This is a genomic window from Peribacillus sp. SIMBA_075, from assembly GCF_046534585.1.
Genome location: NZ_JAWRYN010000013.1, coordinates 57,672 through 115,342, shown reverse-complemented (window position 1 = coordinate 115,342; position 57,671 = coordinate 57,672). Strand labels below are relative to the sequence as shown.

Genomic DNA, 57,671 nt, shown 5'->3' with positions numbered 1-57,671 from the left:
GGAAACTCTTGCATATCCTTTTTCTTCAATAAGTAAATAAATTTGTTCTATGTAATCCTCCATGCTAGGTGTAGGCATTCGGAATCCTCCCATTCAAACGCATATCTAAAAATTTTACTATATAAACGCACCTGAAACAAGAACATAACGTCTCAGGGCGCTTTTAAATGAAGTTTCTTCTCAAGTTTGTTTGATGTTCTGTTCTGTTTGGAATGTAAAGCTGATCTTCTTTTCAGAATCGGACCAAGATAAAATGGCATCAAAGGTTTTTTCACCTTTTTTAAAACCACTTATCAAATCCGTTTCACCGCTCGACAATAATTTTTTTATATTTGCTTGACTGATTTTCTTATTAAGAATTTTTTTGGAGATCGTAAAGTTACACTTGGTTTTTTGATAATTTACACATCCATAGAATTCCCCTTTATCGACAATCTTAGAACCGCATAGCTTACAGCTGCCCACAGATGCCGAGCTTCTCTTTTTAGGGCCGCTCCGTTGAATCGACTCGGTGTCCAGCCCTTGAAAATCCCAGCTTTCAGATGATTCCACGGCATCACTGATAATTTTTGCTGACATCTTTTTAACAGCTTCCATAAAGACGCCGGCTGAGGCCTTCCCTTCACCAATTTCCCTTAAACGCTGTTCCCATTTAGCTGTCATTTCAGGTGAAGCCAGGATTTTCTCCCCGATTGCAGTGATCAGCACTTTCCCTTTATCCGTCGCAAACACCTGATTTTTTTTGACATCAATGTATTTACGGTCTTTGAGCATGGTAATGATACCAGCTCGAGTTGCTTCAGTGCCGAGGCCTTCGGTTTTCATCAGCACTTTTTCTAACTCTTCATTATCCAAGTGTTTTCCGGCCGTTTTCATCAAAGTGATCAACTGACCTTCTGTATAGCGCTTTGGAGGCTGGGTTTTTCCTTCTTTCACCTTTATTTTGGCGACCTTTCCAGAATCCCCTTTTGAAACGGACGGCAAAAGGATATCTTCATCATCCTTCTCATTTTGGAAAATCACTTTGCGCCATCCCTCTTGGATCTGCTGCTTGCCTTTAGAAATGAATTCGGCACGCTTATCGACAAGCGTTTTAATGGCGGTGTAATCGAAAATGGCTTTCTCGTAATGTGCCGCAATCAACCGGCGGACCACCAAGTCATAAATATTCCGTTCTTCAGCAGAAAGCCTCTTTGGGTCGGTCACTTGTTCCGTCGGGATAATTGCATAGTGATCAGTCACTTTTTTTTCATTTACAAACCGTTTATTATTCATGATGCTCGGTTGTGGTAAAGGAAACAGGGATTCATATTCTGAAAATCCACTTAGTTTTTGCAATATATCAGGAAATGTTTCGGCTTCCCCCTCCGTAACATAATTGGAGTCTGAACGTGGATAAGAAACGATCCCTTTTTGATATAAACTTTGTACAATATCAAGCGTCTGTTTCGGTGAATATTTATAAATCTTGTTTACGGTTGCCTGCAATGACGATAGATTAAATAACAAAGGTGGCTGAAATTCTTTTCTTTCTGTAGCCATTTCCGCAATTTCAGCATCTTTCCCCTTGCAAAAGGCGGCAATTTTATCAGCAAGTTCTTTTGTCTTGATTCTCGGATCATTGTTCTGCTGCCATTTTCCCTGATACTCCTTACCATCCATCTTGAAATCAGCGAACACTTCCCAGAACGGTTCAGACTTGAATTGTTCAATTTCCATTTCCCGCTTCACTATCAAAGCGAGAGTCGGTGTCTGAACCCTACCAGCTGAAAATACATCCGAAACACCCCTTTGTTTCAATAAAATACTATACGCTCTCGATGCATTCATTCCCACAACCCAGTCTGCGCAAGCTCTCGTGTACGCTTCATGATAGAGTGGCCTGGTTTTTTCCTCGCCCATCAGGTTTTGGAATCCCTCATAAATCGCTTTTGGGGTCAAAGAGGAAATCCATAAACGTTTCATCGGTTTATTGACATTACATAGATTAACGATATTACGTACAATCAATTCTCCTTCACGCCCAGCATCGCCTGCATGAATGATTTCATCGACATCCGGTTTCCTAAGCAAAGTCTTCACTACATTGAATTGCTTTGCCTTTTGTCGGGTCACTTCATATTGAAATTTCTCTGGAATCATCGGCAACGTTTCCATCGACCATTTTTTCCATTTTGAATGATAGGTTTCCGGCGAAACGAGTTGACATAAATGCCCGACGGCCCAAGTTACATATGCTCCGTCGGGAAAAAGTTCATTCGGCATGATTTCTATATATCCTTGCTGTTTCTTCGTTTTAAATTGAGCTGCTAACGTTGAACCTTGATCTGGTTTCTCCGCAATGATTAGCTTCATGATCATCTTCACCTAATCCGTTACAAAATATCTTACCCTATTATTATACCTTAATTATCAAAATCGGCTAGATATGACTTCGGTTTAACTCAATTGATCTAAGGAAGCTTGAAATAATTGCTTAACTCCTGAGAAGAATGGGATTTTCAGGCTTATGATAAAATACGTCCAAATCTAGGCAGATTAATATGCAAAAAAAAAGCTTCACTAATGGATGGTCAGCATAGATTAGGGGGGAATCGGAGTATATACAAAAGAAACAAGTGCGATGTTAAATGTGCCCTTCCTAGCTTTTCACTGTGATGAAGCTAAAGAAATTAATTTTTTTGATATCATTAATACAAAAGATAAAGGAATAGATCTTCATTAAGCAGATATTTGAAAAGAAACAACGACAACCTTAATTGGATTGCAACCCAACTTATTATTAATCCTGATAGACCTTTTTACAGCATAGGCGCTCTTATTGGAAGAAAAATAAAGAAAAGCATATCACACTACAAAACATACATAATTTTTTAAAGTTTGAAGAGAAAGTCATATTTAGCTGAATTACCCAAAGAAAAAATATTATATATTTAAGAGTGTAGACAAACCCCTTTTCCCAAAGAATCGTTGGAGAAAAAGGGGGTTTTTTATCTTTTAATTAGCATATTTAGTTGTGACTATGAAAGAAGGACACAACATATTGTTGCTAAACTTTTTATAAAAAACAGCTGTCGACTTTGTCGACAGCCTGAAGCTGCCTTTATGGCAGCTCATATCTTAATATAGAAGTTTTTTAAGTTCACGTCTTATTAATATTAATTTTCGAGATCTTTTAATTGAGAGTAAACTTCCCTACTGTCTAGACTTTCTCCAATAACAACGAAATGATTTTTAAAAGCAATATCTTGTGGATAATAAGAAGGTACCCCGTATGTATATTGGAATAGATTAACTTTCCCTTTTTCTTCCTCGAATCGAACAAAGCCTTTTATTCGGTGAATTGTATCAGGAAGTTTCATTAACCAATTTTCAAATTCTGTTTTTTTAATTTCATTCGTAAAGGTATAGGTTAATGATTGGATATGCAAACGTTGATGAACATTCAACTTCTCAAATTCACAAATGGAATTACGATTGGAATAAGGAATACCTGATAATGATATGTTCGAAAAATTAGTTAAATGAAGAGTTGCACCTGGATTTATTGATTTTAAATCAGCTTTAATTTGCTGTAATTCTTTTTTACTTAACCGAATAGTTTTATTGATGATCAAGGTATCTCCATGTTTTACTTGCTCTTCATATAAGCGATTCAGTTGAGGACTAATTCTGCTCCTTTGTAACCATCTGTCTGCATCAACCGTTGTTATGATTGAGCGTATGGATATACGGTCTGCAATGACAGGAGACAGACAAGCATCCAGGATTTCTATAGGATGGGCCACACCAGATGCCTCTATGTATATTACATCAGGTTGATGCATATGGAATAATGTTAATAAAGAGATTTCCAATTCATCTTTAGCCGTGCAACAGATACATCCATTCAACAATTCCTGTAGAGGAACCTTGTCCCCTATTATGTCCGAATCAACGGATTTCTCGCCCAATTCATTCATTAAAACTGCCACTTTTCTTCCGCTACCTTTTTCATCCATTAATAGATTCTGCAACAAAGTAGTTTTTCCACTTCCGAGAAATCCACTTATGATAACTACCTCTACTTGTGCCATTTTAACTACTCCTTAATAAACATGTTACTTTAAAATTATGTTAGTAATAATATGTCTTTATTTGATGCAAACTTTTGTTTTCCTTTTTACCAGGTTTTCATGTTTGCTCATTTTAAATAAACTTATTTCCGTATAATTGAATACTTATCATATAATCTTACCTATTCATAAACGGATTTATCTTATACATTCCAAGTAAATGGGTCTGGAAGCCCTGCCCAGTTCCTTTCTAGCTCACTTACCGTTAACAAGCACGCATCCAATTCTTTTGTGAGTTTTCTTGTGTTGATATCCATCCCAATGAAGACTAGCTTAGTATGACGATCTCCATACTCAATATCCCATTCCTTAAGGATTTGTGGTTCATTATTAAATATCTCCTCTTGTTGTATTTCCGATAGAGAGGCAACCCAATAAGACAATGGCTCAAGTGTCACTGATGGCCCTGCTTGTGAAAATAGCAAAGCTACATTATTTCTGGTCGCACACCATGCAATCCCTTTAGCTCGTACGATTTCTTTAGGCATTGAATGTATCCAATTTGAAAATTTCTCTGAATTAAAAGGCAATCTTCTTGCATAAACAAACGATGATATTCCATATTCTTCGGTCTCGGGTGTATGTGTAGCATGCCCTTCATTTAATTCTTGAAGCCAACCTGCTGAGGTGCTTGCTTTATCAAAATCAAACAGTCTAGTATCCAAAATGTTTGTTGGATCTATCTGGCTATTTTCTGTACGGATCAGCTTAGCATCAGGTTGTAATTTACGTAATACATTCTCTAATTGATTTAAGTTTTCATCCTCTACCAAATCACATTTATTAAGAATGAGTACATCGCAAAATTCAATTTGATCTATCAATAAATCAGCAATATTTCTATCATCACTCTCGCCTACTGCTTCCTTTCTATCCAGTAAGGAATCCCCTGATTGAAAATCATGCCAGAATCGATTCGCATCTACAACCGTAACCATAGTATCCAATCGGCAATATTTAGTTAAATCGATACCCATATTCTCATCTATATATGTAAATGTTTGAGCCACGGGAATAGGCTCGCTAATCCCAGTTGACTCTATGAGAATATAGTCAATATCTCCTGCTTTAGCCAACTTTTCTACCTCTTGAAGTAAGTCTTCACGTAAAGTACAGCAAATGCAGCCGTTGGACAATTCAACAAGCCTCTCTTCTACCCGAGAAACATGACCGCCTTTTTTGACCAGTTCGCTATCAATATTTATTTCACTCATGTCATTTACTATCACTGCCACTTTTAATCCTAGGCTATTTTTTAAAATATGATTCAGTAAAGTTGTCTTTCCTGCCCCTAGATAACCACTTAATACCGTAACCGGAATTTTTTTCATATCATTTCCCTCACCATCTAATAAATAGTAATCATTTCGATTTACACGATATGTTTTAGCATAAAGAATTTACGATTAAACTTGCAGCTTGACGTGCACCAGAAATATTACGTGCTATAGGACCCATTTCAAGTTCTGCTAATGCACCTGTCACATATAAGTTTTCTCCCCATTGTAAATTTTTTGAAACAATAGGATAACCGCATTCTGCACACCTTAAATGATATTTTTCTATAATAGGTTGTATTAGAGATTTACCGGGTAAAGATGATTCAAAACCAGTAGCTAATATTACCATTCCAAAGGTTCCGATTTTATTATTTTTATCGTTGAATAAGTGCACCCGTTTATCTTCTGTTTTTATCGCCATCACTTCATGATCGGCAACACGGATTGTTCCTTTTCTTATTCTATTTTTTAAGGTTGCATATAAATCTTGCGGAAGTGACCCTCTATGTCTGGCGTTTTTGATTTGTTCTCTTCGCATTCGGTAGTCCGTTATTTTTCGATAACCCGTCTGATTCTTTGGTCCAAGCCACGCTGGGTCACTATCAAAGGTATGGATTCGAAAGGGGTGCCTTTTTATTAATGTAACTTCAGCAGGAAAATGGTTTGACATTTTTACAGCTAGATGTGCAGCTGTAATGCCACCACCTATGATAGCAATAGGTGCCATAATTGAAGTGAAATCCAGTACTTTATCATCGAAAATATGTAATACCTTATCTGGGTTTTTTTTCTTCAAAGCCCTTGCCCATTCAGGCCACATAAGTTGTTCACCTATCCCCAAAGCTAAGACAAGATTTTTTCCATATACCTTCTGCCCATTAGTTAAAGAAACAGACCAACGATCATCTGTCTTTTCAAGGGTTAATGCTTCTCCTTGTATCCAAGCTTTTTTAATTGCTACTTCTTCCATAAGCTGATTACAGTGTTCATTGAACGCATCAAGTGAAGGACGTTTATAATATCCGTACAGAGCTGTAGGCCAATCATTTTTGTTTCTTTTCACGTAGCTTTTTAAACTATCTGGTTTAACATCGATGTGGTGTACAACCGGTGACCGAAGGTACGGCATAGATATGATATCAGCTCGTTTTTTCCACTTTTCCAAAGGACTAGCATTTTTATCAATAATAGCTAACTCATTAATGGTTACCTTGCCAGTCTTTAATAAAAATGTGGCTAATGTGGTTCCCTGTATGCCGCCTCCAACAATAATCCACTTAAACATAACTACCTCCTTATGTATAATCAATATCATAATTACTTACTGTAAGAAGACGCAATCCTTGTATGCAAATATCTCTCCATTTGTTGTTTTTCATCAATATATGAGTTTATAGCATGCATCCTATCTTAAATTGTGAGGGTAAAAGTGCCCCTGCATAATGATATTGAACTAGCACCAGATTAGTCTTTTTCCCTTATCTCAAAAGGAAATTAATGAAGTATTATTGGAAAATACCTCAATACTTAAATTAGAATGGTTCAGTTATCTTTTGCGAAGATGGTTTTAAGGTTAAGATAAGAAGATAAATGCTCGCTGGGTAGTTTTATCGGATTGCTTTAATTTATCGGTATAATCAATCCATTTAATTCGTTTACACCGTTCATCTATAGATTTATCTATTTCCATTTGTGCCTCATCCATTATTTCCTTTATTGTAGAGATATGGAGTGAGAAGTGGTCTGCTGCCGCTTTAAATGGAGATTTCTCAATCATTAACTGAAGAAATTGTTTTTCATCCACAGAAACTTCCTCTAATTGATATTCCATACTCTCAATATACTGGTAAACTTCTCTGTGTATATCAGGTAATTTTTTGATAACACTTCGAAGTAAAAATTCCATTAAGATAGGATTAATCCGCTCCATATTTTCACCCCTTAATATTTACATAAAAACACCAACTACCAGATTTTAACACCTGGTAGTTGGCAGATTGAATATTTTACCAACTAGCTTTTTTCACACCCGGTATTTGACCTTTGTGAGCATACTCTCTAAAAGCAATCCTAGACATTTTGAACTTTCTTAGATAACCCCTTGGCCTTCCAGTTACTTCACATCTGTTCTTAAGCCGTGTAGGTGAAGAATCTCTAGGAAGTTTTCTTAGTGCTTCAAAATCACCTTTTTCTTTTAACTCTGCACGAATGGCTGCATATTTCATCACCATCTCCTGCCTTTTTTGTTCTTTAACAACTTTTGATTTTTTCGCCATAATAATTCTCCTTTTGCAAATCGAAACGATTACGTTTTATTATAAATGCTATTGCTTTTTTAATTTATGCTCTTAATGCTTTATTTGGTTTCTCTGTGTAACGTACGTCTTTTTAATCGTGGACAATATTTCATTAGTTCAATTCTATCCGGGTTATTTCGTTTATTCTTTGTAGTAATATAATTGCGATCTCCAGTTTCCGTACATGCTAACGTAATATTAATTCTCATCATTATTTCCTCCTACATTGTTTTATATTTACTCATATTTGTTAAAAAGAAGGTAGTGGGTCTTTAAATTCCGACCAATCTTGATTCATTTCTGCTTCCGAAAGTAAGCATTCGTCCAAGGCTTTTTCAATTTCTTTTTGATTCATATTAATTCCAATCATAACCAATTCGGTTAAACGGTCACCAAATGTTTCGTCCCAACTATCCAAGAGTTCTGGTTCATCTTTTAAAATTTGCATTCGCTCTTCTTCGGGATAACTCACTATCCAGTTTCCTGCTGCCTGAATAGTTAGAGAAGGTCCAGCTTGCGAGAGAAGTCCGGAAATGTCGTTCCGTGTAGCTAACCAAAGAAATCCTTTAGAGCGTACCACCTCTACTGGCCAATTATGTATCCAATTCATTAGCCTTTCTGGGTGGAATGGCTTATTGCGGCGATATACAAATGATGCTATACCATACTCTTCTGTTTCTGGGACATGCTCTTCATTTAATTCTTTAAGCCACCCTGCCCCCTGACTGGAGGTCTCAAAATCAAAAAGTCCTGTGTTTAGAACTTGAGTAAGTGGTACAAGTGAATATTCACTCTCAATAATACGGGCCTCTGGATTGAATTTTTGTAAAACGGATTTTAGTTCTTGAACATTTGTTGACGATACTAAATCAACTTTGTTCAGTACAATCACATTAGCAAATTCAATTTGATCAATTAATAAATCGGCTATTTCCCTGTCATCAGTTTCATCAACTGCCTGCTTACGATCCAATAGAGTTTCTCCTGATGCGTAATCATGCCAAAAACGATTAGCATCTAAAACGGTAACCATAGTATCCAGCTTACATAATCTAGACAAATCTATTCCCAAATTTTCATCAACATAGGTGAAGGTCTGAGCTACGGGTATTGGTTCACTTATTCCACTTGATTCTATAACGATATAATCAATATCTCCTAGCTGTGAAAGCTTTTCCACTTCGATCAGTAAATCTTCTCTTAGCGTACAGCATATACAGCCATTTTGCATTTCTACCAGTTTCTCATTGGTTTTAGAAAATCCCCCTTTTTTCACCAAGGTAACATCAATATTTACTTCACTCATATCATTGACAATAACAGCTACTTTAAGATTATCCCGATTAGTTAAAATGTGATTTAGTAGTGTTGTCTTTCCTGAACCAAGATAACCACTTAGTACTGTAACTGGAATTCTTTTCGAACCCACATTTTCACTCCTTTCAAAAAGCACCCTTATATCATTAATTTCACAAATCGAAACTATTACGATTTAACATGTAATAATACACAGCTATACTTAATTATTAAGGTTTGCTTTTTCTCTCTCGCTATGGTTAATAGCTATACCATTATAAATCGTAACGATTACTATTTACAAGTTTTTTTTATAAATAAATTCTTGCATCTCTTTCTTTAGAGTTCTAAATCCTTATAAATTCTTTTGATGTCGCATTTTTTTGACCAAAGTATTTGCCCTTGTATAATTTTGCTTGTTGATCCACTTCAGAAAAGACAAGTTGACAAATTCTACGGCCTATAGTTAATTTTATCGGGATTCTATTCGCGTTAAAAAGCTCAAGGGGTTATATTCCCTTCAAAACCTTGGTCAACCCGCATTTTGAATAAATAGTCCCAACCTGCCTACTGAACTTCTCCCTTCTAGGAACGCGGGAATATTACCCGGAAGTTTAATCTATTCTTTTGTTTTAGCTAAAAGGAATGAGTGTGGTGGTATATAATGGACTGCCCATCCTCACAACAATTTCTCTGTATTTTGCTGAAAGTATCATGGTATCACCTTTCTTTATCATAAGATAATGAAGCATAAGCATCATGTAAATGAATAGATTCCTCATTTCGGCATTCAATATGAAATGATTGAACCCACCTTAATTCATATAGGTCCGCAGCAACCAGTCTAATCAGGTCTTCAACAAATCTTGGATTTTCAAATGCTTGTTCCGTTACCTTCTTTTCATCAGGCCTTTTTAAGATGGAATAAAGCTTAGCACTTGCATTCGATTCAATTACTTCTAACATGATTTCCTTAAAATTACGAGGAAAGCCCCTATCTGAATAAGTTTCAATTTCAATAGAAACAATTCCTCTCTGATTATGGGCGCTATATTCACTGATTTCTTTAGAACAAGGACAAAGTGTTGTAACTGTTGCTATCATCCCTATCTTTTCCTTCCATATAGCTGGCTCCTGGTAGCCTACTTCTATATTTACATCTGCACTCATCAGACCTGACATACTCAGTACAGGACTGGTTCTTTCAAAAAACCATGGAAAAGACACCTGGACAGCTGAAGATTTCTGTTCCATCCTTTCTGCCATCCTTTTTGCTAAATGACGTAATGACTGAGGATTCATTTCTATCCCCTTTGAATAGGCTTCTTGAAGAATTTCTGGGAGCCTGCTCATATTTATCCCTTTCTTATTACTGCACAATTCAGTAGTTAGTGTAAACTCACCAATGGTTTGTTGAATTACCGGTTCAGATTCTGCTTTGACAATGACTGGATACTTAATTTTTTTAATTCCTACATTGTCGATTTTAAAGAAATAATTTTTTTCTATGTTTTGCAAGTCTGGCATATATTGTTTGTCTGTTGGTTTAACTCCATTAATAGGATAGGTTGAACCAAAATATTGAAGTCGGTTTAGTTTATTAGGTAATTCCAGAATTGGCATCTTTTAATACTCCCTTAAATAATAATTCTTAACCAGTTATAAAAATATTGATCACGAGTAATATCTTTTTCTAAAACTAAATGGAATTCCTCTTCATTTAGTTAAGTACAAAAGTTCTGTACAATTTAGAAACCATTTAGTGATCACATGATTGGTCCCTAAACAAGTCTCTAGAAATATTCATTTTACGCTGGAATACTTTGAAGAGTACGAAAATACAATAAATCGTAATCATTACGCTTTGTTCTTTAACCATATAATATTTACTTTCATAAATCAATTATTTATAAGTGGTTAAAGATAAAAAAACTACTTATTTTCTATCAGGTAGTCTATCAAGAATTTACTAAACTTTGAGTCTTTTACTTTTAACAACTATGTCTACTTGAAAAAAAAGTGAGCATGTTGAATAAAGACAAGCATATGCTTTATTAACATAAATCGTAATTATTAAGATTTGTAAGGAAGGTGGTTCTTAATATGATGCGTTTTAAACGCTATTCGGCAAATCTATTATTTTTTATCCTATCACTTCTTTTTCTAGGATTCTTCTTTTTGGGGGAACGCTTTATTCCGACTCAAATTAATCTATCAACCATGCCAATGCTGAATTCAATGTTCGTTGTATTTTTAGGACTATTCTTAGAATCCATTCCCTTTCTCTTTCTTGGAGCAATCGCTTCCTCGTTCATACACTTATTTATTAGTGAAGAATTAATTCAGCGAATGATACCAAAAAAACCAATTGCCGCACTCTTTTGGTCTATCGTTGCAGCACTGATCGTACCTGTATGCGAATGTGCAATTATACCAGTCGTTCGTAGGCTGATTATTAAGGGTGTCCCTATACATGCAGGTGTCGTTCTATTAGTCACTGCACCCATTTTAAATATCATAGTATTTGGATCTACCTATTATGCTTTTCAAAAGAACCCAGAAATTATATATGGACGGGTCATCATTTGTATACTTACCGCCATTATAGTAGGTGCATTCGTTTATATTTTTTGTAGAAAAGACATTATTAAAGAAAATGCAAATGAGCACAATCATACTCAACACGACCACTTTTCCTCTTTATCACATAAATTAACTCATTTAATTAATCATATTACTGATGAGTTTTTTATGGTGGGGAAATATTTTATCATAGGTGCAGTATTTGCCAGTGTGTTTCAAGTTTGTGTTGATAGGACAATACTAGCCGAACTTGGAAATTCACAAATCCAAGGAACAGTACTGATGATGGGAATAGCATATATACTCTCCCTTTGTTCATCAGCAGATGCTTTTGTGGCTGCCTCCTTTTCCCATAGTTTTTTACCGGGTTCAATTTTGGGATTCCTAGTATTTGGGCCTATGCTCGACCTGAAAAACACTCTTATCATGATGTCATGCTTTAAATGGCGTTTTGTACTTATATATATATTGCTAGTCTTCTTAGTCGTCCTTAGTTTATGCCTGTTAGCAGGGGTCTGGATCAGTAGAGGAGGTTTGTAGTGAAAAATATTACTAATAAATTTGAAGCGTTATTGTTGCTTGGATTAGGTCTAATGATTTTCAAGCTATATGTATCTGGAAATTTAACTCAATTAATTGCTCCGAAAATGCTGTCATACTCATTAATTTCCTTAGCAGCATTTTTGATTGTGGGATGTTTACGAATGAAAAAAGAAAAAAAGAATGTTCATTGCTGTGGATGTGAAACAGATCAAGAGAAATCAAAGTCGTCTCTTACCTCCATTTCCAAATATGGTCTATTTTTGATACCAATTTTACTTGGATTTACATTGACTAATTTCACATTAAGCGAAGATGTATTGGCAAAGAGAGGAATTGTTCAAAAACAGATCCAGCCTGACGATTCTGCCAAGAACGAAACATTCCATCAACATGATGTAATAAAAGTTGACGATAAAAATTATTTTCAAGTCTTGGACTATTTAATGACAAATATTGAAGATATCGAAGGAAGAAAAATAGAAATTTCAGGTTTTGTATATCGAGAGAATCAGTTTCCGAAAAATCAAATTGCTATCGCTCGCCTTTCCATGACCTGTTGTATCGTTGATGCTAACTTATATGGTTACCAGGTTAATGGTCATGTAAAAAAAATGAAAACGAATAGTTGGTACACTATTCAAGGGAAATTAACTAAGGGAAGCTATAATGGTGAGACCGTTCCAGTGATCCAATTAATCACTTCTAAGAAAATCCAAGCTCCAAAGGATGTCTATTTATATGAATATGTAGATATAACCGAATAGATAGACAGGCTATTACCAATATAAACAAAAGTAAGAGCAGCTTTTGATAAAGTCACTATCAAATCTGCTCTTACTTTATATAGTACTTTTTAATAGTAAAAAGTACTGGGGAATAAATAATGCAATTCATTCCATATGATTCTTTCCTCTAACTTCATCATTTGGGTTTATTATTTTTGATAGCAAGCGAGAAACTTAATTATACAACGATAAAAGAATGGAAAACAAAATAACGCTTAAAATACTTGTTATCATTTGTTTTCCAGCTAATAAGAATGCCTCTTTAAAAGAAAGTTCTTTCATTATTTTTACTAAGGTTACTAAACAGGCAGTAAATGTACTACAGAGGAAAACCGCAATAAATAGTTCTCCTACTGCTATTTGTTCTGCCATAATTCCGGAACCTTCATTCAATAATAATATTCCGTCCTTACGGAATAAACTTGCAACAAATGCAGGGGCTATATCAGTAGATAAGCCAATAACAACCAATAAGGGTGCGATAAACTCCTTTAAAATTTCCATCCATCCCAGAAAATCAAATAATGAAGCAACCAGGCAAATAATTAAAAAAATTGGCATAGCTTGGACAAGAAATTGGCTTAAAACAGGCTTTAGTCTATAGGATAAAGTTTGTCCGGAAGGCCATTGCAAGAAAGTCTCTCTTTTTTTAAACATTGGTACCAATGTTTTTTCACTCCAAATTTTTCCGTGAATAAGTGATATTAATATCAAGATGAATATATACGGGATAATAAGAAAGATATGTCCTGAAGCACCAAAGACAGATAGAGATGCTCCTAGCTGATAGCTACAGGCAGAGCCAAAGGAAATAACTGAAATGCAATTCTTCCTAGTACAAATGTTGCAACTTCGACTAGATTGTATTGCAACAACATTGCATCCAAAACCGTTAATGATAGGAACAAGATCTTGTCCGGTTAAACCAACTTTTCTCATAAGTGGATCAAGTGCATCTGTAATTTGATCCTTTAATCCACTTTCTTCTGTAATCGCAATAGCTAAGCCGAATAAAATCACAACCGGAAAAGCCCAAATGAAGGAGTATATTCCCAATGATAGTAGTCCAAAATCTCCAAATAGCACAGTTTTTAAGGTTTCAGGAGCCCCTCCACTCCATCTAATAAGAGAATTAACAATGGTTGATTCTACAATGCCCTCTACTCTTTTTGAAAACTGGTAGGCTAAAAAGATTGGGAGGGAATAGATAACTAGTAAAGTAATAAGAGCCACATATGGCCCTAAGATTCGCACTTGTAACAGTGATTTTAAGTCCTTTATTTTTTTTATACGTAAATTATTAATTTCAACACTTTCTGCAAAAGTAACTGATCTTGCTAACTCACGTATTTTATCCCCAACTCTTGAATCAACTCTTCGTGTGTCCATTATAAATAACGGGAATTTGTTTTTTTCTTTAAAATCATTTAATTCATTTAGTGATTCTTGATCCATTTTATCTTCAAAGCTAACTATGACAGCAATCGGCTTATCTTCAAAAGGGAAAACTTCTGTTAAGACTTCAATCTCCTCTTTAAAGTGGGTGCCTCTAACTATAAACCAATATTGATCTGCAGATTTTATCTTTTTTCTTGTATATTGACTTGAGACTAATTCACTTCCTATACGGATTCCAGGTGTATCCATATACCGGGTCTGATTTTCATTCACTTCTAGTATTGTAGAGGTAGATCCTTTAACATTAGATCCCTGAGTAGGGAATTTTTTTTGTAATAATCCTTTAAGTAGCGTAGTTTTTCCTGATGATTCTAAACCTAATAATACAATTTTCATTTTAATCTCCTAACAGGCGCACCCTTTCTCACAACAAGATAAGTCATCAAGGTACATGGCAGACTTCTTATACATATCAAAAACCTCTTGATTGCGAGAAAGATTATGATGGAAAAAGATATCCTCAGCAATAATGGCAAACCTTTGGCGGAATTTATAAATAAAACAAAAAATTGTATTACTTTGCCTTACATTCGGTCCAATCAAATATACTGAAGGGGCTAGCGTGGACTCATCCTTTTCAGTTAAGATTGGTAGTCCTTCTTCGTTCCATTCAAATAACTCCTTGAATTGCTTCGCACCGCTCCCAAAACCAGTACAGATAATTGGTTCCCATTTAGTTTCCACAACAACACCATTCTCGAATTTAATGAGAAACATATCTTTTTCATCGTCCTTTTCGACGGAGATTGCTCTACTCATTGGATGTTCAAAGATTCCATTAAGCGCTTTTGTTGATTCAAGCCTTTCGCTTGTAAATGGTGATAAGGTCCTACTAGGATCTACATCAATATCAAACCACCGTTTCGCAGAGTAATATACATCCAATTTTCTCCCATCTTTATTTAAGTGATAGGCCGCATCCGCTGCGCTCTCACCACCACCAATTATGATTCTATCCCCTTCAATTTCTTTCCATGAGGTAACATCGCCGTAATGTATACCATATTTAAAAGGACGTTTTGGAAATTGGAATTCGCCACAAGCAATAATAACTGATTCTGAGAAAAACCCATCACCCTTCTCGCTTGTTTGTACCCAATACTTTTCTTCCCTTTTTTCTACTATATGTACTTGTGTATTTTCACTGACTGGCAACTCGTAGTGTTCAGCAATCATACATAAATATTCGCCATATTCCTCCCCTGATAAGTGTTCTTTTCCAAAAGTATATGCAGGTGACGTATCAGGTAAAATCGCGTTTAAATCTAAATAACTAAAACCATGAGCAGTAAAAGATGGTGTGATAAACCTTGTTTCTTCAGGCCATTGAAAGAATGTTGAACCAACTTGATCCCTCTCTAAAATAATAAAATCATCTATTCCATTCTGCTTTAATAGAACACCCATACCAATCCCTGCTGGGCCTCCTCCTATAATCGTAATCATGTATATTCCTCCTTTTATAGAACGCTATTACTACTGCTAAATGAATCTCGTTTAGTATGAATCCTATTTTCCATTTTCCCTTGCTCTTTTTGACAATATAAATCGAAACAATTACGATTTATACTATAAAGTTTAGAGACAATCTATAGAATTAACTACTATTACAGTTCGAAGTTGAACTTGTTTATGTTATGTAAGTGATTAGGGCACTATTTTTAATAAACTATTGTATATCTATAATGCAATACCCTTGATGTAACGTGATTTATTACCTATTTCTCTAAGCAATCGTAACAGTACCCATAAAACTCAAACCTTTGTAATTTAAATTGATTATTAAAGGAAACATTTGAGAAATCCATAGGACAGTTATCTTTATCAAGAGATTCACTTTTCCCACAATTCAAGCATTTTATCATACTCCTCGTATTTTCAGACACTAATTGATATTTACATTCTCTTTCCCACATACCTTTCTTCTCTATAAATCCTTTTTTTTCCAACAAAAACAATGTTCTGTAAACCGTATCTAAACTGATACCGGGGATTTTTAATTTAGCCTCTTTATGAAGAATTCTGGCGGAAATAAATTCACTGTTTCTGTTACTTATCAATTTAATTAATAGTTTTCTTTTATTCGTCATCTTATAACCCGTTCTAGTTAAAACAGAATTTATTTCATATTGTAAGTTCATCATTATTAACTCCTTTCCTTATTGAATAATCTCTTTTTAAGAAATTAAAGTTAAATAATCCTCCCCAAACATATGTCTTAAATAATCTATCATTTTTATGTTCACCTAAAATCGTAATCGTTTCGATTTATATTAAAATTAAATCATATTTTCATTAGAAAATCAAAGAAGTATATTTCTTTATTTTTTTCATAAACTATTTAATTAGTGCGTAATAAATAGTTTATTTCGATGTACACGAAACTGCTGACAAATACAATAGATAATGAAATGATTTAAAATATTGGAATGTAAATAAAATTATTCATTTTTCTAGAGAGAAGGTGCGTATTTTATCACTGTAAGATGATTATTGGCACTTCTTCTCTCAGAAAGATTTACGGTTTCCCTAAGTTAACAAAAAAACATTTTAGTACATATCAATGACCTTTTCTTTTTAAAAAGTAAATCTTTTGAAAAGCAAATCCCAGTAATAAGATGACAACAAGAAGTAACGTTATAGTTGCTCCTGGAGGAGTTCCTAAATAATAGGAAGTACTTAAACCGGTGATGATGCCTACAAAAGCAGTAATTATCGCGGTAATAATTACCCATTTGAAACCTTTTGCTATCCTTATTGAAAAGGCAGCCGGTAAGACTAGCAGGGCTGATACTAACAGTACACCAATTGTAGGGATAATGACCGCTATTACTAGTCCAGTTAAAATACTGAATGAGAGTGACAGAATATGTGTATTAATCCCACTAGCAAATGCAGTATCTTCATTAAATGTTAACAAAAATAGCGGCCTTTTTAATATCCAAAAATACAGGAGAACTATTAAGGTTATAATCAGCATGGTATATATTTGCCGATCACTGATAGTTACAATAGAACCAAATAAATATTGTTCCACATTAGTTGTCATGCCACCAGCACTAATACTCATTAAAAAGAGGGCAAGAGATAAACCAGCAGCCATTAATATGGCAATGGAAACCTCAGAATAAGAATGGTAAGCTCTGCGCATATACTCTACTGCGACGGCACCAATGATAACAACAAGAAAGCTTGAAAACGTTAAATCAGTATGAATGAAATAACCGACAGCTACTCCAGCTAGGGAAATGTGTGAGAGGGTATCAGCCATTAACGCTTGTCTCCTTAATACGAGAAAGACTCCCAATATTGGGGCAATGATGGCAATTAATCCTCCTGCCCAAAATGCCCTTCGCATGAATTCAAGGTCAAACATTTCCATGTATCTCGTTCTCCCTTCTCAAGATGAATGATTTTATCAAGAAAAGGTTTTACATCTTCTTGATCATGGGTTACCATCAAGACCGTACAGTTGTGCTCCTTAACTCGATGGCTCATAAATTCATAAAAATTTTTTCTACTTTCAAAATCCATCCCGGTTGTTGGTTCATCAAGTACAAGAAAGTCTGGTTCAGCTGCTAAAGCACGTGCTATACAGATTTTTTGTTTTTGACCACCAGATAGTGCTCCGATTTTATGGTTCCTAAATTCCCACATCCCAACCATTTCCAAAGCATTTTGAACAACCTTCTCGTCAAGAGCAGTCAATCTAGCAAACCATTTTCCTTTACGAAATCTCCCGGAACGGACCAACTCTATAACAGTACTTGGAAAACCAACATTAAATGAAGCTATTTGTTGAGGTACATATCCAATTTTTAACGGTAGTCCTTTTTCATTAATTTTACTTATTTTTATCTCTCCGCTCCAAGGCTTTAATAAGCCTAGTAACAATCGCAGCAGAGTCGATTTAGAGGCACCGTTAGGTCCTGTAACCCCAATGAATTCACTACTATTTATTTGAAAGGAAATATCGTCTAGTGCTGGAGTATGGCCATACCCAAATTTAATTGCTTTTACTTCTACAAGATTCAATCATGTCACTCCTTTCCAGTTTCACAAAAAAATAAAAAGCTTAACTATTTCATTTATCAGGCTTTTATTTCATAAACTATTTACTTAATGCAACCTTTAGTTTATCTAAATTATCTTGCATTACTTGGATATAATCAGCGCCTTTTTTCTGATTTTCTTCACTTAATCCTTCCAAGGTATTCAGTACTTGAGTTTCAGCCCCTATTTCATCTGCTAGAGTTTTTGCTACTTTAGGGGATGCTACTTCTTCAAAGAAAATAGTTTTTATATTATGGTCTAATGCAAATTTCTTCAATTCTGCAAGCTTAGCAGGACTTGGTTCGTTTTCAGTAGACAAGCCGGCAATTGCTACTTGTTTAAGACCATATTCATTCGCTAAGTATCCAAAAGCTGCATGTTGAGTAATAATTTCTTTAGTTGGAACATCTGCAAGTGTAGATCTAAATTCTTTATCTAGGTCCTTTAGTTTTTCTATATAAGCCACACTATTTTTTTCATACTCTTCCTTATGATTTGGATCAACCTTTATTAATGCATCCTTAATATTCTCAACTTCTTTTTGTGCAAGTGCAGGGCTTAACCAAACGTGTGGATCCTTTTCATGACTATGTGCTTGCTTTTCTTTCTCTGCATGTTCATGCCCTTCACCTTCCATTAGAGTGATTCCTTCGCTCGCTTTAACAAAAGTAGACTTTTTAGAGTCTAAGCTCTCTTCGATATCAGGCACCCATGTCTCCATATACTCACTGTCATAGACGAATAAGTCTGCATTTTGTATAGTACCTACATCCTTTGGTGAAGGTTCCCAATCATGAGGCTCTATGGAAGAAGGAATTAATAATTCTACATCAGCGAGATCGCCAACAACATTTTTTGTAAACTCATACATTGGATAAAAAGTAGTGACTATTTGAATCTTATCAGTATCCTTCTTTATTTGATTTTCCGCCCTCTCATTACCATCCCCTTGTTGACACCCGACAAGCATAAGTGGGATTGCAAATACAGGAGCTAACATTCTGTTAAACTTTTTCATGAAATTACCCTCCGATATATATTCACTCTTTTTTAGCATTTGTAGTATATCGTAATTATTACGATTTGTAAATTGGAATAATTACGATTTGGATATACATTCCGCCAGTACTGGTAATTTAATCTATTACGATCTCTTTTTAATTCAGATACATGCTACTGACCTTAACAAAATTGTAGCTAAAAACACAAATACATCCTTTGATAACCTATACTAAGAATCCTTTTTGAAAAAAATAATCAAAACGTATTCTTTTCTTATGATTAAGTTGCTAATTTTTTTTAAAAAGTACATTTAACAACCATAATCGCAAAAGGATAACCAATGCCCAGGTATCAAGGTTTAATATTGACTGGCTGTCTAAAGAATCCTTTCAGGCCTTTTACAGATAAATTCATTCCTATTGAAGTATAAGAGTGAAGTATAAGAGATTCAAAAGAATTCCTTTAGAAAATTTTTCACGAAGCTTATCAGGCAATTAATTGGTTAAAGTATGGATGTTGGCTTGGAATAAAGTTTGTTTAAAAAACTTCCGTAAACGCTGATTTAGCTGCAACAAAAAGAACTCGTTTTGATTAAAGTTTGATCAAAACGAGCTTTTTCTAAAGATGAGTTATTTTTTATAAAAAAGATTGATCATTTTGATTTAAATTCACAACAATATGCCAACTTACATTCTTTCTTAATTAAGGCTTATCTCATACATAATTAATTAGCCATAAAGAAAAAGAATCCTATAAAAAGATTATCCACTATAAGAGTAAAATATTAAATTCACATTCAACAAACCCTTCCAAAAGTCATATATGAAACTTTTGAAAGACTCCTTTATATTTACCCAACAAATATTTTTCGTCGATCATATGCAAAAATGATCATCGTCACACCTAGGATAGCACAAATCATATACATAAATGAGTATGAGGAAAAATCAGCTATCGGACCCATAATGACACCACCTAGCGAAACACCTAAATCAGCCATAGCAATAAATAAACCAAGTAACACATTTCGATTTACCTTAGGCAATACAAAGGTTAAATACGTTGTTAACGTTGGATAGATTATTGCCTGAGCTATCCCCATTAAAATCGCACCTGCATAGAAAAAGAAAGCCCCACCCGTTATAGAAACACTTACACATTGCGCCGCTATTGCTAAAAGAAGCATAGCCCCCATGATAAAAGATGAATGCCACTTACCGTCTGAAGGAATCCTTTTCCTTAAAGCAAAACGAGCAAAAACAACGGTACCAGCCTGAAGCATGAGATAAATTCCAGCATTGCCGTTTTTTAATTGCATAGCGTACAGTGGTATGAAGGTTATAATCGCTCCAAATACAATGGAGGTAACTAACATCAATACGCTGCATTTAAACAAAAACGGATTTTGTACCAACTGACTAAATGCCTTAAACATACTTACTCCCTGCTCATTATTAACTGAAACAGGTTGATCCTTTCCTTTTTCCATTTTGGCACTATAGCCAAACACCCCTGTAGTGATGGCAATTGCTATCATCACTACTGTAAAATAATCCATACCTCCTTGCCAAATTCCTAATGCCAGTATGGGTCCAATAATACCTGGTATAAAAGAGAATAAAGAATAAAGTGAGATGCCCTGAGAGCGATCCTTCTCTGGTAGTGCATCAATAATGCCTATCTGCAATGCCATGGAAAAAAAAGCTGTCGACACCCCTTGTAACATACGGGCAACTAGATAGCCGCCTAACCCAGTAATCGTATATAATATTAAAGCAAAACCATTGACTATAAGAATAATGCGCAACACTTTTATCGGTCCATGCTTTTGAATGATTTGACCTGCCCACGGACGAAAGAACATGGTTGTAAACAAATACGCCCCTATAATCAAGCCGATAGTTGTATTGCTGGCTCCTAATGATTCCCCTTGTAAGGGGATAATAACATTTAGAATGGCATTGGCACTAAAATAAAGAAGAACCAACAGATATAAACGCAGAAACGGCCAAGACATAGCTCCACTCACAATTTTTTCTCCTCCTAGTTCGAAAATAATCTAAAAAGTTATTAATTTGTCCAATAATTTTCTAGCATAATCTGACTGAACGTTTTTTAATTGTTCGATTTTAATTACTTCTTCAATTTGACCATTTCTAAAAATAATGACCCTGTCGCAAATATAGGCGGCGGCCTGAATATCATGAGTAATAAAAACATAGCTCATATTGTAGAGGTTTTTTAATTCCTTAAGTAATTCAAGCACTTGTATTTGAACTGATACATCTAAAGAACTGATTGCTTCATCTAATAAAATACATTTTGGTTCTGTGGAAATGGCCCTTGCAATACATACCCTTTGAACCTCTCCCCCTGATAATTCATGAGGATATCTTTTTCTGTAGGACGGATTTAATCCAACTTGATTCAATAGATTATCAATCCTGTTTTGAATTTCTATTTTGAGCTTGCTCTTAATTTTTAATGGCTCCATAATGGCTTCCTCAACTGTAAAAAATGGGTTAATGGAAGATTTATAGTCTTGAAAAACAGCGCTAATGTTACCCGATCTCACTCTTCTATCCCCTACATTTTCACCCTGAAATAAAACGGTTCCCCGATCTGGCTTTTCAATTCCAATTAGTAAACGACCTAAGGTGGATTTCCCGCTCCCACTTTCTCCGATAATACCGAGACATTCGCCACTTCCACATTCAAAACTAATATTTTTCAAAATCTTTTGTCTTTTGTTTGAAATGAGTCCACCACTTTTATAAGACTTCTCCACACTATCAACCTTTAGCAATTTTAAGCTCTCCCCATTATTTTCTTAAAATGATTACTCAACGCTAGTCTAGTAGATACTAAATATTTGGTATAGTCATGTTCCGGTTCTGAAAATATAGTTTTTGATTTTTCTCTTTCAATAATTTCTCCATCCTTCATGACCATAACTTCATCAGCAATTGCTCTAACAACTCCCAAATCATGAGAAACAAAGATCATAGAGCAGCCCATTCTTTCCCGTATTTTTATAAATTGCTCAACGACTTCAAATTGTGAAATAGTATCTAAAGCTGTTGTTGGTTCATCAGCAATAATAATGTCTGGTTCTAATACTAATGCTAACGCAATCATTATGCGCTGCAACATTCCACCCGATAGCTGGTGTGGATATTTATTCATAATCTCTATCGGATTTTTCAGCATGACACTTTCCATAGCATTTTTCATTTTTTCTTCGATTTCTTTATTACTCCAACCGAAATGTTCAACAAGCGTTTCCTTTAAATGAACCCCAATTACACAGGAAGGGTCAAATGCACTCATCCCATTTTGTAGAATCATGCAAAGATTTCTTCCCCTTCTCTTTCTCATCTCCTTTTCGGAAAGTTCGTTTAAGTTTTCGCCTTTAAATAAAATGTCTCCTGATTGGTGAAGCCAGGATTTATTTAATCGCATTATTGACCTACAAGTCAGAGACTTACCGCTTCCGCTTTCTCCTACAATTGCCAGACAGCTTCCTTGCTTTAAATGGAATGAACTATTATAGATAATCACTTTACCGGAGCTACTATCCCATATTCTCAGATTTCTAACTTCTAATATATTCATAGATTATTTTGCCACCTCTTTTGAAGCTTAATTTTAGAGATTGTTAACTCTTCTTGAAGCTTATTTTTTGAAGTAATTAATTTAGGGTCTATGGCAACTTGAAGTGCATCAGAGAAAAAGTTAAATGCAGATACTACCATAATAATGGCTAGTCCAGGAGCTAACATTAATTCTGGTCTTGTAAACATTACTTCCCTTGCCTCATTTAACATCATTCCCCATTCAGCATTTGGGGCTTGAATTCCTAACCCTAGGAATGAAAAGCCTGATACTTGCAAAATCATCGAACCAATTGAGCTGCTCGAAATCACTGCGATATCAGAAAATGTAACAGGAACCATGTGCTTATAAATAATTTTCACGTCACTAATACCTGATGCTTTGGCAAATTTCACATATTCTTTTTCAGCAAACTGCATAACAGACGTTCTGATTATTCGAGCAAACCATGCCCATTTAATCAAGGTAAACGCAATCAATATATTTTCAAGCCCCACACCTAAAATACCAACAACAGCTAATGCCATTACGTATCCTGGGAAAGATAGCATCGTGTCACAAATTCTCATAACAGTGGCATCTACTTTTCTTCTAAAGTAGCCTGCTAGAAATCCTAAAACCGCTCCAATCAAGACAGATATGAATAATGCAATTAAAACCCATAAAACACTGGGACGAATGCCATAAATGATTCTGGATAAAATACATCGTCCTAAGTGATCATTACCTAATAGGTAATCCCATGATGAAGAAGCATAACGAAGGCTCATATTTACTTCTTCAGGGTCATGTGGAGCAAATATAGGGGCGAAAATGCCAACAACGATTGTTACAACGATAACTATGAGAGAAATTGTGCCTAACCTATCTTTTATTAAATTTTCAAATAGTCTCATTTAGATATCATTCCTTAATTTAGGATTCATCACAGCGTTTATAATGTCGGGAATGGTATTAAATAATACAAAGGCCACTGCTAAAATAAGTACATACGCTTGTATAATCGGGAAATCGCGGCCTAGAATAGCTCGAACACTTAAACTTCCTAATCCTGGCCAAGCAAATACATTTTCAATAACGACTGTACTTCCCAATATAATAGGTATAGCCATACAAAATATCGAAATGGCCACTTGCAATGAATTTCTTAAGATGTGCATGGTGACTTTCCTCTCTGTTAAGCCACATGCCCTTCCATACAGTACGTAGTCTTCATTTAAATTACTTAACATCGAACTTCTAACGACCCTAAAATAAATGCCTGCATAGCTTATCGCAATGACAATAACCGGTAGAATATAACTTTTATACGACTCCATTCCGCTTGTTGGCAATAAATCCACTTTTACGGAAAAATACCAAATCATAAGAGTCGCCATCCAGTATGACGGCATTGCCGTTAGGAAAAATGAAAATCCCCTTACTGACTTATCCATAATTCTCCCCTCTTTCATCGCACAGATCACACCTAAAAGTATCGATAGAACAATAATGACAACAGATGAAACCAACGTTAGTTTTAACGTATTTAGAAAAGCAGGACCAATTAACGACCAAACCGGTTTTCCTGTCACGTAGGAAACCCCAAAGTCCAACTGTAAGCAAGCAATAACCCAATCGAAGTATCGTATAATAAATGGTTTATCCATCCCCAACTCATCTTTCGTTTGAGCAATTAATTCATCTGTTATTGTTGGAACACCTTGCGCTTGCAATACCACTTCAACTGGATCTAAGGGAGAAAGATTAATTAAAATAAACGTTAAAAATGAAATGACCAAAAGTAAAGGGATTGATATGAATAGTCTCTTAATGATGTAACTTCCCATAGAAAATCTCCTTTTAATAGAAATTTTAAAAACCACACTTACTTCTGCAATATAATACTTAAAAGGTTACTCTTCACATAAATAAAAAGGGGAATCTTCCCCTTTTTATTTATATTTCTATTCAAAGTTCATCAGTTCAAATGGTAACTCAAATTGGGTTTGCTTAAATGATATGCCTTTTAAATTTTTTGGGGCAACTACAGTGACACTGCCATTTGAAATGGGAATAAAGACTGCTTCATCATGTACAATCGTCAAAATACCCCCATATAATGATTTTCGTGTTTTCTCATCAGGTGACACCATTACTTCATCAATCTTCTTGTAGAGTTCATCTGAGTTTGCAATACCGCTTGTAGTATGTAAATAAGATGCCTCAGAAGTAAAAGCAGAGATTGTACTTTGTGGATCATACGCAAGTCCCCATGTTTGATTAAATAATAGATCATAGTCACCCGTCGATCTTCTATTAGCAATTGAAGTTGACTCTTCACCGATAATTTCTAGCTGAATACCGATCTCTTTTACTGATGCTTGGATAAACTCAGCCTGGGTTTTTTGGGAGGAAGAATTGCTGTCATAATAAAGTTGCAAGGCTAATTTGTTACCGTCTTTCGTTCTAACAGCAGCACCATCCTCTAATTTCCAGCCAGCTTCTTCTAAAAGTTCTTTCGCTCTCTCTAAATCATAGCCTCTTTTCTTCAAATCGACATCTGCATAATTGACGTTAGGTGAGAATAGTGTATTGGCTACTGTTTCCGTACCATTTAAAATATCCTTACTAATGGTTTCTCTATCAATCGAGTGCCAAATGGCTTCACGAACAGCTGTTTCACTTACTGGATTATCAGATTTACTGCTATTAGCTACAATCATTTTCGTATTCATTGGTTCACTTCTAACCAACTGATAATCACCTGAATCAACTAATTGATTCATTGCTTCGACATCAAGACTGTCTGCACCGCGGTCATCAGTAAAAACAAAGTTTACTTCTCCTTTTTGTAAAGCTAAAAATGTCGTTTCCCCTGCTGGAAGAACTTTAGAAGTAATCTTCTTAATTTCAGGTGAGCCGCCCCAATAGTTTTCATTTGCTTCAAAAGTTGCATACTCATCGATTTTATGTTCAGTGAGAATATATGGTCCAGTACCGTTGTAACCATTTACACCATCTTTTGTTCCCCCGTTTTTAAAATCTTTGGGTGATAAGAAAACGTAAGGTCTAGTCATAGATAATTCCACCAATGTTGGATAATAGGTTTCTGACAGTACTAAATCAACTGTATACTCATCTACTACATTTATACTTTCTATTTTTGTAGATAATTTAATCCAAGCATGCTTTTCTGCATTGTTTTGCACAGCCTCAATATTTTTCTTTACTGCCTCTGCGTTAAATGGTTCTCCATCATGGAATTTCACATCTTTTCTTAAATGAAAAGTGTATACTTTTCCATCTTCTGAAATTTTCCAGGATTCAGCAAGCAAAGGTTTAATACCATCTTCTGTATTTTCAACCAATGATTCATAGACCATTCCTTGAGCTGGCATTGAACCTATATACAGATGCGGGTTCATATCATTAATATCTTTGGCTGATGCATAAACTAACTCTTTTGAGCTATTCGTTGAATCAGCACCTTCCTTTTTCTTACTATTAGATTTTTCTGCAGAGCAGGCAACTAGAATAGATAAAACCAAAAATATTAGAGATGCTAACTTAAATTTTTTAATTAACAATATATTTCTCTCCCTTTAGCCTTACTAATTTGAATTAATTCACCTTTTACTGGTCAAATATGATCTAAATTGAAAAAATCCCGCTTTTATAAATCAAAATGATTACTATTTACATAGTATATTACTCTATTAACTCCTACTTCTTTGCGCTTATACTTTTTCCTATTTCACTGCATATCATATTCAAATCTCCATCAAAGCTTTGAACAACAAATGCATTAGATAGCAATTCATCTTCATGGGATTGAGCCACTTTATCAATTTTTTTCTCATATGTTTTAATGAATTTATCTATTGTTGGACAATTTAAATTTAAATATTTTGCAATTCCTTGAATTATTTTTAAACGATAATAGTCTTCTTTAGGCATCCTAGGGATATCCAAATAACCTTCCCTATTGACGAACATTTTTCTAATTGGAACAGCAGAAAAATCATAATATTTCCCATCCTTATCTGGTTCTGAAAAAGGATCGATCAACAGTGCGGTATAACGTATATATAATAAATATTCTTGATGGATAGCTTCTAAATGATTAAAATTCTCTATATCATGACGTGATAAACTTTCCAATCTCACGGGATAATTATCATCTGTCATAAATTTAAGTAGATTTAAATTTTTTATATTTAATTTCCCTAAGATATTCATGATTTCTTTCCATTGAGCCAGCATATCCCTAATTAAATATTGTGTAATGGGCCCCTCAGGATAAAGTTTATAAACATATTTCTTGCTTTCTAAGTCTCCAAATATTGCACTTAGTGTGAAATCATTCATAAACAGCGGTGGGTGAACATATAAAGAAATATTTCTCGTTTCTGCTTCTATTGGAGATTTCATAGTTTCAAGAGTAATACCTAATTGTTCATATAACTTACATAGTCCCTGGACATTTTTAGATGGATAATGTGTAGAGCCTATATGAATTTTTTTCTTGACTGCTGTTGTTAAAACATGATTAGAAGGTTTATCGTGCATCCATCGTGTATCACCGTAATATGTAGAAAAACTGATAATTTCCGCATCTGAATTAAGCTGGTTCATATAATTATTGATTAAGCTATTGGAACCGAAAGTCGGTGAAATTAAAACAATACACCTTACTTGTTTTAATTTCTCATTATTAATTTGTTTTAATACTTCTATATAAGCATCCGTTGTTACAGCAAGAATAATAGTATCCCATTCACCCTTAATTGTTCCATAACCCCTAAAAACTTGATCAATGAAGCATTCACCTTGCATAGTTTGATGCTTTTCATTTTGAACGCTTACACGAACTAAATGATTACTTTCCTTAAGTGCCTCAAAAAAATTTTCTGAACGAACAGATTCTCTCCCAACAATTCCTACGTAGCAATTCAATTGATTTTTAAGATTCATAGCTAGTTGGATAGATGTTGGGCCAGTGCCTAATAGTAGGACTCGCTTAATATCATTCATAAAGGCCTCCTTTTCTTACAAATTAGTAAGCTATGCTTTTTTATACAATGCGATATCAAACACATGATCTGGACGCAATATTTCTTCAACCATCTTCCACTTCTGCCCATCCACCTCTTTTGATGGAAAATTAAATAAGGACTTCAACTGATTACCATACCTCATAGCAACAACTACATTTTCATTCGTTAATGTATGTAATTGATCCAATATGTCATATTTATTTTCAACAGTTGAACTAAAAATGATATGAGTCACGTTTTTCGTAAAATCAAGATTTTCCACTAATATTTTTTCTAATCTAATATTTAATCCATTTCCTAATTTCTCTACTACGTTTCGTCCAAGTTGAATAGCCTCATCATCAATATCTATGCCAACAATCTCTGCCCCTGTTCGCTTAGCGATTAATAATGGAGTCATTGGAAATGAACCTGATCCTACTAACAATACTTTTGACTCCGAAGTAATTTGAAAACTGCCAAATTCTTTTTCAATACATGATTCTACATTTTTAAAATAGTCTGCCTTTTCACTATTTCCATCCAGTAGCTTGATTGCACGATATTTCTCCATAATAGCAACACAAAGTGCCGATTTTCTTCTTAGGTTCACCACAAATTGATTCAAATCAGCAGATTCTTGTAGTTCTAGTTGTTTCCAAGCTTCCTTATTCGTCTCGTTTGTTATGAATTTTGAATAGTCACCTATTAAACTCTCTAACTCTGAACAATTATTGATTGTATGATCATAACTTGCTGCTAAACCATCAAATTTTTCTGAAAACTCACTTAAATATTCTTGAAAAGTTATTAATGCATTCATTAATTTTCCCCCAGTACAATGTCTTAAACTAACCATCTATAAAAGCTTTGCCTTGTGCTACTATTTGAACCGATCCTTCAATCATAAGGCTTGTTACTTCTTCTCCATGACAAGTAGCAAATACTTTAATATCGCCACCGGGTTGCCTTATATTTGTAACAATCTCCCCTTTATTCTTCCAAGCTAAATAGGCTCCTAAGGAGGCTGTACCGGAACCACACCCCCTTTCCCATATCAAACTATCTAAATGTGGGACATAAATGAGTGGAGCCATTTCCTTAGATTTCGAGTTATACAATAAAACGCCGATCAAGTTAGCACCTAAAGTTACTCCAAGCAACTTTGCTAAAGATTGCGCTTTCGCCCTTATTGTTTTACTAAATTCCTCCACTTCTATCACAATGTGTATAAATTCATGGTATCTCACTATAATCATATTCAAATCGTTGCCCTCATACTTTATTGTTCTCTGTTCTATCTTTTTAGGAATAGGCATAGTAACCAGACAGTGATATTCCTCTAAATTTCTTTTCATTTGACATGTTATTAATTTATCTGTGCCTGAGGCTTCTAATATTATCTCCGCCAAATCATTATTGTTTAGTCCTTTTTCAGATGCTATAAAAGCTGCCAGTGCCATACATGCATTACCACAAAACTCACCTCCAGCCATATGTAACTTTGCAGCAGCTTTATTATTTATCGGCTTTTCTATAAATCCAACTTGTTCTGCATGCACGCTGTCGTATGACATGATTTTCTCAGCAATGTACTTATACTCTTCAACTAGATATTTAGTTTTAACAAGAATTGTCATATTTTGTGTTGGATTAAATTTTATAAAATCTATTTCCTGAATCATCTCAACTACCCTCTACACTTATATTTTTGGTTTTCCTTTCTTCATAAAGTATTATTCACCACAAATAGTAATGATTACGATTATCAATCACAAAATGAATTATAGCATAATGTTGGAAAGTGTCAATATTTGGTCAAGTTTTTTTACACTATTGCTGCTTGAACAATGTCATAATTTTCATTTTTCTCTCTTTCCATGTTTATCCCGTTGAATTTTATTCACCTTTACATATCGGTGTAGCAAGACGAATTAAAAGAAATGGGAAACCAGGTCGCAGTTAAGTAGTTAGTCGGGGTGTTCTTAGATACTGTTGGTAATATAAAATCCTATTTGCAAATCTGAACAAAAGTAAAAAAATGAGCCAATCCAGGAGTTTATCATAAGGGTCGAACAGCAAAATGATAACCTATCCGCTGAGCTAAACTGGGATTTCACAGCACCTTATGGTCGTCAATATATGGGGGAATTCTAAAAAGCACAGAAGGAAAAGATGAGTGGCCATTACAGAAATTAGAAGGAATATACTTTAAAGATATTGATTTTTATCTTCTTATTTGATATTGTGAGTTTTACCAATTATAAATAGTAACAATTACGATTTATAAAGACAAATACATGATATACGATTTCATGTTTAACTATGGGAATCTATTTGACTATTTTCATATTGAATGATTAATCGAAATGTGATGGATATAAGAGACTAAATGATAGGACACTTCATTTTTGTTTTCTCCCTCCCTAACATATCGATTGTTTAATTTTTGTATAAACTTTTAAGTAGGATTAGTAACAAATTGAACCTGGGGGCCACACTATGTTTAGATCCATTTACACCATAGCTTTACTAACATTTATTTTATTATATACTTTAGGCTGTACAGTTAAGGATAACTCTAAAGAGGAAGATAATATACACGATAAAAGTGTAGGTAAGAAAAATTCAGCTTCTAACACAAAGGAAAATGAACCTAATATTAACACGGTTCAACAAGAGGCTATTAAAGTCTCTGCAAACCCTGAAAGCATTCCCGTTTTAGTAAATAAGTTAAATCCACTTCCCGATAAATACAGACCTGATGACCTTTTTTATCCAAATGTACCGTTTATTTTCAAGGAAAAAATCGAAAAACGAATGATGCGCAAAGAGGCCGGGCAAGCCTTGGAAAAATTATTTCATAAGGCTGAAGAAGACGATATTAAATTAGCTGGCGTATCGGCATTTCGTTCACAGGAAACGCAAGAAGCTGTTTTTAATAATTATGTAGAAAGGGATGGGCTGGAAAAGGCTAAAACTTATAGTGCAACTCCAGGAACCAGTGAACACCAAACAGGCTTGGCTATTGATGTAAGTGGCATTAATGGCACTTGTGCTGCTAAGGATTGTTTTGGTCAAACTAAAGAGGCTGATTGGTTAGCTAAACATGCAAGTGAGTTTGGATTTATCATTCGTTACCCAGAAGGTAAGCAAGAAATTACAGGCTATAAATATGAGGCTTGGCATATTCGTTATGTAGGTATAGAGATAGCAAAAGACATTCAAGCTCAAGGGGTGACACTCGAAGAATACTATAATGTTCAGCCCGTTTCTAAGTAATATTAAGCCAACGACATCTAAAATGCGATGTATCATATTTTAGATGTCGTTGGCTTAACTTTATATACTGATTACCAAGGTTAATCCCTTTGCTATGCCTTGGATTGTCAGCATAGATTAAGGGGAATCGAAGTATATACAAAAGAAACAAGTGCGATGTTAAATGTGCCCTTCCTAGCTTTTCACTGTTTAGATGAAGCTAAAGAAATTATTTTAAAACAAAAAAGACTGTAGGCAAAAGTGAACTGCCCCGTAAATGTTAGACACCAAACTAACATTTACGGGGCAGTTCAGCTTATAAGCATGTATTCTTTTTATAGTTTTTTAAGTACACCACTATTTATTAACGAAGTTATCTATACATATTTTTTTTAGTTGAATTAATTATTAAAAAGTAATTACACTCTTCTTCTGATAAATTCAGAAACCTATGGTCTATATCTGCTTCAAAATATATTGAATCCCCTTCTTCTAACGTATAAATTTCAGGTTCCTCACCTAATTCAATTTGTATTTTTCCTTTTAAAACATAGATGTATTCCTCTACACCCTTTTTATGAGGTGGAAAAATTCCGGTTTCCTCTAAAGGAGGAATTTTATTTAAAATGAATTCAATATCATTAGCCGGCGGTGATAAAAGATGTCTTTCGAACTTTGTGTTTTCGTCCTTATATATTAATCTGTTACTCGAACGAATGATAGACACACTTCTTTTTTGATCCTCCCCCAACAAAGACGATATTGTTACATCTAGTGCTTCCGCAATTTGTGAAGCAACATGAATTGTTGGATTTTTATCACCTCTTTCAATCTGAGATAACATAGACTTACTAACTCCCGACTTTTTAGCTAGTTCTTCTAGTGTGTAGCCTTTTGACTTCCTTACATTTTTTACATTAGTTGAAAATTCCATAAAAACCCCCTGCATTCTACTATAGTGAATTTAATTCTTGACTTTAGTTTATAACGGATTTATCATGGAATCAAATTCACTATAGTGAATTTGTTAATAAAATCAAAGAGAGTAAAAATAAGGGTCATTATTGCACAACTAAGTCTAAATGTCTTCACTTGATAAAGTCTGAATATTCAAAGTAGATAATAGGGATTTTAATTTTTAATTAATTTAATTTCTAAAAAAAGAAAAGAAGGTTATTTAAATGACTACAAAAATATTTGTTGATGGTTGCAAGCTTTATATAGTGACATTTCATAAATTTAAACGTTTACGCTATATATAGCGTAAACGTATTTTTTCAATTTCGAAAGGATGATCATTATGAATCTAATAATAGCCTTATTGCCTTTTATATGTATATTTGTACTTTTATTTGTTTTTAAACAAACATCTCTCCGGTCTGGACTCTTATCTTACATTGTTACACTGCTAATTATTTTGGTATATCCTAGTTACCATATAACAGTAGAAAGTACTTTACATGCCTCCTTTAAAGGATTTTTAATTTCCTTTGTAGCAGCGTATGTTTTATTCTTTGGTATACTCTTTTTTCATCTAATTAATAATACTGGCGGAATTCGTGCAATTGCTTCTTTTCTTTCAGAAGTGACAACTGATCAAATTTTGCAAGTCATTCTATTAGTTATAGGGCTTTCTCCACTTTTAGAATCAACGAGTGGCTTTGGAATAGCATTTATGATTGTAGCACCCATTTTAATTGCTTTAGGGTTTAGTCCTATGAAAGCAGCATCTATTGGACTTGTTAGTTTACTTGCAGTCCCCTGGGGAGCATTATCCACGGGAACAGTAATCGGGGCACAAATTGGGGGAATTCCCCTTCAGGAACTTGGTACAGGAACTGCTATTATAAGCATCCCTGTTTTTATATATTTTTTATTAATTGCTGTTTATTTAGCTGGGGGTAAAGACGCAATAAAATATAGATGGAAGGAAATCCTTTTACTTTCAGTTATCTTTTCTATTTCAATATTTCTATTTAATGCTTTTGTTAGTGTTGAACTAGCCGGGGTACTCAGTTCATTGGTTACTAGTAGTATCGGGTTACTGGTTATAAAGATAAAAAATTCTTCATCATTAAAAATGATAAATGAAACCGTTATCGAAACCTCTGTATCTGAAAATAACGGTACAAATTTGAACATCATCAAGATTATGAGTCCTTATTTAATACTTACCATATTAATTTTCATTTCAAGACTTATACCGTCAATAAAAAAATTTCTAGAATCACATTTTGTCATTGAATTACCTTCCTTTTCATTTTCATTAGCATTACTTTACTCACCAGGATTTTGGCTTTTTATTACATGTTTATATACCATATTCATTTTCAAAATCTCTAAAAGCATTATTTGGAGTTCGCTTAAAATTTCTATAAAACAATGGGTTCCCTTTGTAATTTCCACCACAGCATTTGTAGCAATTTCTCAACTAATGACTACAGCAAATATGACATTTGCGATTGCTGATGCTGCAGGTTTAATTTTCGGAAGTATGTTTATATTTGTCTCTCCTTTTATTGGAGGAATTGGAGGATTTCTTACGGGAAGTAATACAGGATCAAATGCTATGTTTACTCAACTACAAGTTGAAACTGCTAAGAAAACCGGATTGCCATTAAATTTAATTGCTAGTATTCAAAATACGAGCTCTTCTCATTCAACTATGGCCAGCCCCTCTAGAATTATGTTAGGTGCATCATTATGTGGAATTGAATCCGAAGAAAATCGTTTACTAAGAAAGATGTCCATAATAGTTCTTGGAGCAATATTATTAATAATTATTTTGTCTGTTGGCTTTTTGGTTTTTGATTTTTGGTTTTAAATACAAGAGACCATTAAACATACTATAAGTGGAACTTTAAGTTTATAGATTGATAAAAAAAGCTTACAATCTCTAAATATTGGTCGACTTTATTGATAAAATTTCGCATAGTAAGCATAATCATTTGAACACTTTAAAAAAGATATTGTTGATGAAAGTCTTTTAGCCATTTTAATAAAAGGAAATGGGAGAATCTACCTAAAACACCTTTGCTGCAGTTGTGCAAAGGCTTCTTTTTGACGAGTTTCTTCTATTAAAGCTTTAAGGATTTTCTCTATTGTTCCTACAACTTTCCTATTTCGTGTTCCTACTGGTGACTATGTTTGTTTAGCAGTTTCACAATAAACAGGACATTTGTCGGAAGGGGAATATAAAATCTGAGGGGAACTAGTAAGGTGTATTGAATATACAAAAAAAGGGAGATGGCGCTTTGAAGAAATTACTTACCTGTTTGATAGTATTAACAATAGCCCTGGGGATATCCTTTTCCACCGCTTCAGCATCTGCTGGAGGATTTCACCACCCGCAAAGCTGGGATAAAAACTCGATTTTGCGGAAGGACACTCATGGGGTGGAAGTCAAAAATATGCAGTATATCCTTAATGTCATGGGTTTTTATACTGATTCAGCAGTTGTTGACGTTGATGGGATTTTTGGGCCGAAAACCGAAGCGGGTGTAAAGAAATATCAAAAAGAAAACCATCTGATAGTGGATGGTGTGGTTGGCCCCAAGACGTGGACCAGTTTCTCGCAATATATTAAAAAGAATGGTGAGAACACCTATGGAGCAGGCGGGTACATGGGTCTCAGAATCAAATGGAAGTACGACGATTCTTCTTATACATCAGGGTCAAAAGCCTATATTTACGGTAATGGAGATACATTAAGTGACCAATATCGCCTGTATGCGAATTAAATAATCAGGTAGGAAGCCCTTATTAGTTAAATGAGGCTAAAAGATAGGTCCGCTTCCAAGCAATGTCAATGTAGGAGAGGGATAATTCTATTAAATGTCTCCTTTCTATTAGTTTCAGGTTAATTATAAAGAGCCGATGATTCCTATTTAAGAATCATCGGCTCTATTCATTAAGAAATATGCGCTTTCTGCTTTTTTGGGTTAAAACCGAATTTTTGTCTGCTTTTTCACCCATAATGATCACCGATTTTACTGTTTAAAAGGTTTTAATCCCCCCTAAAACAGTCGGCAATCTCTATTTTTGAGGCAGGCTTATGATTCTATTTAAATATTACTTTTTACGAATGCAGATGGAATAATTTCGAAATGATGATCCATTCACCGTCTAGTTTAAGTAATTGCTGAAAATCAGTGTATGATTCGCCATATGCATCATTCTCTAAACTTATACGAACAGAAGCAATCGTTCCTTCAACATCTAGAATATCAACCCTTGATTTAAGATTCTTTGCAGGACCAGCTTTATCCATAAAGCCCCATAAATTTTGAATAGATCCTCCTAGAAAGCCATCAGTTGTGTTGTAACCGTACATCGTTGCATCTTTATGAAAAGCTTGCTTCGCCACTTCTTTGTTCCCTGTAATAAGGCCTTCAATATACTTATTCACCACTGCAGTGATTTCATCGTAATCTTTTACTGTTGTTTTGCTCATTTTCACTCAATCCCCTTTAAGTTATAAATAGTCCATTTAACAATAATAAAGTTTTCTACCTCAAGCTTTTTTTATTTGATTAGCACCTATAAAAGCTATTCTTATACATTTCGCAAGGCATCTGATATTGGCGTTTTACCATCACTCATTGTGATGACTTTTCCAATGGTATTAGGATCTTGCAAACTTTGAACTAACGTGTCCACTACATTTTCTATAGCATTATCACCAGGATAATCAATATTGACCTCTATTTTTCCAGAACCCGGCTCCTCTTTTAAAACACCAGGCTGTAAGATTGTATAGTCTAGCTTAGTATTATTAATCAGCCAATGATCAGCAAAATGTTTGGCAATATTATAATTTGTTAAATCTTTTAGAAATGACTCATTCCATTTGTCTTGATTTAAAGCAAAAACTGAACTTAGCATGATAAATCTGTTTACTTTCTTGTTTTCAGCAGCGCGCATCACTTTGACAGCACCATTTAAGTCAATCTTCAATAAATCTTTCCCTCTAGAACCCGCTACAAAGAAAATAGCTTCTGCATCATACATATTCTCAGCTATTACTTCAGAGCTAGCTAATAAATCTATATACACATTACGAACATTGTTCGAACTGCTTGTGAGATTATCTTTTCTAGTTCCTGCGTAAACAAAATGTCCATTTTTAACTAATTTATCAACAAGATGTGAACCTACTCGACCATTAGCTCCTACTACTAATACCTTCACGAAAAAACCTCCCAAAAAATGAAGTATTTTTATTATTATTATATTAATATGGTCAGACCATATTAATGTCATTTTACCCTATTCATAAAACAAACTATAAGTGTAAAACTCATTGTCTAATTCCTATAGACAAAACAAGTATGGTAAATTAGCTCTCTTTGCTTTCGACCCGAAGTCTTTCATTTGAAATACCTCATTACCATACCTGTGTTGTAGGTGTGACAATTACATCATTAATCATAACGTTTGCAGGCTTGTTAACCACAAATCCAATCGTTTCAGCTACATAGTCTACATCAATGGCCACTTTGTTTAGCTCTTTAAGTACGGGCGCTACATCTTCATCTGTCACTGTATCCTGCCAATTAGTTGCAATGACACCTGGTGAGACTAAAACAGCCTGAATATTATGTTTGACCGACACCTCTTTACGTAGACTTTCGGTAATCGCTCTTACTGCATACTTCGTAGAACTATACACGCCATGACCTTCACCAATCGCATGACCGGCAACGGAACCTACATTAATGATTTGTCCACTTCCTTGTGTCTTCATATGAGGAAGGACCGCAGCTACTCCATACAGCACACCTTTTATGTTAAGGTCAATCATCGTTTCCCATTCGTCTACATGAGCGTTATCCCACATTGAGAACAACATCATGCCTGCACTGTTAATTAACGTATCAACTCTTCCGAATTTATCTATTGTAAAGTCTACGAGAGATTGAACGTCTTCTTTGACGGTAACATTTGTCACTTTGTAAGAAGCTGTCCCCCCTTCTTTATTGATTCGCTCTGTTAGATTTTTTAGTTTCTCTTCATTTCTGGCAGCTATAATGACAGAAGCTCCATTCTTCGCAAGATAAAGCGCTGTTGCCGCTCCAATCCCACTTGAAGATCCTGTAATGATGACAACCTTGTCTTGAATATATGACATGTTTTATACTCCCCCTTAAGTTTATCCTTTCTCATTTCTATTTATCTTCTAAAACCATCAGCGTACTGTGTAGGCACAGTAGTCTCTTTTTTCAATGTAGCTGCAGCTTCTAATGCCCAGTGAGGATTACGTAACATACCTCGGCCAACAGCCACTAAATCTGCTTCTTCATTTCCAATTACAGTGTTTGCCAATGTAGGATCATCTAATCTTCCCACGGCAATTACGGGAACATTAAGAGCTTTTTTTATTTCTCGAGCTAATGGCACTTGATAAGCTGCATGTGTACCCGGTTTCCCCCAAGCAGCAATCGGACCTTCACCACCTGAAGAGATATCAAAAATATCTACTCCTGCATTTTGATATTCTTTCGCAAATTCGATACTTCCGTTAATGTCATATCCACCTTCTACATATTCCTTAGCAGATATACGCATCATTAATGGCATATCTTCTGGCATCTCAGCTTTAGCTGCTTCAAGAATTTCTCGACCAAATTTCGTAAGGTCTTTTCCATACTCATCGTCTCGTTTATTCGTTAACGGAGAATGAAATTGATGAATTAAGTAGCCATGAGCTCCGTGAATTTCAATAACATCAAATCCTGCTTTTACCGCACGTTGTACCGCCTTACGGAATTTTTCCACAATTTCTTTGACTTCATCTGTTGAAAGAGCTCTAGGTGTTTTTGATTTTTCATCAAATGGGATAGCTGAAGGGCCAACTGGTACTTCAGCGTCTTCTGCCTTGCGGCCAGCATGTGCAATTTGAATGCCTACTTTGGCGCCGTAACGGTGACAAGCTTCTACAATTCTAGCTAAAGCCGGAATTTGTTCGTCTGACCATAACCCTAAGTCAAAGTCTGAAATGCGGCCATCTGGTTCGACATCTGTCATTTCAATCATAATAAAACCAGCTCCACCGATAGCTCTATTTACATAGTGTAGGTAGTGCCATTCAGTAGCTATTCCATCTTTACTTTCAACAGAATATTGACACATTGGAGACATCACAATGCGATTTTTCAACTCCATTCCTTTTAACTTATAGGGACTAAATAAATGTTCCATTCTATAACTCTCCTTTTTAAAAAAAATGATGTTTCATGCATGTCGAAACTATACGTTTAGTGTGATTAAACATATAAATCTCACTCAGATGCATGCGCATGCATTCATTTTTTTACCAAATTAAATGCATGTGCGTGCATCTAATTTAACATTAACCATTTCTCTATGTCAACCTAAAAGTACATATTATAAATCTAACGGATAGGATGAATAAAAAACATACCACACTCAGATTTAAATAAAGATCATCCTCCTAGTTATAAAAAAATACCCAACTTTACTTATATTACTTAAAAAATGTAAGAACCCTACTATAATTTTTGCATTAAAGATTGTAATTCACGTTGAAGATTTCCTTTTGAAAAAGCAGAGTCAAGAATTTTATGAAAAGTATTCAAGGCTCTCTCTAGTTTTTCTTCACCTAATGGAGTTAAACGTGTGTAGATACCTCTACGATCATCTTCACATATATGTCTTTGTAAAGCTCCACAACTTTTTGCTTCGAGCCTGCCTACCAGCCTTGATATCGCACTTTGGCTTAACCCTACCATCTCTTGTAATTGCTGTAACCTCAATTGTTTATCGCTGGTTTTAGATAAATAGTATAGAACGTAAAACTCTTTTAATGATAGGGTATGATTTTTTTGCAATGCACTTTCTAGCTCATTAGATATGCTCATTTGAATATTAGTAATGGAAAGCCAGTAATCTAAATAATCATTTTCTTGGTTGTTTTTCATGTATATTCCACCTGTTCTATCCTTATATAATTATAATAGGGCACTTTAATTATTTTCGTTTTGCACTAAATTATAATGCTCAAGACTCTGTTCTATAATACCTCATTAAGAATTCATTTTACCAAAGCCAGGTTTTAATGGTCAAACTTTTTAAAAAGTACGTGCCATATTTTCAACTTAAATGGGGGAGTTCCCCATTCCTTTTCTATATATCCTTATTACCCAAGTACGTTATATGGTTTCTTATCATTTTAGACAAGTTTCTTCTATTTGATTAAAAATGAGTTATAACCATGAAGAAGAGCAGTCAAAAATGACTGCTCTTCTTCATGGTTATAATGTGATTGAACAGGCTCACATTTCATTTCCACCCCAGTTTAGTGAAAGCTTGTCCTGATCTGAAAGAGGACCGACGCCACTTGGAGTATAATATCTCCTTCCCCAATCCCAAAATGCTCTGCTGTATATTCTATAATTGTTTGTAAATCGAAAAGTAAGTCTTTAATATTTCCCACTTGTACACGCTCTCCATTTTTAAACAGAGAAAAATCTACTTGTTTACATGCTTCGACACCCTTAAACGGAATAAATTCACTAACAACAGCTGAGTTTTTAAATCCTTTTGCCAAAAGCCAAGGATGCTACTTTTGTTTTAACTGTGCTTGAACATCTCTAAGTGTTAAATCCAACCCAATGGCCATGGCATCTACTATTTCATCTACTTTCATTCCTGATTCGTACTGCTTTTAGATATGTATGACAAGTTCAGTTTCAAAGTGAATGGAACCCTGATTACTCGGTAATGTAATTGATTGACCATTTACTACTACAAGCGAATGAGTTGGTTTTGAAAATAAAAAAGGGGAAGTTGGTACTTCATTATTTAACTCTTTTGCATGCAAAGCATAGTTTCGACCTACACAATAAATATTTTTTATGTCTTTCATTATTAAGCACACTCTTTTCTTTTAAGAAAATTTACTGAATTTTTTAAAAAAGGCGGTACATATGCGGCCGCCTTTTACATGACCTTATCTTTAAAGTATACCCTGAATCAACATAGCATCTGCTACTTTAAGGAAACCAGCAATGTTTGCCCCGACAACTAAATTGCCAGGCTCACCGTATGTTTCTGATGCTTCTACACTGTTTTTATAAATGTTTTTCATGATACCGTGAAGTTTGGCATCGACATCCTCAAATGTCCAAGGCATTCTAGCACTGTTTTGAGCCATTTCAAGTGCAGAAACGGCAACGCCACCCGCATTGGCAGCTTTAGCCGGTCCGAATAAGATGCCATTATTGAGGAATATGTCAATAGCCTCAAGGGTGGAAGGCATGTTGGCACCTTCGCCTACTGCCTTCACGTTGTTTTTAACCAGCAATTTTGCTCCTTCTTCATCAATCTCATTTTGTGTTGCACACGGAAGGGCGATGTCGCAAGAAACAGACCAGATACCGTAACTTCCTTCATTGTATTCGGCTTCCGGATGAGCAATGACATACTCAGTCAGACGTTTTCTTTCTACTTCTTTTAAGCGTTTAACTGTATCTAGGTTTAGGCCATTTTTATCGTAAATGTAACCATTGGAGTCACTGCAAGCAACTACTTTAGCCCCCAACTGTGTAGCTTTTTCGATTGCATAAATAGATACATTACCAGATCCTGAAACAACGACAGTGCTTCCATGGAACTGCAATCCTTTATCTTTTAGCATTTCTTCGACGAAGTAAACCGTTCCGTATCCAGTAGCTTCCGTACGGGCAAAGCTACCGCCATAACTTATCCCTTTACCAGTACCTGCGTAATAGCTTCCTTGCATCTTTTTATACTGACCGAATAGATACCCTATTTCTCTTGCTCCAACTCCGATATCTCCAGCTGGTACATCCTTGTCCGGTCCGATATACCGACCTAGTTCTGACATAAAGCTTTGGCAAAAACGCATGATTTCATCGTCTGATTTTCCTTTTGGATCGAAGTCAGATCCGCCTTTCCCGCCGCCGATAGGTTGTCCTGTAAGAGAGTTTTTAAAGATTGCTCGAAACCAAGGAACTTGATGATACTAGCATTAACTGTCGGGTGGAAACGCAGACCACCTTTGTATGGTCCGATTGCGCTGTTGAACTGCACGCGGTAACCACGGTTCACTTGTACATACCCAAGGTCATCAACCCAAGGGACACGGAAGATAATCATTTTTTCCGGTTCCACGAGTCTTTCTAAAATCCCTTTTTTCATATAGGCTGGATGTTTTGCAAAAACTGGAACTAATGAAAGGAAAATTTCCTTCACTGCTTGATGGAATTCACTTTCATGGGGATTACGCTCTTTTACTTGTGCGTACACTTGGCTTACAAATTCTTTAGCCACTTGTAGATCACCTTTTCCTACTTCTTGTGATGTTATCATTTCTTTTCCACTCCTTATTTTGTTATATAGACAGGGAAAATTTCCTTGTATTTATATAGGCTTGTAAGTGTTTGTTTCATATAAATTAAAGTCGAAAGAAACAATCTGTATATTAGATAAACATCACGTTGTTAAGAAGGCGCTTACATCAGAATTAAAAAAATTGAATATTCATTGAAGTGGCATAGCATGAATATACGAGAGAAGTTTGCTCAAGTCTTAAGAGCCTGTTATTTTCTCTTGTTCAGCTACTACGAATTCTTTTTTGTGAAACATTCCTTCCGATTTGGCTATAACTACTGTAGCCAATGCATTCCCTACCACATTAGTCGCAGTTCGCGTCATATCCATTATGAAATCAACGGCCATCAGTAATGCAATACCTTCCATTGGCAAACCTATTACAACAGAAACACTTGTCAACACTACAATTACTCCTGAAGGAACGGAAGCAACACCCTTTGTAAGTAGCATAAGTAAAAGAATAATGTGAACCTGCTCTAATAGAGAGAGATGAATATCGTAGGCATTAGCTAAAAACAAAATAGCAGGAGCCATGTAGACCATTCCACCATCGAGGTTAAATGAGTAGCCAAGAGGCAATACAAAAGATACTACTGAATTTTTGACACCATATCCTTCTAAACGTGCTGTAAGAGGGGCAAATACAGATTCGGAGCTCCGTGTTGTAAAAGCAATTAATAATAAATCTTTTATTTCATTAAGTAACTCCCAGTACCGAATACTATAGATGCGAGCAATAATGGGGAAAATGATTAATAAAACAATGGCTAGTCCAGCATAAGTAACTAATATTAAATCAATCAGCGTACTTAACTTTTCGAAACCGTAAGTAGCCATACTATAAGCAATAGAACCAAAAACACCGAGTGGAGAAAATTTAATGACATAATCCAAAACCTTAAACATTACTTTGGAAAGGGCCTCAAGGACATCTTCTATAGGTTTTGCTTTTCCCTTCAGGGAACGTAAAGCCAAGCCAAAGAAAACACCAAAGTAGACAATGGCTAATATATTACCTTCTGAAAAAGCTACAAATATATTAGAAGGTATTATATGTAGAATAAACTCTCTAAAGTCAATTTTATTTACCTCAAGTTCCTCTAGAGCTTTCATATTTCCTCTTGATAAATCAGCTCCAACTCCAAGGTCCACCATGTTAGCAAGCAGTAAGGACATAACGATGATTAAAGTTGTAACAATTTCAAAATAGATAATGGCTTTAAGAGAAAGCCTACCTAGTGATCCGGTTGATTTTATTTGAGCAATCCCTAATATGATTAGAGGGAAAATCAATGGTACAATTGTCATCTTAATCATATGAATAAAAGCATCACCTAAAATTTTTGCTTCTATCCCTATGGTTTTACTTACCGAACCTAAACATAAACCTAATACCAGAGCAATGGAAATCTGGAGCCATAAAGGAATTCTTCTAAGAGCTTGCATTACCTATCCCCTTTCAATAATAAGGTGTGGTTTGGATTAGCTTACGCTATCTTAGTAAGTGCTTTTTCTATGCGTCTTAATGCTTCCTCAAGTTCCCCTTCGGACATAGCACATGAAATTCGAATGTTGTGCAAATAGCTAGGGCCAAATGCTATTCCTGGTGTAACTGCTACCTTAGCTTCATCCAGAAGATAATTGGCAAGTTCAATTGAATCGAAATTGCGAAATTTGATTTCTGGAAAAACATAAAAAGCGCCTTCAGGATGAGGACATATAACACCCGGAATTTGATTTAGATAAGTCACTACTCGATTCATACGTTTATCATATATGCCACGCATGTATTCTACTTCTTCCTTAGCTTCCTTAAGAGCTACGACTCCTGCTTTTTGGATAAATGCGGGAGTGCATGTGGCGAGATGCCCTTGTATATTTGAAGCAGCGGAAACAAGTTCATTTGGCAATGCCAAATAACCTAACCTCCATCCAGTCATTGCATGCCCCTTAGAAAAACTTTGCACTGTAATGGTTCGATTTTCAAGACCAGGAATACGCGCAAGCGAAGTAAATTGATGTGTTCCATAAACCAACTTTTCATAAACTTCATCTGCAATAATAATTAAGTCTTTCTCTATCACAACATCCCTAAGATTATGGAATTCCTCATTAGTTAGTACTCTACCAGTTGGGTTATTTGGGTTATTTACAATAATGGCTTTTGTCCGCTCAGTACAAGCAGCATCCAGTAAATCTTTTGTAAGTTTAAAATGATCATCTGGATTTAAATCTACTGAAACTGCATGTCCACCAACCATAGTTATTAACGGTTCAAAGCTTACCCATGCTGGATTGATAACCAATACTTCGTCACCAGGATTTATTATGCTTTTTAAAGCAACATATAACGCTGGTTTCCCCCCCGCCGTTACAATAATTTGGGAAGGGTCATAGTTGACTCCATTTTCAATTTTTAACTTTTGAGCGATTTCATTACGTAACTCTGGAATTCCATTATTGCTTACATAGTGTGTCATCCCTAATTTTATGGCCTTTTCTGCTTCTTCAATAATCATTTTTGGTGTATTAAAGTCTGGATCTCCTCCAGCCAAATTAATGATATCGTGACCTTCTTGTTTAAGAAGCGTAACTTTATTTAAAATTGAAAGAGTTTTTGACTCTGGCAATGCTTGTAGCATCGTAGCACTTTGCAAATTCATACATCTCCTCATATTTATCAGGATAAATTTTTTTGTGATATTTTCGGTATTGACCTTAATATCACTGCTTTTTAATCTAACTTCTGACTGACATTCTTTTTCAACCTAAGTATGGTTTCGTTTATAAGCACTGCATCCTAACCATCTACTACGAAAATGACAAATCCTTTGTTATTCTTAGATGGACTTTAACATACCCCCATCAACTAAGAAGGAACTTCCTGTCATATATGTGCTTGCATCTGATACCAAGAATGTCACCACATTGGCAAACTCTTCTGGAGTTCCATAACGCTTCAGCAGGATCGTTTCTTGAGATGCTTTTGCCACTTCTTCACGTGTAGTGCCCAGTTTATCGGCTTTAATTTGATCCAGGAATGCCACTCGGTCTGTTGCAATTCTACCCGGTGCAACCGTGTTAATCAGTATATTAAATGGAGCTAATTCCTCAGCAAGAGTTTTAGTTAATCCTACAATTCCTAACCGAAAGGTATTAGATAGTATAAGTCCCGGTATAGGTTGCTTAATTGATGAAGAAGCTAGGTTGATAATGCGTCCTCCTTGTTTCTTGAGATGTGGTAAAGCTTCACGAATTAAACGGATATAGCTTAACAAATTTAATTCAAATGCCTTTTCCCAATCTTCATCGGAGAATTGTTCAAACTTACCACTAGGAGGTCCTCCTGCGTTATTAATTAAAATATCGATTCCATCAAATGTCTCAGCCGTTTTCCTAACTAACATACGGATATCATCTACATTTGTAATATCAGCCTGACAATATTCAACCCTTCCTTTACCCAAAGAGTGAAGTTCATGCTGTAATTCTTTTAATTTTACGCTGTCCCTGCTTGTTAGCATGACGTTGACGCCTTCCTTGACTAGTTGTGTTGCAATAGCCTTTCCCAGTCCTTGGCTTGATGCAACAACAAGTGCAGCTTTATTTGTAAGATTCATTTCCATTGTCAGTTACCTCCATTAATCTTTAAATCTTTTACATGATTAACTAGCTTTTCAAACCCATCGATATGACATTCTATGATGTCACCATCACGTATGACGACAGCTCCTGGAGTACCAGTAGAGATGATATCACCAGGTAATAATTTCATAACTTTAGAGTGGAAAGATACTAAATGCCAAGGAAGAAATGACATGTTAGAAACAATGTTTTTCCGATGAACCTCTCCGTTAATAACGGTAGAAACATTTAAATTTACTACTTCTTCAACTTCTTCAGGTGTAACCAGGTGAGGACCAAAACTAAAAAATGTATCGAAACTTTTCGATCGAGTCAAATATCTTGGATTTCTCTGTAAAATATCTTCTGCTGTCATATCAATAATGGTAGTAAAACCAGCAATTACATTTGGGGCATCTTCTTCAGAAACATCTTTACACTCCTTTCCAATTACAATTCCAAGCTCTGCTTCTCCTGTTGTTCTCTCAGATTGCAAAGGAATTTTGATCGTATCATTGGGACCGATAATCGTAGTATCCGGTTTAAGAAAGCTTGCAGGTTCTGTATTCGGTGCTTTTTCGTTTAAATCAGCTGCATGCTCTACATAATTCAAACCAATACCCCAAATTTTTCTCGGCTGACGATATAGAGGTGCATACTCTACTTCTTGAAAAGGAATTAGAATTTCTCCTAGTTCTGCGACTTTTTCTTTTCCTTCTGAGTAATACCATTGTTTAATTCCATCTAATTGGCTAGAAGTAATTATTTCAAATAAGTCTGTTGACCATTCCATATTAAAATTAGTATTTAAATCTTCTATCAACAAAATTCCTTCATGAGCTACAAGCCCAGCCATTTCTTCTCCATTTCGTTGAATTGTTGCTAATTTCATAAAATTCCTCCTTTGTTTTTTATGCAGATTTACTTTTTAATAAAATACTATGGTCTGACCATAGTATTTTATATATTTTCATAATAAACAGACATTTAATATTTGTAAAGTATTTATTTTTTAACTGATTTGTATATGAGTCGAGATAATAATGATGTTTTACTTTTTTTAAAAGCAGTAACCTTCTATCGAATTACTGATAGAAGGTTATTAAAGTGGTCAACATTATTTTTTGTCCACTCTTTGAATTTATAATGAGGGAATGGGCTATATTCAAATATCCGCCCATTCCTTCCTTTCGTAAGTTAATTATTAAACATTTTCATTAATAATTCCGTAATGTCTTTTATATAAATATAATTAATTACAATGGCAGGTTCTTAAAATTGAAAGCAGCCAAGTACTTTTTACCCTTGGCTGCTTTTAAGTGGTCACCTTAAAATGTTATATAATTTACAATATTACATTGCAAGTTCAAAAATACATTAAATAAAAGTTTTACAAAAAGAAGAAGTTATTATGGTCTTACCTTTTAAAAAGAAAAAAACTAAAGCTCATTGTTCCAAATTTTCTTTTCATTTTTTTCGAGATGATCAAGCATTGCTAATCGAGCTTCTACTGCATCCCTTTTCTTTAAGGCATTAAGGATTCGTCCATGTTCTTGGTGAGTCTCTTCCAAATATGATTTTGATAACCTCTTGGATTGATTCTTACTGACTTTTAAAGCTTCTAAAAATGTTGGAGAAATCATATCAAATATGGTTTGATAGATAGAGTTTCCAGAGGAAATAATAATTAAAGAATGAAAGCGATAATCCTCTTCTATCCCAATTCCTCCATTTCGATTCACTTCAATCAATTCTAAGTGGGCATTTTCAATTGATTCCAGTTGCTCGATAGTAGCTCTTTGGGCTGCTAGTGCAGCAGACTCTACTTCTACTCCTCTACGGAACTCAAGAATTTCTTTTAGCGTTTGTTCTTCCATCATAAGCTTCTGGGTGATGGGTTCAATAAAGGTACTACCATTTATCCCTTTCAATATACTGCCAACCCCTGAACGCTTTTCTATAATCCCTTTAGCTACAAGAACACTAAGCGCCTCTCTAATAGCTGTTTTACTTACCTGAAAAATTTCTACGAATTCATTTTCAGTAGGGAGCTTATCACCCGGTTTCATATTTTCTTCCTGAATATACTGAATAATTTCAGAGATAATCTCTTCATATAAATTCTTTTTCTTAATATTTTTAAGTACCAATCTTATCACCTCTTTATTACTTCTAAGATAATATGCTTACCCCATTTTAAAGTATCATTTATTACTAATATTATTATACTATATAATCATATATAATTTACATAACAGGTAAAGAGGAATGGATATATGTAGGGATTTATAATCCAATTATGGTATTGAGAATATCTGTAGTAGTTTTTTTAAAAAAATGCACTTCATAAGTACTTTTATTTTATTTGATTAAATCTATAAAAGTGAATCATAACTCGATTTAGTCAGCAATTAATTAAATAATATTCATTCAAGTGTTAATGATCTAATAGCCAGGAGGTTTAATAAGTGAAAGGTAATAGAAGTTATAAAATTCAACAGCCCCCCAAAATGTATCAGCAGGTCATAACTCAACTTGTTGAATATATTGAATCCGAGCAACTATCTGAGGGGGCCAAAATTCCTACAGAACGAAATTTAAGTGAATTATTAGGGGTCAGTCGTTCATCCATCAGGGAAGGTATTAGAAGTCTTGAACTTTTAGGATACCTCGATTCGAGACAGGGAGAGGGAACTTTTGTATCTAATTCACCTCCATTTTTAATTCCATCACAATTAATAAAACAACAGCTGGACCACACATATCTACAAAATTACTACGAGGTATTTATTATGTGTTCCGAGCAGATTGTCTCACTATCCCTCTCTCTTGGTTTATCAAATAAGGAATTAATTGAGTACACATCAGTCCTTAAATTCACAGGTGATTTCTGGTCTGATTTCCCAAAATGGATAGAATACATTGCTACCGGTTTGCAAAATCCATTTTTCCTTTCCTTATGGTTAAATAATTATAGCGTATTAGAAGAAAATAATTATTTTAGTACCCTTAAATTGAACATTCAATTTAATGTCTTTTTTTGCTGTTATTTAGAAAGAAATGAGACAAGATTAAAGGAATTATTTCATGAATTATCCAAGTAAAACGAACCCTCCAACCTAATATGAAGGAAATAAGATTAACCTTTACTTAAGACAAGTGATCATAAGGTTAATGAATCAATTTTTTACATAAGAGAAGCCCCATCTTCTCATTCTGAAGAGGGGGTTATTGCATACCTTTAGTTGCAAAGAAAGAAAGCTGCCTTATTAACTCCTTTTAATAAAGCACCTGTGGTTGAATCAAAACCTTTCAAGACTCCCCAGTAATGAGCAGACTTTTTCAACATTTGGATATGATTATGAGAAATGGGAATTAATTGTATCTTCAACTTTCTTTAACATACCTTTATATGAGTCTTCATCAAGGTAACCAATACTTCCGAATAGTAAATGTTCCACAGGTTCGATTCCAGTGAAATCGAATATCCCAATGTCGGAGGTAACTTTCAAGCCTGCTGTCATACCCACCTTATCGTAAACCTCGTTAGGCGCTCCATGTGTATTGATAATAAACCCCTTTTTACCTTTTAATAACTTAATTACACCTTCTTCTCCAGCAGAATAAGCAAACCCAAATGCAAATACTCGGTCTACATACCCTTTAAGAATCGCTGGAAGACCAGTCCACCATATAGGGTAAATAAATGTTATAACATCTGCATCCGTAATAAATTCTTGTTCCGTTTTAATATCATTTGGAGTATTTCCTGCTTTCATAGCTGCTGTATCTTCTGGTTTCAGTACAGGTTGAAAATCAAGTGCATATAAATCACGGACAACAACTTCATGACCGTTTTTCTTTAATGCATGAACTGCTGTTTCCAAAATAGAGTGATTTAAGCTTTCAGGGTTTGGATGTGCATAAACAACTAGGTGCTTCATTTCAAATATCCTCCAATTATTTTATAATTTTCATTAGATTATTAGGCTTTACCTAATATTATAGTGTTAGACATTTTTTTAAAGTAGTCATTTTCTTATAACATAGTCACAAATTATCAATCCCAACAAAGGAAATGGAGTTCGTGGAATGTAAAAGGCATCCTTTATGAAAAAAAGAGGATTTATGTACTATTCAACGGTAGCTGATTCAGATATTTTTTGTATACAGGAAATATCATTACAACAGACCAATGAAGTTAGAACTAGAATACCATCACGTGAATAATATTCATCAATACTAAATTAGAATTATTACCAATAAAGCCAATGGTTTTCTACATCATTTGCTCCCTTATTTAGTTTTCCGAGTACTGATATTACCTCTTTATTAGCTACTCTCTCCTGCCATTTAGTTACAATGACATCTGGGGACTTAATAAAAAAACAGTCAAAAATGACTGCTCTCCTTTATGGTTATAGTGTGACTGAACAGGATCCAATTTCATTTCCTCCCCAGTTTAGTGAAAGCTTGTCTTGATCTGAAAGAGGACCGACGCCACTTGGAGTTCCGGTAAAAATAATATCTCCTTTTCCAAGCCCAAAATGCTCTGCTGTAAACTCGATTATCGTTTGCAAATCAAAAAGTAAGTCTTTAATATTTCCGACTTGTACACGCTCTCCATTTTTTAAAAGAGAAAAATCTAATTGTTCACATGCTTTGACACCCTGAAATGGAATAAAGTCACTAACAACAGCTGAATTTTTAAATCCTTTAGCCAAAAGCCAAGGATGCTGTTTTTGCTTTAACTGTGCTTGAACATCTCTAAGTGTTAAATCCAACCCAATGGCCATAGCATCAACTATTTCATCTACTTTCATTCCTGTTTGGAACTGCTTTGCGATATGTATGACAAGTTCTGTTTCATAGTGAATGGAACCCTGATTACTTGGCAACGTAATTAACTGGCCATTTGCTTCTGCAAGCGAATGAGTTGGTTTTGAAAATAAAAAAGGGGAAGTTGGTATTTCATTATTTAATTCTTTTGCATGTAAAGCATAGTTTCGACCTACACAATAGATATTTTTAATGTCTTTCATTATTAAACTCACTCTTTTCTTTAAATGTAATTTCATGCTAAAAAATGTAATGATACGATAGTAACAGGAACATACTCTAATAATCTTAAATATATTTTATATTTTTCTGACTTTTTATACAACCGTCCTAACTATTAAAGAAGACCAAATTGAATAACATAATTCGTTCTATTAAGTATGTTCGACGATGTAGGATTTATATTCTTTCAAAAAGTAAAGGCCATGGTTTCTAAGTAGAAGCGATGCATATATTTAAAATGAAGCAGACTCCCCATAGGGGGAAGCCTGCTCAAAGTCTTAAGAAATTGTTATTTCCTCTTGTTTAACAACTACGATTTCTTTTTTTGTGAAGCATTCCCTCCGACTTGGCTACAGTCAGCTTTTCCACCAACCACTACCCCTGACCCTTCATGTAGTGTCATAGCTTCGCTTGTTATACGAGATTTACGTCCCGCCCGTACGTCCTACCCTAGCTACTGATATAATGGATTCTATTAAAAAAGGTCAACCAGTAACTTTACTGGTTGACCTTATAATGCAAACGCTCCCGTTAGTTGCATAAAATATAAAGAATTTACATAGAAATTTAATAATTATTTTTTAGAAATTCCTTAATCTCATCGTTAATTTTCAGAAGGAAAATGCCCCATATCAAAAGGTTTTAAATGCGATTAATTATATATGATTTCTTTTGCCATTTTATTTAACCTGCTTTCAGGAAAAAAAATATCTTTATTCCCTGCTATGATTAAAGTAGGTGATTATAATTTATTAGTTCCTTCTTCTCAGTCAATTTGGGCATTCCTTGTTCGAGTTTTATGTATTTAAGTATATCCCCAATAATCCGTTTATCCACTTCTTTCATACTGTTAGCCGACATAATGTTTGTAAGTACAGGAAATCGACTTGATTATGTTGAAAATTTTCTTAGCGTACAAAATTTCCGAAATGCCGGCGGTACCCCATGCACATCAAGCTAAGCTTATGTAAAATCAATTTCAGCTTAAGAGCTTTCTATTTTCTGAAGACTAAGTATAAATTATTTAAAGGTTCCACAAGAAATAACCCTAAAAGATTAAACAAGATTCGAGAATTGTACAAATGAAATTTGATTTATTTTCAAAGTTTCGATTTTTATTTTACTTACTGTCCAGGGATATTCATTTGTGCTCCTCTCTCATCACTTCCTAGATGGACTCCAATGAAACTTTTGATTGTTCATCTCTTTCAACTTATATCTCACCAGCACAAACATTGTGCCTTTATTTCAAAGGGCACAGTTTTTAACACCATATATTTGTCTTAAGAGTACTGCTGGATTACAAAAAAGTGCTTATGGCACTTCAAAGTGCGTACTTCTCAAGTGTGGTTCCTTGATGCAAAATAACAGTGAACAAAGCACAGTACAGAAGGAGATGTAACACTATGAATAATGAATCTCAATCAACACGCAAAGTCGCCTTGGTCGTAGGCGCAAATGGTGTCATTGGTCGTAACCTCATTGATTACCTTATTACTCTTCCTGATTGGGAAGTTATTGGCGTATCGCGTCGGGGCGGAGAGTCTGTCGGCAGTGTCCGGTATGTAGCTGCAGATCTCCTCAATATAGACGACACCCGCAAGAAGTTAAGTGGTTTAACTGAGATAACACACATCTTTTATGCCGCCTATCAGGAGCGTCCAACTTGGGCTGAACTTGTTGCGCCCAACCTCGCCATGCTAGTAAATGTTGTAGAAGCGATCGAACCAATCGCGGCGGGCTTGAAACATGTCAGTTTGATGCAGGGATACAAGGTATATGGTGCACATCTCGGCCCGTTCAAGACCCCAGCACGTGAGACAGACGCTAACCATATGCCGCCCGAGTTCAATATTGATCAGCAAGATTTCTTAGAACAAAGTCAAAAAGGTAAGGCTTGGACTTGGTCAGCGCTCCGCCCTTCTGTTGTCTGTGGCTTTTCGCTTGGAAATCCGATGAACATCGCTATGGTTATTGCGATCTATGCCTCAATTTCGAAAGAGCTTGGACTTCCGCTGCGGTTTCCGGGCAAGCCGGGTGCTTACGACAGCCTCTTGGAGATGACAGATGCGGGACTTCTCGCGAAGGCAACAGTATGGGCGGCGACCGAAGAGCGTTGTGCCAATCAGGCATTCAACATCACGAATGGCGATCTGTTCCGCTGGAATGAATTATGGCCGAAAATCGCTAACTACTTCGGATTGGAGACGGCGCCTCCGCTGCAGATGACACTGGACGTTGTCATGGCGGACAAGGAGCAGCTTTGGAGCAAAATGGTCGAGAAACATGGGCTTACTCAGCACTCCTATAAAGAAGTATCTTCCTGGGGATTCGGTGATTTCGTGTTCTCTTGGGATTACGATTTCTTCGCCGATGGAACTAAGGCCCGTCGCTTAGGTTTTCACGAATACGTCGATACCGAAGTGATGTTTATGAACATCTTCGACGACTTCCGCAAACGCAAAGTCATCCCATAAACGAAAAGCCGACCTTATTAGGTCGGCTACTTAAATGTCATATACATCTTCAAGCTGTGGATTGGCCCGAACGGTAGCCCTCCCCCCATACTTTCTCTCAATATGCGAATCCCCCCACCTACACATCAGATGCAGGATTTCCTTTAGACTCCAGCCATATTCCGTCAACTCATACTCGACTTTTGGTGGAACCTGATTATAAGAAATGCGTAAGATGACGCCTTCCTCATTAAGCTCCCGAAGTTGCTGCGTTAACATTTTTTGAGTAATTGCGGGTATCAAGCTTTTCAATTCGCTGTTACGTTTCTTGCCAAATGTTAGATGAAAGAGAATCACAGGTTTCCACTTTCCTCCAATCACCTCCAAAGTTGCCTCTACCGCAGTGTTGTAGATCTTTTCAGGTTCCTTCATTACACGCCTCGACTCCCTTTTCCTAATTTTTTTATACCTCTCATTTTCGATAGCAAATTCAATGTAACTGCTCCCTTATTAGGGTCTCAACCGTATCGTCATCAAGATAAAATTAAAACACCCCAAAACGAATAAAGAGTAATTTTATCTGTAGAAATCTTAGAAAAAAGCGCCCCTTCAAATGAAGCCCTGTACATGTATAATATCAAAATTTTTATGCACAATAAAAAAAGTTGAAGGATAACCCTTTAGTAAAAATAATGAAGGAGACTTTTAAATTGACACAAAAACAACAATATCAGCAAGCTATAAATGCAGCTCAAAAAGCCCAACAGGCTGTACAATCTGCTCAAGCTAATGAGAATTCACAACAATTCCAACAAGCACAGCAACAGCTTGAAAAAGCTCAACAACAACTTCAAGAAGTTCAACAATCTTGGTTCTAGCTCCATCTACATAAAGTAACGTTCTTGCTGCATCAAAATGAAAAGATTCACTTGATGAGATTAAAGAAGTTGGATTAGTGAAATATGCTATAGTGCTTTCAATAGTTCTGGGCTCCCGGATGGAATAAATAGGGTCTCTTAATGTTTTTAACATAGTCATAGACTTGAAGCATTCCAGTTATTACATCGCGGATTTTTTGCGTTTTGTGCCTGTAAACGTCAAGTAGCCAAAAAAACGATGAAAATGGTGTTATCGGGACTACCTTGTATTTGCTTTCCTTTTTATTGGTACCTTGAATAAGGGAGGTACATCCATGGAGCAATGTAAGACTTTGTCTAATTCTTTTTTATTTGTTACATCACTATTCATGATGGTACTCCCCCTGGCTCTTCAAGGTATATTAGAGAACATCAAAAAAGCTTCAAGATGATTCCATTGATTATTCTGATTTTTAGTTATAATAACCCATCTTAAACTAAACTGTCCCGATAGGCATAAAGAAAGTACTAATGGATGGAGGTTAAAATGATTATTTAACAGCAATGCTTCTTCTTCAGTAAGTGTATCAAATCTACCCAACACCATTTATTATCCGAATCAGCTAAACGTCGTAAGGGTATAATATTTATTAATTTAAAATTGTTCATTACCGTAAAAGTACGAATCATATGAACACTCCTATTTTATTGTAATTAAACAGTAGTTCTTTGCCTCTCATCAGTTTCCAACTAGTCACACCTTTCTTACATATCAAACCAGTTACAGTTAGGTTGTTTTAACACTTTTGAAACTTCCTAAACATGCGTTGGGGCCTTTCAGTTTCAGATGAGTTTCTGTTCTTTAATTAATTTTTTCTATTAAATTGATTTTCATTACGGAAAAGTCAAAATATTCCTAAACTGATAAACGGTAGAGCAATTCCCATGATTGGGAACTAACCCTCTCACACCTCCAGCGTTAAAAAAAATCAAACCCAATCATAGAAAAAATTCCAAATTAACAGCAAAACGCCAAATGAGCCGTTACTCGATGTAACATGCATTTAAAAGGGAGAATAAGGATGATTACATACTGGATCATTTTACTGGCCATCGCGGTAGGGATTGTTTTTATCGCAGAAAAAATGAAACAACCGTACCCTACATTTCTTGTTATTGTTGGGTTGTTAATAGGGATTTTACCTATTCCCGGCTTGGCTGATATCAAGAGTTATGCTGCAACTGACACTGTATTCCAAACTACAGTCATTTTAATCTTTTTATCAGCTCTATTAGGAGATGCAGCACTTAAACTTCCGATTATGGAACTAAACCGGAGTAAGAAACCTATCCTATTACTTTCATTTGTAGGAACATTCTTGACGTTTTTAATCGTTTCTTTTCTAATGTACTTTTTACTGAACCTTTCTCTACAACAGGCACTAACCTTTGGAGCATTGATGGCTGCCACTGATCCTGTTTCCGTCCTTAGTATTTTCAAGGCTCTAGGTTTGAATAAACGGTTATCCATTATTGTCGAAGGAGAAAGTTTAGCGAATGATGGAGTAGCCGTTGTGTTATTTAAAATTGCACTTGTGACCACTGTTTTAAGTCTAGCAGGTACTTTTGAGGCTTCCATTGAGTTCATAAAAGTAGTTAGTGGAGGTATCGTTATCGGTGGAATAGGCGGATTTATCGCTTCCCATATTACGTCCAAAATCGACAATTATTTGATCGAAATCGGTCTATCCCTGGTTCTCTTTTATGGTGCATTTGATCTTGGGGAACATTTTCATGTTTCAGGTGTGATCTCAGTCGTGACAGCAGGTTTAATCCTCGGGACCTATGGGAAAAATATCGGAATGTCTGACCTGACACATGAGAAAATGAATTCCTTTTGGGGAATTGTTGCCTTCCTCTCAAATGCACTGATTTTCTTATTGGTAGGGTTAGAAGTCAGTAGCATTAATTTTTTAGATAAAGGATGGTTAATTATTGGGAGTATTTTAATCGTACTCCTGGCTCGATTTGCTGCCGTGTATATCAGTCTTGCTTTTGATGAAAACATCCCAACTTCCTGGAAGCATGTAATTGCCTGGGGAGGATTAAAAGGTTCGCTTTCTATTGCTCTTATATTAAGTGTTACACCGGAGTTTGAAGGGCGGGAGCTGCTTTTAGCGATGACGTTTAGTAATGTTGTATTTTCTCTATTAGTTCAGGGAACGACACTCAAAAAATTAGTCGCTTTTGTCGGCGTGAAATAGGATATATAATAAACGTCTAAACTTCAGTTACTTATCCATGGGAAGAACTCCAGAATATCTCCTATTAGTGGTGTACTCTTTATTTTCAAGATATATGCAGGGCGAATTAGATCTTTAACAGTTGCATTTGAAATAACTATGAGGCATAAACCGGATACTATCCATCGGCCGAAAGGAAAAATAATGATTGGATAATCAAAGATATCAGGAGTGAGATAAAAATGGGAAGACAACAATATGGAGTTGTTGGTTTAGGAAGATTTGGTACTAGTGTTGCTCGACGATTACAAGAGGCTGGACATGATGTTTTAGGAATTGATGTTAATGAAGAACGAGTAGAAGATGCTGGGCCTTACGTAACTCATGCAGTCGTGGCGGATACCACGGAAGAGCAAACACTTAAAGAAGTCGGAATTCGGAATTTTGATTGTGTAATCGTAGCAATTGGGAGTGATATGCAGTCCAGTATTTTAACCGTTTTGCTTCTAAAGGAGCTGGGTGTAAAAAAAGTAATCGCGAAAGCTATAGGTAAGCAACATGGACAGGTTTTGGACAAAGTAGGGGCAGATTGGATCATCTATCCTGAAAGAGATATGGGAGAGCGTGTTGCAAATCAGCTCTTATCACCAAATTTATTGAACTATATTGAACTGTCAAAAAAATACAATATAGAAGAAATATTAATCCCTTCAAGAATGGCTGAAAAAAGTCTGCGGGAACTTGATATTCGTGCTAAATATAATATCAGTGCCATTGCCATCGTAAGAGGAGGAGATATTATCATTTCCCCATCTCCAGATCAGATTATTCATAAAAGAGATTTATTAGTGGTGATCGGGGACAAAGAGGAACTAGCCAGATTTTCAGGTGAAGAATAACAGTGTCATGCTGAACACATTAAGATGTTGTCAGTGGGCTTAAAGGGTTATATTTTCTTTCTATTATGATCTTTACTTAACCTAAAGTTCAAGTACCAAGATATAAGATAGGATGGACGATATAATTCCTAAGAAAAAGGAGATAACTATGCTACATTCAAGTAAAAAACACCGTAGGTTTAACATTATTAAACTTCACCCAGCACATATTCTATTGTTTGGTTTTTCAGGGTTAATTTTTATTGGAACGTGTTTATTAATGATACCTGCGGCTACTAGGGACAGGCATCATCTCAGTTTAATTGACGCCCTTTTTGAATCTACTTCTGCTGTATGTGTAACGGGATTAGGAGTTGTGGACACTGGTACCACGTTTACATTGTTTGGACAGATCGTTTTGCTCATTCTAATTCAATTGGGTGGCTGGGGATTTATGACCAGCAGTATACTGATGTTTATTATCATAGGGAAAAGGATTGGCTTGAAACAAAGATTATTGCTTCAAGAGTCTTTGAACACGTTTTCCGTTCAAGGGGTAATCAAACTAGTTCAACGAATTATTATCATTACGTTAATTATTGAAACCATAGGTGCTGTTGCTCTCGCCATTCGCTGGTCACAGGAAATGAGTTGGGGAAAATCCGTTTATTATGGAATATTTCATTCTATCTCGGCTTTTAACAACGCAGGGTTTGGCTTAGAACCTGATAGCTTGAGTAAGTGGGTAGGCGACCCAACTATAAATCTTACTATTACTATGTTGTTTATGCTTGGGGGAATCGGATTTTTTGTAATTACGGATATATATGAACAGAAAAAATTAAAAATAAAAAGATTATCCTTACACA

General features: G+C 35.2%; 49 protein-coding genes and 4 pseudogenes (2 of these 53 cut by a window edge). 11 read left to right on the top strand and 42 right to left on the bottom strand.

Annotated features, from left to right (window positions below; all coding sequences use genetic code 11):
• The 11 genes and pseudogenes from mntR to folE2 form a co-directional block, all read right to left on the bottom strand.
• Positions 1 to 78, bottom strand: the 5' end (the start) of a protein-coding gene (gene mntR / locus SB775_RS12465; protein ID WP_061463662.1) for a transcriptional regulator MntR. The gene continues 351 nt to the left of window position 1, outside the view; the window shows 78 of its 429 coding nt (coding positions 1-78); its start codon is at positions 76 to 78; its stop codon lies beyond the left edge, outside the window.
• A 102-nt stretch (positions 79 to 180) separates the two neighbouring features.
• Positions 181 to 2,355 (bottom strand): DNA topoisomerase III, encoded by a 2,175-nt coding sequence (locus SB775_RS12460; protein ID WP_410861786.1) that lies wholly within the window; start codon positions 2,353 to 2,355, stop codon positions 181 to 183.
• A gap of 803 nt (positions 2,356 to 3,158) precedes the next feature.
• A complete protein-coding gene (locus tag SB775_RS12455; RefSeq protein WP_410861785.1) occupies positions 3,159 to 4,076 on the bottom strand; it encodes a CobW family GTP-binding protein in 918 nt (305 codons plus the stop codon).
• Between the two features lie 182 nt (positions 4,077 to 4,258).
• Positions 4,259 to 5,446 carry a GTP-binding protein gene (locus tag SB775_RS12450; protein ID WP_410861784.1) on the bottom strand — a complete coding sequence of 396 codons (1,188 nt, stop codon included), beginning with the start codon at positions 5,444 to 5,446 and terminating at the stop codon, positions 4,259 to 4,261.
• Positions 5,447 to 5,501: 55 nt separating this feature from the next.
• The gene (locus SB775_RS12445; RefSeq protein ID WP_410861783.1) at positions 5,502 to 6,680 is read right to left on the bottom strand and encodes an FAD/NAD(P)-binding protein; all 1,179 of its coding nucleotides are present in this window, start codon (positions 6,678 to 6,680) and stop codon (positions 5,502 to 5,504) included.
• Between the two features lie 288 nt (positions 6,681 to 6,968).
• Positions 6,969 to 7,325 (bottom strand): hypothetical protein, encoded by a 357-nt coding sequence (locus tag SB775_RS12440; RefSeq protein WP_410861782.1) that lies wholly within the window; start codon positions 7,323 to 7,325, stop codon positions 6,969 to 6,971.
• Positions 7,326 to 7,401: 76 nt separating this feature from the next.
• A complete protein-coding gene (rpsN, locus tag SB775_RS12435) occupies positions 7,402 to 7,671 on the bottom strand; it encodes a 30S ribosomal protein S14 (RefSeq protein WP_214795881.1) in 270 nt (89 codons plus the stop codon).
• Positions 7,672 to 7,751: 80 nt separating this feature from the next.
• Complete coding sequence (rpmG, locus tag SB775_RS12430; RefSeq protein WP_098373698.1) at positions 7,752 to 7,901, bottom strand: 50S ribosomal protein L33; 150 nt, start codon at positions 7,899 to 7,901, stop codon at positions 7,752 to 7,754.
• A 41-nt stretch (positions 7,902 to 7,942) separates the two neighbouring features.
• A complete protein-coding gene (locus SB775_RS12425) occupies positions 7,943 to 9,121 on the bottom strand; it encodes a GTP-binding protein (RefSeq protein ID WP_410861781.1) in 1,179 nt (392 codons plus the stop codon).
• Between the two features lie 214 nt (positions 9,122 to 9,335).
• A pseudogene (gene dcd, locus SB775_RS12420) lies at positions 9,336 to 9,649 on the bottom strand (dCTP deaminase); the annotation flags it as partial.
• A 59-nt stretch (positions 9,650 to 9,708) separates the two neighbouring features.
• Positions 9,709 to 10,611: a GTP cyclohydrolase FolE2 gene (gene folE2 / locus SB775_RS12415; RefSeq protein ID WP_410861780.1), complete on the bottom strand. Its 903-nt coding sequence runs from the start codon at positions 10,609 to 10,611 to the stop codon at positions 9,709 to 9,711.
• A 480-nt stretch (positions 10,612 to 11,091) separates the two neighbouring features.
• Between folE2 and SB775_RS12410 the strand changes: the two genes are divergently transcribed.
• Entirely contained in the window at positions 11,092 to 12,111 is a 1,020-nt protein-coding gene (locus SB775_RS12410; RefSeq protein WP_410861779.1) for a permease, read from the top strand.
• The gene (locus tag SB775_RS12405) at positions 12,111 to 12,878 is read left to right on the top strand and encodes a TIGR03943 family putative permease subunit (protein ID WP_410861778.1); all 768 of its coding nucleotides are present in this window, start codon (positions 12,111 to 12,113) and stop codon (positions 12,876 to 12,878) included. The genes SB775_RS12410 and SB775_RS12405 overlap by 1 nt, the downstream gene beginning before the upstream one ends.
• Positions 12,879 to 13,073: 195 nt before the next feature.
• On the opposite strand, the gene SB775_RS12400 is transcribed toward SB775_RS12405, so the two are convergent.
• From SB775_RS12400 to SB775_RS12330, 15 genes are all read right to left on the bottom strand, one after another.
• Positions 13,074 to 14,693 (bottom strand): nucleoside recognition domain-containing protein, encoded by a 1,620-nt coding sequence (locus SB775_RS12400; protein ID WP_410861777.1) that lies wholly within the window; start codon positions 14,691 to 14,693, stop codon positions 13,074 to 13,076.
• 9 nt (positions 14,694 to 14,702) lie between these two features.
• A complete protein-coding gene (locus SB775_RS12395; protein ID WP_410861776.1) occupies positions 14,703 to 15,803 on the bottom strand; it encodes an NAD(P)/FAD-dependent oxidoreductase in 1,101 nt (366 codons plus the stop codon).
• Positions 15,804 to 16,075: 272 nt separating this feature from the next.
• The gene (locus tag SB775_RS12390; RefSeq protein ID WP_410861775.1) at positions 16,076 to 16,498 is read right to left on the bottom strand and encodes a Fur family transcriptional regulator; all 423 of its coding nucleotides are present in this window, start codon (positions 16,496 to 16,498) and stop codon (positions 16,076 to 16,078) included.
• Between the two features lie 419 nt (positions 16,499 to 16,917).
• Entirely contained in the window at positions 16,918 to 17,739 is an 822-nt protein-coding gene (locus tag SB775_RS12385; protein ID WP_410861774.1) for a metal ABC transporter permease, read from the bottom strand.
• Positions 17,685 to 18,392: a metal ABC transporter ATP-binding protein gene (locus SB775_RS12380; protein WP_125162941.1), complete on the bottom strand. Its 708-nt coding sequence runs from the start codon at positions 18,390 to 18,392 to the stop codon at positions 17,685 to 17,687. Before SB775_RS12380 ends, SB775_RS12385 begins: the two co-directional genes overlap by 55 nt.
• A 76-nt stretch (positions 18,393 to 18,468) precedes the next feature.
• The gene (locus tag SB775_RS12375) at positions 18,469 to 19,428 is read right to left on the bottom strand and encodes a metal ABC transporter substrate-binding protein (RefSeq protein WP_410861773.1); all 960 of its coding nucleotides are present in this window, start codon (positions 19,426 to 19,428) and stop codon (positions 18,469 to 18,471) included.
• Positions 19,429 to 20,262: 834 nt separating this feature from the next.
• On the bottom strand, positions 20,263 to 21,441 hold the full coding sequence (cntE, locus tag SB775_RS12370; protein WP_410861772.1) for a staphylopine family metallophore export MFS transporter CntE: 1,179 nt from the start codon (positions 21,439 to 21,441) through the stop codon (positions 20,263 to 20,265).
• 30 nt (positions 21,442 to 21,471) lie between these two features.
• Positions 21,472 to 22,218 (bottom strand): ABC transporter ATP-binding protein, encoded by a 747-nt coding sequence (locus SB775_RS12365; RefSeq protein ID WP_410861771.1) that lies wholly within the window; start codon positions 22,216 to 22,218, stop codon positions 21,472 to 21,474.
• Positions 22,219 to 22,220: 2 nt separating this feature from the next.
• A complete protein-coding gene (cntD, locus tag SB775_RS12360; protein WP_410861770.1) occupies positions 22,221 to 23,027 on the bottom strand; it encodes a staphylopine uptake ABC transporter ATP-binding protein CntD in 807 nt (268 codons plus the stop codon).
• Complete coding sequence (gene cntC, locus SB775_RS12355; protein WP_410861769.1) at positions 23,024 to 23,923, bottom strand: staphylopine uptake ABC transporter permease subunit CntC; 900 nt, start codon at positions 23,921 to 23,923, stop codon at positions 23,024 to 23,026. The genes cntD and cntC overlap by 4 nt, the downstream gene beginning before the upstream one ends.
• The gene (gene opp1B, locus SB775_RS12350; RefSeq protein WP_410861768.1) at positions 23,924 to 24,856 is read right to left on the bottom strand and encodes a nickel/cobalt ABC transporter permease; all 933 of its coding nucleotides are present in this window, start codon (positions 24,854 to 24,856) and stop codon (positions 23,924 to 23,926) included.
• 117 nt (positions 24,857 to 24,973) lie between these two features.
• Entirely contained in the window at positions 24,974 to 26,596 is a 1,623-nt protein-coding gene (gene cntA, locus SB775_RS12345; RefSeq protein WP_410861767.1) for a staphylopine-dependent metal ABC transporter substrate-binding lipoprotein, read from the bottom strand.
• 136 nt (positions 26,597 to 26,732) lie between these two features.
• Positions 26,733 to 28,043, bottom strand: a complete 1,311-nt coding sequence (locus tag SB775_RS12340; RefSeq protein ID WP_410861766.1) for an opine metallophore biosynthesis dehydrogenase — start codon at positions 28,041 to 28,043, stop codon at positions 26,733 to 26,735.
• Between the two features lie 30 nt (positions 28,044 to 28,073).
• On the bottom strand, positions 28,074 to 28,868 hold the full coding sequence (locus tag SB775_RS12335) for a class I SAM-dependent methyltransferase (RefSeq protein ID WP_410861765.1): 795 nt from the start codon (positions 28,866 to 28,868) through the stop codon (positions 28,074 to 28,076).
• A gap of 28 nt (positions 28,869 to 28,896) precedes the next feature.
• Positions 28,897 to 29,730 carry a histidine racemase CntK family protein gene (locus SB775_RS12330; protein WP_410861764.1) on the bottom strand — a complete coding sequence of 278 codons (834 nt, stop codon included), beginning with the start codon at positions 29,728 to 29,730 and terminating at the stop codon, positions 28,897 to 28,899.
• Between the two features lie 817 nt (positions 29,731 to 30,547).
• Here SB775_RS12330 and SB775_RS12325 point away from each other — a divergent pair.
• On the top strand, positions 30,548 to 31,327 hold the full coding sequence (locus SB775_RS12325) for a M15 family metallopeptidase (RefSeq protein ID WP_410861763.1): 780 nt from the start codon (positions 30,548 to 30,550) through the stop codon (positions 31,325 to 31,327).
• Between the two features lie 352 nt (positions 31,328 to 31,679).
• Here the strand turns inward: SB775_RS12325 and SB775_RS12320 are convergent, their stop codons facing one another.
• A complete protein-coding gene (locus SB775_RS12320; RefSeq protein ID WP_410861762.1) occupies positions 31,680 to 32,240 on the bottom strand; it encodes a helix-turn-helix domain-containing protein in 561 nt (186 codons plus the stop codon).
• 366 nt (positions 32,241 to 32,606) lie between these two features.
• On the opposite strand from SB775_RS12320, the gene SB775_RS12315 reads away from it, so the two are divergent.
• Positions 32,607 to 34,130 (top strand): L-lactate permease, encoded by a 1,524-nt coding sequence (locus SB775_RS12315; protein WP_410861761.1) that lies wholly within the window; start codon positions 32,607 to 32,609, stop codon positions 34,128 to 34,130.
• Positions 34,131 to 34,560: 430 nt separating this feature from the next.
• Positions 34,561 to 35,046 carry a peptidoglycan-binding domain-containing protein gene (locus SB775_RS12310; RefSeq protein ID WP_141133661.1) on the top strand — a complete coding sequence of 162 codons (486 nt, stop codon included), beginning with the start codon at positions 34,561 to 34,563 and terminating at the stop codon, positions 35,044 to 35,046.
• A 338-nt stretch (positions 35,047 to 35,384) separates the two neighbouring features.
• Here SB775_RS12310 and SB775_RS12305 read toward each other — a convergent pair whose 3' ends face one another.
• The 12 genes and pseudogenes from SB775_RS12305 to SB775_RS12250 form a co-directional block, all read right to left on the bottom strand.
• The gene (locus tag SB775_RS12305; protein ID WP_318684112.1) at positions 35,385 to 35,759 is read right to left on the bottom strand and encodes a nuclear transport factor 2 family protein; all 375 of its coding nucleotides are present in this window, start codon (positions 35,757 to 35,759) and stop codon (positions 35,385 to 35,387) included.
• A 101-nt stretch (positions 35,760 to 35,860) separates the two neighbouring features.
• Complete coding sequence (locus SB775_RS12300; protein ID WP_410861760.1) at positions 35,861 to 36,496, bottom strand: NAD(P)H-binding protein; 636 nt, start codon at positions 36,494 to 36,496, stop codon at positions 35,861 to 35,863.
• A 196-nt stretch (positions 36,497 to 36,692) separates the two neighbouring features.
• Positions 36,693 to 37,436: an SDR family oxidoreductase gene (locus tag SB775_RS12295; RefSeq protein ID WP_410861759.1), complete on the bottom strand. Its 744-nt coding sequence runs from the start codon at positions 37,434 to 37,436 to the stop codon at positions 36,693 to 36,695.
• A 41-nt stretch (positions 37,437 to 37,477) separates the two neighbouring features.
• A complete protein-coding gene (locus tag SB775_RS12290; RefSeq protein ID WP_410861758.1) occupies positions 37,478 to 38,506 on the bottom strand; it encodes an NADH:flavin oxidoreductase/NADH oxidase in 1,029 nt (342 codons plus the stop codon).
• Positions 38,507 to 38,817: 311 nt separating this feature from the next.
• Positions 38,818 to 39,246, bottom strand: coding sequence for a MarR family winged helix-turn-helix transcriptional regulator (locus SB775_RS12285; RefSeq protein WP_410861757.1), 429 nt, complete (start codon positions 39,244 to 39,246; stop codon positions 38,818 to 38,820).
• 354 nt (positions 39,247 to 39,600) lie between these two features.
• Positions 39,601 to 40,193 (bottom strand): annotated as a pseudogene (locus SB775_RS12280) (fumarylacetoacetate hydrolase family protein).
• A 90-nt stretch (positions 40,194 to 40,283) separates the two neighbouring features.
• A pseudogene (gene gdhA, locus SB775_RS12275) lies at positions 40,284 to 41,659 on the bottom strand (NADP-specific glutamate dehydrogenase).
• Positions 41,660 to 41,878: 219 nt separating this feature from the next.
• Positions 41,879 to 43,129, bottom strand: coding sequence for a dicarboxylate/amino acid:cation symporter (locus SB775_RS12270; RefSeq protein ID WP_410861756.1), 1,251 nt, complete (start codon positions 43,127 to 43,129; stop codon positions 41,879 to 41,881).
• Between the two features lie 41 nt (positions 43,130 to 43,170).
• A complete protein-coding gene (locus tag SB775_RS12265; protein WP_410861755.1) occupies positions 43,171 to 44,340 on the bottom strand; it encodes a pyridoxal phosphate-dependent aminotransferase in 1,170 nt (389 codons plus the stop codon).
• A 183-nt stretch (positions 44,341 to 44,523) separates the two neighbouring features.
• Positions 44,524 to 45,309, bottom strand: coding sequence for an SDR family oxidoreductase (locus SB775_RS12260; RefSeq protein WP_318684132.1), 786 nt, complete (start codon positions 45,307 to 45,309; stop codon positions 44,524 to 44,526).
• Positions 45,310 to 45,311: 2 nt separating this feature from the next.
• Complete coding sequence (locus SB775_RS12255) at positions 45,312 to 46,199, bottom strand: fumarylacetoacetate hydrolase family protein (RefSeq protein WP_410861754.1); 888 nt, start codon at positions 46,197 to 46,199, stop codon at positions 45,312 to 45,314.
• 547 nt (positions 46,200 to 46,746) lie between these two features.
• Entirely contained in the window at positions 46,747 to 47,457 is a 711-nt protein-coding gene (locus SB775_RS12250) for a FadR/GntR family transcriptional regulator (protein WP_410861753.1), read from the bottom strand.
• A gap of 318 nt (positions 47,458 to 47,775) precedes the next feature.
• Between SB775_RS12250 and SB775_RS12245 the strand changes: the two genes are divergently transcribed.
• Entirely contained in the window at positions 47,776 to 48,411 is a 636-nt protein-coding gene (locus SB775_RS12245) for a FadR/GntR family transcriptional regulator (protein ID WP_410861752.1), read from the top strand.
• A gap of 255 nt (positions 48,412 to 48,666) precedes the next feature.
• On the opposite strand, the gene SB775_RS12240 is transcribed toward SB775_RS12245, so the two are convergent.
• Both SB775_RS12240 and SB775_RS12235 read right to left on the bottom strand, forming a co-directional pair.
• Complete coding sequence (locus tag SB775_RS12240; protein ID WP_318684140.1) at positions 48,667 to 49,251, bottom strand: NAD(P)H-dependent oxidoreductase; 585 nt, start codon at positions 49,249 to 49,251, stop codon at positions 48,667 to 48,669.
• A gap of 474 nt (positions 49,252 to 49,725) precedes the next feature.
• Positions 49,726 to 50,349, bottom strand: a complete 624-nt coding sequence (locus tag SB775_RS12235; protein WP_410861751.1) for a fumarylacetoacetate hydrolase family protein — start codon at positions 50,347 to 50,349, stop codon at positions 49,726 to 49,728.
• A gap of 1,425 nt (positions 50,350 to 51,774) precedes the next feature.
• Here SB775_RS12235 and SB775_RS12230 point away from each other — a divergent pair.
• Positions 51,775 to 52,845 carry an SDR family oxidoreductase gene (locus tag SB775_RS12230; RefSeq protein ID WP_410861750.1) on the top strand — a complete coding sequence of 357 codons (1,071 nt, stop codon included), beginning with the start codon at positions 51,775 to 51,777 and terminating at the stop codon, positions 52,843 to 52,845.
• A gap of 30 nt (positions 52,846 to 52,875) precedes the next feature.
• On the opposite strand, the gene SB775_RS12225 is transcribed toward SB775_RS12230, so the two are convergent.
• Positions 52,876 to 53,256, bottom strand: a complete 381-nt coding sequence (locus tag SB775_RS12225) for a winged helix-turn-helix transcriptional regulator (RefSeq protein ID WP_125163385.1) — start codon at positions 53,254 to 53,256, stop codon at positions 52,876 to 52,878.
• Between the two features lie 278 nt (positions 53,257 to 53,534).
• Here SB775_RS12225 and SB775_RS12220 point away from each other — a divergent pair, with 278 nt between their 5' ends.
• The 4 genes and pseudogenes from SB775_RS12220 to SB775_RS12205 form a co-directional block, all read left to right on the top strand.
• On the top strand, positions 53,535 to 53,702 hold the full coding sequence (locus SB775_RS12220) for a hypothetical protein (protein ID WP_155727332.1): 168 nt from the start codon (positions 53,535 to 53,537) through the stop codon (positions 53,700 to 53,702).
• Between the two features lie 1,061 nt (positions 53,703 to 54,763).
• Positions 54,764 to 55,945, top strand: a complete 1,182-nt coding sequence (locus SB775_RS12215; protein ID WP_410861749.1) for a cation:proton antiporter — start codon at positions 54,764 to 54,766, stop codon at positions 55,943 to 55,945.
• A 185-nt stretch (positions 55,946 to 56,130) separates the two neighbouring features.
• A pseudogene (locus tag SB775_RS12210) lies at positions 56,131 to 56,823 on the top strand (potassium channel family protein); the annotation flags it as partial.
• Between the two features lie 148 nt (positions 56,824 to 56,971).
• Positions 56,972 to 57,671: the 5' portion of a TrkH family potassium uptake protein gene (locus SB775_RS12205; protein WP_089363442.1), read on the top strand. 665 nt of this gene lie beyond the right edge of the window; 700 of the gene's 1,365 nt are visible here — the first part of the coding sequence; the start codon lies at positions 56,972 to 56,974; its stop codon lies beyond the right edge, outside the window.

What these genes read in the sequence shown, in the direction of transcription:
- SB775_RS12215 (WP_410861749.1), top strand. Translation starts at nt 54,764, where the DNA reads ATGATTACATACTGGATCATTTTACTGGCCATCGCGGTAGGGATTGTT.
- SB775_RS12330 (WP_410861764.1), bottom strand. Translation starts at nt 29,730, where the DNA reads ATGATTCAGGAAATAGATTTTATAAAATTTAATCCAACACAAAATATG.
- SB775_RS12235 (WP_410861751.1), bottom strand. Translation starts at nt 50,349, where the DNA reads ATGAAAGACATTAAAAATATCTATTGTGTAGGTCGAAACTATGCTTTA.
- SB775_RS12390 (WP_410861775.1), bottom strand. Translation starts at nt 16,498, where the DNA reads ATGAACTTACAATATGAAATAAATTCTGTTTTAACTAGAACGGGTTAT.
- SB775_RS12320 (WP_410861762.1), bottom strand. Translation starts at nt 32,240, where the DNA reads ATGGAATTTTCAACTAATGTAAAAAATGTAAGGAAGTCAAAAGGCTAC.
- folE2 (WP_410861780.1), bottom strand. Translation starts at nt 10,611, where the DNA reads ATGCCAATTCTGGAATTACCTAATAAACTAAACCGACTTCAATATTTT.
- SB775_RS12455 (WP_410861785.1), bottom strand. Translation starts at nt 4,076, where the DNA reads ATGGCACAAGTAGAGGTAGTTATCATAAGTGGATTTCTCGGAAGTGGA.
- SB775_RS12305 (WP_318684112.1), bottom strand. Translation starts at nt 35,759, where the DNA reads ATGAGCAAAACAACAGTAAAAGATTACGATGAAATCACTGCAGTGGTG.
- SB775_RS12295 (WP_410861759.1), bottom strand. Translation starts at nt 37,436, where the DNA reads ATGTCATATATTCAAGACAAGGTTGTCATCATTACAGGATCTTCAAGT.
- SB775_RS12260 (WP_318684132.1), bottom strand. Translation starts at nt 45,309, where the DNA reads ATGGAAATGAATCTTACAAATAAAGCTGCACTTGTTGTTGCATCAAGC.
- SB775_RS12385 (WP_410861774.1), bottom strand. Translation starts at nt 17,739, where the DNA reads ATGGAAATGTTTGACCTTGAATTCATGCGAAGGGCATTTTGGGCAGGA.
- SB775_RS12340 (WP_410861766.1), bottom strand. Translation starts at nt 28,043, where the DNA reads ATGAATGATATTAAGCGAGTCCTACTATTAGGCACTGGCCCAACATCT.
- rpmG (WP_098373698.1), bottom strand. Translation starts at nt 7,901, where the DNA reads ATGAGAATTAATATTACGTTAGCATGTACGGAAACTGGAGATCGCAAT.
- SB775_RS12290 (WP_410861758.1), bottom strand. Translation starts at nt 38,506, where the DNA reads ATGGAACATTTATTTAGTCCCTATAAGTTAAAAGGAATGGAGTTGAAA.
- SB775_RS12440 (WP_410861782.1), bottom strand. Translation starts at nt 7,325, where the DNA reads ATGGAGCGGATTAATCCTATCTTAATGGAATTTTTACTTCGAAGTGTT.
- SB775_RS12400 (WP_410861777.1), bottom strand. Translation starts at nt 14,693, where the DNA reads ATGAAAATTGTATTATTAGGTTTAGAATCATCAGGAAAAACTACGCTA.
- SB775_RS12255 (WP_410861754.1), bottom strand. Translation starts at nt 46,199, where the DNA reads ATGAAATTAGCAACAATTCAACGAAATGGAGAAGAAATGGCTGGGCTT.
- opp1B (WP_410861768.1), bottom strand. Translation starts at nt 24,856, where the DNA reads ATGGGAAGTTACATCATTAAGAGACTATTCATATCAATCCCTTTACTT.
- rpsN (WP_214795881.1), bottom strand. Translation starts at nt 7,671, where the DNA reads ATGGCGAAAAAATCAAAAGTTGTTAAAGAACAAAAAAGGCAGGAGATG.
- SB775_RS12270 (WP_410861756.1), bottom strand. Translation starts at nt 43,129, where the DNA reads ATGCAAGCTCTTAGAAGAATTCCTTTATGGCTCCAGATTTCCATTGCT.
- SB775_RS12410 (WP_410861779.1), top strand. Translation starts at nt 11,092, where the DNA reads ATGATGCGTTTTAAACGCTATTCGGCAAATCTATTATTTTTTATCCTA.
- cntD (WP_410861770.1), bottom strand. Translation starts at nt 23,027, where the DNA reads ATGAATATATTAGAAGTTAGAAATCTGAGAATATGGGATAGTAGCTCC.
- SB775_RS12460 (WP_410861786.1), bottom strand. Translation starts at nt 2,355, where the DNA reads ATGAAGCTAATCATTGCGGAGAAACCAGATCAAGGTTCAACGTTAGCA.
- SB775_RS12325 (WP_410861763.1), top strand. Translation starts at nt 30,548, where the DNA reads ATGTTTAGATCCATTTACACCATAGCTTTACTAACATTTATTTTATTA.
- cntC (WP_410861769.1), bottom strand. Translation starts at nt 23,923, where the DNA reads ATGAGACTATTTGAAAATTTAATAAAAGATAGGTTAGGCACAATTTCT.
- SB775_RS12395 (WP_410861776.1), bottom strand. Translation starts at nt 15,803, where the DNA reads ATGATTACGATTATAGGAGGAGGCCCAGCAGGGATTGGTATGGGTGTT.
- SB775_RS12225 (WP_125163385.1), bottom strand. Translation starts at nt 53,256, where the DNA reads ATGAAGGAACCTGAAAAGATCTACAACACTGCGGTAGAGGCAACTTTG.
- SB775_RS12230 (WP_410861750.1), top strand. Translation starts at nt 51,775, where the DNA reads ATGAATAATGAATCTCAATCAACACGCAAAGTCGCCTTGGTCGTAGGC.
- SB775_RS12240 (WP_318684140.1), bottom strand. Translation starts at nt 49,251, where the DNA reads ATGAAGCACCTAGTTGTTTATGCACATCCAAACCCTGAAAGCTTAAAT.
- SB775_RS12285 (WP_410861757.1), bottom strand. Translation starts at nt 39,246, where the DNA reads ATGAAAAACAACCAAGAAAATGATTATTTAGATTACTGGCTTTCCATT.
- SB775_RS12315 (WP_410861761.1), top strand. Translation starts at nt 32,607, where the DNA reads ATGAATCTAATAATAGCCTTATTGCCTTTTATATGTATATTTGTACTT.
- SB775_RS12445 (WP_410861783.1), bottom strand. Translation starts at nt 6,680, where the DNA reads ATGTTTAAGTGGATTATTGTTGGAGGCGGCATACAGGGAACCACATTA.
- SB775_RS12375 (WP_410861773.1), bottom strand. Translation starts at nt 19,428, where the DNA reads ATGAAAAAGTTTAACAGAATGTTAGCTCCTGTATTTGCAATCCCACTT.
- SB775_RS12335 (WP_410861765.1), bottom strand. Translation starts at nt 28,868, where the DNA reads ATGAATGCATTAATAACTTTTCAAGAATATTTAAGTGAGTTTTCAGAA.
- SB775_RS12450 (WP_410861784.1), bottom strand. Translation starts at nt 5,446, where the DNA reads ATGAAAAAAATTCCGGTTACGGTATTAAGTGGTTATCTAGGGGCAGGA.